Annotated in this window: 48 protein-coding genes (2 of these 48 cut by a window edge); 24 read left to right on the forward strand and 24 right to left on the reverse strand. The window is 34.2% G+C overall.

Annotation, left to right across the window (positions count from 1 at the left end; all coding sequences use genetic code 11):
- From aguB to QL232_RS13760, 4 genes are all read right to left on the reverse strand, one after another.
- Nucleotides 1-807, reverse strand: partial view of an N-carbamoylputrescine amidase gene (aguB, locus tag QL232_RS13745; RefSeq protein WP_168881668.1) — the 5' portion only. It extends 99 nt beyond the left edge of the window; only the first 807 of its 906 coding nucleotides appear in the window; it begins with the start codon at nt 805-807; its stop codon lies beyond the left edge, outside the window.
- A 358-nt stretch (nt 808-1,165) separates the two neighbouring features.
- Entirely contained in the window at nt 1,166-1,411 is a 246-nt protein-coding gene (locus QL232_RS13750) for a hypothetical protein (protein WP_281614531.1), read from the reverse strand.
- 230 nt (nt 1,412-1,641) lie between these two features.
- Nucleotides 1,642-2,088, reverse strand: coding sequence for a GNAT family N-acetyltransferase (locus QL232_RS13755; protein ID WP_281614532.1), 447 nt, complete (start codon nt 2,086-2,088; stop codon nt 1,642-1,644).
- Between the two features lie 95 nt (nt 2,089-2,183).
- Nucleotides 2,184-2,492, reverse strand: a complete 309-nt coding sequence (locus tag QL232_RS13760) for a rhodanese-like domain-containing protein (protein WP_281614533.1) — start codon at nt 2,490-2,492, stop codon at nt 2,184-2,186.
- Nucleotides 2,493-2,578: 86 nt separating this feature from the next.
- Between QL232_RS13760 and QL232_RS13765 the strand changes: the two genes are divergently transcribed.
- Together QL232_RS13765 and QL232_RS13770 are read left to right on the forward strand one after the other, a co-directional pair.
- Nucleotides 2,579-3,004 carry an OsmC family protein gene (locus tag QL232_RS13765; protein ID WP_168881665.1) on the forward strand — a complete coding sequence of 142 codons (426 nt, stop codon included), beginning with the start codon at nt 2,579-2,581 and terminating at the stop codon, nt 3,002-3,004.
- A gap of 58 nt (nt 3,005-3,062) precedes the next feature.
- A complete protein-coding gene (locus tag QL232_RS13770; protein WP_281614534.1) occupies nt 3,063-4,238 on the forward strand; it encodes an aminotransferase class I/II-fold pyridoxal phosphate-dependent enzyme in 1,176 nt (391 codons plus the stop codon).
- Between the two features lie 70 nt (nt 4,239-4,308).
- Here QL232_RS13770 and QL232_RS13775 read toward each other — a convergent pair whose 3' ends face one another.
- Nucleotides 4,309-7,386 carry a GAF domain-containing protein gene (locus QL232_RS13775; RefSeq protein ID WP_281614535.1) on the reverse strand — a complete coding sequence of 1,026 codons (3,078 nt, stop codon included), beginning with the start codon at nt 7,384-7,386 and terminating at the stop codon, nt 4,309-4,311.
- A 242-nt stretch (nt 7,387-7,628) separates the two neighbouring features.
- The gene (locus tag QL232_RS13780) at nt 7,629-9,842 is read right to left on the reverse strand and encodes a RelA/SpoT family protein (RefSeq protein ID WP_168881662.1); all 2,214 of its coding nucleotides are present in this window, start codon (nt 9,840-9,842) and stop codon (nt 7,629-7,631) included.
- Nucleotides 9,843-10,283: 441 nt separating this feature from the next.
- Between QL232_RS13780 and tig the strand changes: the two genes are divergently transcribed.
- Nucleotides 10,284-11,618 (forward strand): trigger factor, encoded by a 1,335-nt coding sequence (gene tig / locus QL232_RS13785; protein ID WP_168881661.1) that lies wholly within the window; start codon nt 10,284-10,286, stop codon nt 11,616-11,618.
- A gap of 152 nt (nt 11,619-11,770) precedes the next feature.
- Here tig and QL232_RS13790 read toward each other — a convergent pair whose 3' ends face one another.
- Together QL232_RS13790 and QL232_RS13795 are read right to left on the reverse strand one after the other, a co-directional pair.
- Entirely contained in the window at nt 11,771-13,036 is a 1,266-nt protein-coding gene (locus QL232_RS13790) for an MraY family glycosyltransferase (RefSeq protein ID WP_281614536.1), read from the reverse strand.
- On the reverse strand, nt 13,033-14,196 hold the full coding sequence (locus QL232_RS13795; protein ID WP_281614537.1) for a glycosyltransferase: 1,164 nt from the start codon (nt 14,194-14,196) through the stop codon (nt 13,033-13,035). The genes QL232_RS13790 and QL232_RS13795 overlap by 4 nt, the downstream gene beginning before the upstream one ends.
- A gap of 253 nt (nt 14,197-14,449) precedes the next feature.
- On the opposite strand from QL232_RS13795, the gene QL232_RS13800 reads away from it, so the two are divergent.
- The 5 genes from QL232_RS13800 to QL232_RS13820 all read left to right on the forward strand — a co-directional run bounded on the left by QL232_RS13800 (nt 14,450) and on the right by QL232_RS13820 (nt 20,336).
- The gene (locus QL232_RS13800) at nt 14,450-15,223 is read left to right on the forward strand and encodes a hypothetical protein (RefSeq protein ID WP_168881658.1); all 774 of its coding nucleotides are present in this window, start codon (nt 14,450-14,452) and stop codon (nt 15,221-15,223) included.
- Between the two features lie 144 nt (nt 15,224-15,367).
- Entirely contained in the window at nt 15,368-16,966 is a 1,599-nt protein-coding gene (locus QL232_RS13805; protein ID WP_281614538.1) for an FAD-dependent protein, read from the forward strand.
- A gap of 9 nt (nt 16,967-16,975) precedes the next feature.
- A complete protein-coding gene (gene pdxH / locus QL232_RS13810; protein WP_281614539.1) occupies nt 16,976-17,617 on the forward strand; it encodes a pyridoxamine 5'-phosphate oxidase in 642 nt (213 codons plus the stop codon).
- Between the two features lie 298 nt (nt 17,618-17,915).
- Complete coding sequence (locus tag QL232_RS13815) at nt 17,916-19,226, forward strand: ammonium transporter (protein WP_168881655.1); 1,311 nt, start codon at nt 17,916-17,918, stop codon at nt 19,224-19,226.
- Nucleotides 19,227-19,430: 204 nt separating this feature from the next.
- Nucleotides 19,431-20,336, forward strand: a complete 906-nt coding sequence (locus QL232_RS13820) for a phosphatase (RefSeq protein WP_168881654.1) — start codon at nt 19,431-19,433, stop codon at nt 20,334-20,336.
- A gap of 49 nt (nt 20,337-20,385) precedes the next feature.
- Here QL232_RS13820 and QL232_RS13825 read toward each other — a convergent pair whose 3' ends face one another.
- The 5 genes from QL232_RS13825 to QL232_RS13845 all read right to left on the reverse strand — a co-directional run bounded on the left by QL232_RS13825 (nt 20,386) and on the right by QL232_RS13845 (nt 25,474).
- Nucleotides 20,386-21,441, reverse strand: coding sequence for a M23 family metallopeptidase (locus QL232_RS13825; RefSeq protein WP_281614540.1), 1,056 nt, complete (start codon nt 21,439-21,441; stop codon nt 20,386-20,388).
- A 216-nt stretch (nt 21,442-21,657) separates the two neighbouring features.
- The gene (gene trxB, locus QL232_RS13830; RefSeq protein WP_281614541.1) at nt 21,658-22,596 is read right to left on the reverse strand and encodes a thioredoxin-disulfide reductase; all 939 of its coding nucleotides are present in this window, start codon (nt 22,594-22,596) and stop codon (nt 21,658-21,660) included.
- A gap of 29 nt (nt 22,597-22,625) precedes the next feature.
- Complete coding sequence (locus QL232_RS13835) at nt 22,626-24,101, reverse strand: trypsin-like peptidase domain-containing protein (protein WP_281614542.1); 1,476 nt, start codon at nt 24,099-24,101, stop codon at nt 22,626-22,628.
- A gap of 51 nt (nt 24,102-24,152) precedes the next feature.
- A complete protein-coding gene (locus QL232_RS13840) occupies nt 24,153-24,761 on the reverse strand; it encodes a hypothetical protein (RefSeq protein ID WP_281614543.1) in 609 nt (202 codons plus the stop codon).
- Nucleotides 24,761-25,474, reverse strand: a complete 714-nt coding sequence (locus tag QL232_RS13845) for a pyridoxine 5'-phosphate synthase (protein WP_168881649.1) — start codon at nt 25,472-25,474, stop codon at nt 24,761-24,763. The genes QL232_RS13840 and QL232_RS13845 overlap by 1 nt, the downstream gene beginning before the upstream one ends.
- Before the next feature lie 316 nt (nt 25,475-25,790).
- On the opposite strand from QL232_RS13845, the gene QL232_RS13850 reads away from it, so the two are divergent.
- The 4 genes from QL232_RS13850 to QL232_RS13865 all read left to right on the forward strand — a co-directional run bounded on the left by QL232_RS13850 (nt 25,791) and on the right by QL232_RS13865 (nt 29,161).
- The gene (locus QL232_RS13850; RefSeq protein ID WP_168881648.1) at nt 25,791-26,240 is read left to right on the forward strand and encodes a GatB/YqeY domain-containing protein; all 450 of its coding nucleotides are present in this window, start codon (nt 25,791-25,793) and stop codon (nt 26,238-26,240) included.
- 25 nt (nt 26,241-26,265) lie between these two features.
- Nucleotides 26,266-26,826 carry a CvpA family protein gene (locus QL232_RS13855; RefSeq protein WP_168881647.1) on the forward strand — a complete coding sequence of 187 codons (561 nt, stop codon included), beginning with the start codon at nt 26,266-26,268 and terminating at the stop codon, nt 26,824-26,826.
- Between the two features lie 71 nt (nt 26,827-26,897).
- Nucleotides 26,898-27,464, forward strand: coding sequence for an aminodeoxychorismate/anthranilate synthase component II (locus tag QL232_RS13860; RefSeq protein ID WP_168881646.1), 567 nt, complete (start codon nt 26,898-26,900; stop codon nt 27,462-27,464).
- A 224-nt stretch (nt 27,465-27,688) separates the two neighbouring features.
- Nucleotides 27,689-29,161 (forward strand): hypothetical protein, encoded by a 1,473-nt coding sequence (locus QL232_RS13865; protein WP_168881645.1) that lies wholly within the window; start codon nt 27,689-27,691, stop codon nt 29,159-29,161.
- An 80-nt stretch (nt 29,162-29,241) separates the two neighbouring features.
- Here the strand turns inward: QL232_RS13865 and QL232_RS13870 are convergent, their stop codons facing one another.
- The 3 genes from QL232_RS13870 to prfB all read right to left on the reverse strand — a co-directional run bounded on the left by QL232_RS13870 (nt 29,242) and on the right by prfB (nt 32,649).
- Nucleotides 29,242-29,652, reverse strand: coding sequence for a response regulator (locus QL232_RS13870; RefSeq protein ID WP_168881644.1), 411 nt, complete (start codon nt 29,650-29,652; stop codon nt 29,242-29,244).
- 262 nt (nt 29,653-29,914) lie between these two features.
- Nucleotides 29,915-31,465 (reverse strand): aldehyde dehydrogenase family protein, encoded by a 1,551-nt coding sequence (locus tag QL232_RS13875; protein WP_281614544.1) that lies wholly within the window; start codon nt 31,463-31,465, stop codon nt 29,915-29,917.
- Between the two features lie 110 nt (nt 31,466-31,575).
- Nucleotides 31,576-32,649: a peptide chain release factor 2 gene (gene prfB, locus QL232_RS13880; RefSeq protein ID WP_168881642.1), complete on the reverse strand. Its 1,074-nt coding sequence runs from the start codon at nt 32,647-32,649 to the stop codon at nt 31,576-31,578.
- 214 nt (nt 32,650-32,863) lie between these two features.
- Between prfB and QL232_RS13885 the strand changes: the two genes are divergently transcribed.
- The 4 genes from QL232_RS13885 (at nt 32,864) to QL232_RS13900 (ending at nt 37,347) form a co-directional block, all read left to right on the forward strand.
- Nucleotides 32,864-33,772, forward strand: a complete 909-nt coding sequence (locus tag QL232_RS13885; RefSeq protein ID WP_281614545.1) for a hypothetical protein — start codon at nt 32,864-32,866, stop codon at nt 33,770-33,772.
- Nucleotides 33,773-33,925: 153 nt separating this feature from the next.
- Nucleotides 33,926-35,278 carry a peptidylprolyl isomerase gene (locus QL232_RS13890; RefSeq protein WP_168881640.1) on the forward strand — a complete coding sequence of 451 codons (1,353 nt, stop codon included), beginning with the start codon at nt 33,926-33,928 and terminating at the stop codon, nt 35,276-35,278.
- 192 nt (nt 35,279-35,470) lie between these two features.
- Nucleotides 35,471-36,451: an AAA family ATPase gene (locus tag QL232_RS13895; protein ID WP_235958271.1), complete on the forward strand. Its 981-nt coding sequence runs from the start codon at nt 35,471-35,473 to the stop codon at nt 36,449-36,451.
- A gap of 107 nt (nt 36,452-36,558) precedes the next feature.
- The gene (locus QL232_RS13900) at nt 36,559-37,347 is read left to right on the forward strand and encodes an SUMF1/EgtB/PvdO family nonheme iron enzyme (protein ID WP_281614546.1); all 789 of its coding nucleotides are present in this window, start codon (nt 36,559-36,561) and stop codon (nt 37,345-37,347) included.
- Here QL232_RS13900 and QL232_RS13905 read toward each other — a convergent pair.
- On the reverse strand, nt 37,318-37,725 hold the full coding sequence (locus QL232_RS13905) for a hypothetical protein (protein ID WP_281614547.1): 408 nt from the start codon (nt 37,723-37,725) through the stop codon (nt 37,318-37,320). The two genes, QL232_RS13900 and QL232_RS13905, sit on opposite strands and share 30 nt — an antisense overlap.
- A 111-nt stretch (nt 37,726-37,836) precedes the next feature.
- Between QL232_RS13905 and QL232_RS13910 the strand changes: the two genes are divergently transcribed.
- The 6 genes from QL232_RS13910 (at nt 37,837) to QL232_RS13935 (ending at nt 44,483) form a co-directional block, all read left to right on the forward strand.
- Nucleotides 37,837-39,348 carry a sodium-dependent transporter gene (locus tag QL232_RS13910; RefSeq protein WP_281614548.1) on the forward strand — a complete coding sequence of 504 codons (1,512 nt, stop codon included), beginning with the start codon at nt 37,837-37,839 and terminating at the stop codon, nt 39,346-39,348.
- Between the two features lie 42 nt (nt 39,349-39,390).
- On the forward strand, nt 39,391-40,197 hold the full coding sequence (gene ispE, locus QL232_RS13915) for a 4-(cytidine 5'-diphospho)-2-C-methyl-D-erythritol kinase (protein ID WP_281614549.1): 807 nt from the start codon (nt 39,391-39,393) through the stop codon (nt 40,195-40,197).
- Between the two features lie 358 nt (nt 40,198-40,555).
- Entirely contained in the window at nt 40,556-41,230 is a 675-nt protein-coding gene (locus QL232_RS13920; protein WP_168881636.1) for a succinate dehydrogenase cytochrome b subunit, read from the forward strand.
- 58 nt (nt 41,231-41,288) lie between these two features.
- On the forward strand, nt 41,289-43,217 hold the full coding sequence (locus tag QL232_RS13925) for a fumarate reductase/succinate dehydrogenase flavoprotein subunit (protein ID WP_281614550.1): 1,929 nt from the start codon (nt 41,289-41,291) through the stop codon (nt 43,215-43,217).
- A 110-nt stretch (nt 43,218-43,327) separates the two neighbouring features.
- The gene (locus QL232_RS13930; RefSeq protein WP_281614731.1) at nt 43,328-44,092 is read left to right on the forward strand and encodes a succinate dehydrogenase/fumarate reductase iron-sulfur subunit; all 765 of its coding nucleotides are present in this window, start codon (nt 43,328-43,330) and stop codon (nt 44,090-44,092) included.
- Between the two features lie 163 nt (nt 44,093-44,255).
- Complete coding sequence (locus QL232_RS13935; RefSeq protein ID WP_168881633.1) at nt 44,256-44,483, forward strand: NINE protein; 228 nt, start codon at nt 44,256-44,258, stop codon at nt 44,481-44,483.
- Nucleotides 44,484-44,538: 55 nt separating this feature from the next.
- On the opposite strand, the gene QL232_RS13940 is transcribed toward QL232_RS13935, so the two are convergent.
- From QL232_RS13940 to QL232_RS13955, 4 genes are all read right to left on the reverse strand, one after another.
- The gene (locus tag QL232_RS13940) at nt 44,539-45,339 is read right to left on the reverse strand and encodes an aldo/keto reductase (protein ID WP_281614551.1); all 801 of its coding nucleotides are present in this window, start codon (nt 45,337-45,339) and stop codon (nt 44,539-44,541) included.
- Between the two features lie 14 nt (nt 45,340-45,353).
- On the reverse strand, nt 45,354-46,592 hold the full coding sequence (locus tag QL232_RS13945) for an AGE family epimerase/isomerase (protein WP_281614552.1): 1,239 nt from the start codon (nt 46,590-46,592) through the stop codon (nt 45,354-45,356).
- 92 nt (nt 46,593-46,684) lie between these two features.
- A complete protein-coding gene (locus QL232_RS13950) occupies nt 46,685-49,240 on the reverse strand; it encodes a glycoside hydrolase family 2 protein (RefSeq protein WP_281614553.1) in 2,556 nt (851 codons plus the stop codon).
- A 359-nt stretch (nt 49,241-49,599) separates the two neighbouring features.
- On the reverse strand, nt 49,600-52,008 hold the full coding sequence (locus QL232_RS13955) for a TonB-dependent receptor (RefSeq protein ID WP_281614554.1): 2,409 nt from the start codon (nt 52,006-52,008) through the stop codon (nt 49,600-49,602).
- 175 nt (nt 52,009-52,183) lie between these two features.
- Here QL232_RS13955 and QL232_RS13960 point away from each other — a divergent pair, with 175 nt between their 5' ends.
- Nucleotides 52,184-53,404, forward strand: coding sequence for an ectonucleotide pyrophosphatase/phosphodiesterase (locus QL232_RS13960; protein ID WP_281614555.1), 1,221 nt, complete (start codon nt 52,184-52,186; stop codon nt 53,402-53,404).
- A 58-nt stretch (nt 53,405-53,462) separates the two neighbouring features.
- Here the strand turns inward: QL232_RS13960 and QL232_RS13965 are convergent, their stop codons facing one another.
- On the reverse strand, nt 53,463-54,410 hold the full coding sequence (locus tag QL232_RS13965; protein WP_281614556.1) for a helix-turn-helix transcriptional regulator: 948 nt from the start codon (nt 54,408-54,410) through the stop codon (nt 53,463-53,465).
- Nucleotides 54,411-54,579: 169 nt separating this feature from the next.
- Nucleotides 54,580-55,200, reverse strand: a complete 621-nt coding sequence (locus tag QL232_RS13970) for a hypothetical protein (RefSeq protein WP_281614557.1) — start codon at nt 55,198-55,200, stop codon at nt 54,580-54,582.
- A 237-nt stretch (nt 55,201-55,437) separates the two neighbouring features.
- On the opposite strand from QL232_RS13970, the gene asnS reads away from it, so the two are divergent.
- Nucleotides 55,438-56,868: an asparagine--tRNA ligase gene (asnS, locus tag QL232_RS13975; RefSeq protein WP_281614558.1), complete on the forward strand. Its 1,431-nt coding sequence runs from the start codon at nt 55,438-55,440 to the stop codon at nt 56,866-56,868.
- Nucleotides 56,869-56,925: 57 nt separating this feature from the next.
- On the opposite strand, the gene QL232_RS13980 is transcribed toward asnS, so the two are convergent.
- Nucleotides 56,926-57,671: the 3' portion of a redoxin domain-containing protein gene (locus QL232_RS13980; RefSeq protein WP_281614559.1), read on the reverse strand. It continues 469 nt past the right edge of the window; 746 of the gene's 1,215 nt are visible here — the last part of the coding sequence; the start codon falls outside the window, past its right edge — the gene reads right to left on this strand; it ends in the stop codon at nt 56,926-56,928.

Below are 57,671 nucleotides of genomic sequence, written 5' to 3' on the forward strand. Positions count from 1 at the left end.
GATATCGTCTAAGTCGAAAGTATGTACTAATACTGCTTCTTCATCTTGTCCAGCTTCTTCTACTTTTTGTCCATGCTCATTTGCAATGAAAGAAGAACCATAAAATGTGATCCCGACTTCTTTAGCATCTTTATCAAAAACGTCTGTAGTAGTTTCTCTACCAAAACGGTTGGCAGCAACTACTGGAGTTACATTAGCAGCAGCATGACCACATTGTGTTGCTTGCCAGTGATCTTTTGAGATAAGGTTTGGATCTTGAGGTTCTGAACCAATCGCAGTCGGGAAGAATAAAACTTCAGCACCCATCAAAGCCATTGAACGAGCTGTTTCAGGGAACCATTGATCCCAACAGATACCTACACCGATTTTCGCATAACGAGTATCCCAAACTTTAAATCCAGTGTCGCCAGGGTTAAAGAAGAATTTTTCAAAATAACCTGGGCTATCAGGAATGTGTGTTTTTCTGTAAACACCTAAAATTGAACCGTCTGCATCGATAATAGCTATTGAATTATATCTTGCATGGTTTTCTCTTTCATAAAATGAAATAGGTAAAACTACTTCTAATTCTTTTGCGATTTTTTGAAAGTGTTTTACTGCAGCATTTTCTTCAACAGGTTTTGCTAACTCAAAGTGTTTCTCATCTGGTTGTAAACAGAAATAAGGAGTTTCAAATAATTCTGATAATAAGATAATTTGAGCACCTTTTGATGCTGCTTCACGAACTAATTTTTCTGCTTTTCTAAGGTTATCTTCTTTGTCCCAAGTAAAACTTGTTTGTGTTGCAGATACTGTAACTTTTTTCATTGTTTTGATGATTTTGTGTAATAAAATTAAGATGATTCACACTCTAAGTAATGATATGTTTCACACCTGATTCGATTTAATTTAACGATGTTGATTACTGGTATTTCTATAAAAAAGCTATTACTTCTTTACATAAAATATTCAATTGTCAATTTGTTAAATTTGTACTCCGATTGAGTACATGACAAAAGTAGAGCATGAAAAAAGGAATGGTTGGTAAAAAACAGGAGGGAATTGGTAAATTATTGTTTTTCAGTAGATATCGTAGATTTTTATGTTTGTGTAGATGATTACAGTAAAAATCATTGGGTAAAAAAAAGAGTACATTATTCTGTTAAAATAAAGTACTCTGAAATTACTAATCTTTTAAGTTTAGGATTTCATCATCAATAATATTGATCCTTTTATGCATATAATACAAACCAATAGGTATCACTAAGAGAATAAGATATTCGAATAGAAATGTACCTTTTGTAATACATACAACTAACCAAGAAAAGAATAGAAAAATGAACGAACCACTCATTAAATAGTAAAGTTGGATCATGTATTTCTTTTTCTTTTGTAAGTGGTCAATAATAGGGGTGTTAGTAGTGTTGTTCATAAAAAATATAACGGACAGTATGAATTGTTATAGTGGTTGCTACAATATACTTAAAATTAACTTTTGTTAAAAATTGTTAGTGGGATTTATTGATGAAAATTGAATTATCGATAACATAACAAAGCAAACGATAGAAGAGGTGTTTGTCCTATACTATCAATAAAGAAGTATATACACAAAAAAAGGAACTATTTGATGTAAATAGTTCCCACTCCAAGAAATAATATTGATTAAATGGTTTGTACCATTAAAACATGTGGAATTCCATCTTCCATAAATTCATCTCCTTCTATATTAAAACCTTCTTCTTCATAAAATTTAGTTACATATGTTTGTGCATGTAAATAAACTTTTGAACCTTCTTCGGCAATATCTTCAATTTCAGATAATGAGGCTTGAATTAATGCATTACCAATTCCTTGGCCTCTAAATTCTTTTAATACGGCAAAACGACCCATTTTATAGCCTTCCTCTGTTTTAAAAAATCTACACACACCAGCAGGTCTGCCATTATCTAAAACAATTAAATGATAGGCTTTTACCTCGATATCATCGAACTCTAATGAAATATCAATTTGTTGTTCATCAACAAAAACAGTTTTTCTTATTTGCATAACTGCAGGCCAGAACTCTGATTCTGTTCCTTGGAAAATGACTACTGATAATGAATCTGACATATGGATTGATTTTGGTAAATGTCAACAATAAAAAAACCGACCTAATTCAATTAAGCCGGTGCAAATATCGTAAAAAAGTGATGATTTTTTATGATCTAGTCATCTAAACCAAAAGCGTCGATATACGCTAAAATACCACCCTCAAGATTTTCTAGGTTTGTATAGCCTTTCATACCTTCTAAAGCAGCAATAGCGTTGGCAGAACGCTTGCCACTACGACAGTGAATAATTACTCTTTTATCCTTGCTGATTTGATCTGCTTCATCGATAACAGTTGCTAAAGGAATAAGTAATCCACCAAGGTTTGCTTCGTCGTACTCATAGTCTTCACGTACGTCGATTAGTTGGAAGTCTGCGCCTGATTCTTGTAATTCTCTCAGTTCTTCTACAGTAATACTTTTCATAGTACTCTAATTTAGTTTCATTTTCGTAATTTTATCAAACCTTTTATAATTGAACAAATTTAGGCGAATAAAAAACATACAAACTTATGAAAATTGAATTACAAAGAGTGAATGAAGGTGTGCGTTTCGAAGCAACTTCTGAAGAAGGGAATACATTACATATTGATGCAGGTAAAGGAAAAATGGATGGTATGGGTGAAGGTTCTGCTTTTTCTCCAATGCAATTAGTTTTAACTGGAGTAGCAGGATGTGCAGTTTTCGACCTTATTCATATCTTAAAAAAGCAACGTCAGGAAATTAAAGATGTGAAAATTTCTATTGATGGCGATCGTAAAGATGCTGTTCCTGCTCCTTTCGAAAAAGTACATGTTCATTTCAAGTTATTTGGTAATGTAGATGAAGCAAAAGCAAAGAGAGCAGTTGGTTTAGCAGTAGAAAAGTATTGTTCTGTTGCAGAAATGGTAAAATCTACAGCAACTATTACTCACTCTTTTGAGGTGATAGCAGAATAGTTTATTTTGCGATCTAAACTTTACTGACAAATTTTACAATCAAAAAGATTTTCTCATCATGAGCCAAGAAGAAAAGAACTTTGAGACCATTGCTGTGAGACAACAAACACAGCGTTCTCACAATAGAGAGCACTCAGTGCCGATTTATGCTACATCAAGTTTTACTTTTGAGGATGCTGATCATGCAAATGCATTGTTTTCTGATGAAGTAGAAGGTAATATCTATTCTCGTTACTCTAACCCGAATAACGATGAATTTATTGATAAACTGGTTTCTTTAGAAGGTGCTGAAGCTGGTATTGCTACCTCTTCGGGTATGGCTGCCATGTTTTTAAGTATTGCTTCTTTTGTAAGTCAAGGTGATCATATCGTTGCTTCAAGATCTTTATTCGGCTCAACTCACCAAATTTTAACGCAGTTATTACCAAAGTGGGGAGTATCTCATACATATGTTGATATTCATGATTTAGAAGGTTTTGATAAGGCAGTTCAACCGAACACTAAAATGATCTTTATCGAAACACCATCTAACCCTGCATTGGATATCATTGATATTGAGGCTTTAGCAAAAATTGCTAATAAACATGGTGTTTTACTGAATGTAGATAACTGCTTTGCAACACCTTACTTACAGAATCCAATTAAATTAGGTGCTCATATTGTTACTCACTCAGCAACAAAATTTATTGATGGACAGGGTAGAGTATTAGCTGGAGCAATCTTAGGACAGAAGGAAACGCTCGAAAAGGTGAAATTTATGTCTCGTCATACTGGACCGGCATTATCTCCTTTCCATGGTTGGATTCTTTCTAAGTCTTTAGAAACGTTATCTGTTCGTATGGACAGACATTGTGAAAGTGCTCATACCGTAGCAAAAGCTTTAGAAGAGGTGGAAGAAGTAGAATTGGTGAAATATCCATTTTTACCTTCACATCCGCATTATGAGCTGGCAAAAAAGCAGATGCGTTTAGGTGGTGCTTTAGTATCTTTTGAAATTAAAGGAGGAGTGGAAGCAGGTAAGAAATTCTGGAATAGCTTAAAAATGATTTCTAAATCTTCTAATTTAGGAGATACAAGAACGATTGCTACGCATCCAGCATCAACAACCCACTCAAAATTATCAGAAGAGGAAAGGTTAGCAGTGGGAATTACTCCAGGATTAATCAGAATCTCTGTAGGATTAGAACATGTAGATGATATAATTGCTGATATCAAACAAGCTTTGAAAGCATAATCATCTTATAATATAAAAGGGGCAATACTTATATCATTAAGTATTGCCCCTTATTTTTATATCTAATTTCTTAGCTCAATGTTGGATTAAAACCTAGTACTAAAACATCATCAGTTTGAACCAACTCATGTTCCATCCAGTCGTTAAAGGCACGACGAATAGCTGTTCTTTGCTTAGATTTTTCTTCTTTATGATTACTGAATAATAATTTTAAGAAGTTCTCCTTACCAAATTCTACTTTCTCTTCACCACCCACTTGTTTTTGGTAACCATCTGTGAATAGGTAATAAGTAGCATCTTCAGTTAAGTCGAATGTATGTTTCTTATATTCAATCTCATTGAATTTTTCTTCATTATATTCACCACCAATGCAAATAGGCATACCTTTGATAAGGAAGAATTTACCATCCTTAATTTTAGCCATTGAGGTGTTAGCACCAGCAAACTCTAAAGTTTTCTTGCTCTTATCCATTACTACAAGAGAAACATCTAAAGCATCAGTGTTTTCAGAGTGGTTTTGGTTCAAGTGTGATACAATACGCTCGTTCATCGCTTTAAGAATCTCACCAGGACAAACAACGCCTTGGATCTCTACGATTTCTCTAAATAACGATGTACCAATGATACTCATCATGGCTCCTGGTACTCCATTACTATTACAGTCAACAGTTGCAATATATACTCTTGAGTCATGCTCAAAGAACCAGAAGAAATCACCAGATACAATATCTTTTGGTTTATGGAAAATAAACGAATCCGGTAATAACTGACGTATTAATGTACGGTTAGGAAGAATTGAACTTTGAATCTGCTTCGCATAACGGATAGATTCGGTTACTTTTTGTGAAGTAACTTGTAATTCTTCTTTTTGACGTTCGATTTTCTCATACGTTCCTGCTTTATCAATGGCAATTGCTGAGATAATGGCAATGTTTCGAAGTAAATCTACATGAAGTTCTGTATATGCATTCTTTTTGAAACTTTGTAAACTAATTACACCAATCAATTTATCCTCGGCTCTCATAGGAATATAGATAATTGATTGAGGCATTTCACCTACAGTAGGTACTTCATCTTGAGAATCTAAATATTGATAGATTTCTTTAGTGATATCATTGATAACAATCTCTTCATTTCTTTTCAGACAGATAGAAGATAAACGAGTGTCATCAGACATAGAGTGAATAAAATCAGGTAACTCTTTACCTTTTTCCATTGCACCTCTAAATTCAATTTGCTGTTTTCTGTGATTGTATATACCTAAACCGAAAGCATCGCCACCAATCAGTGTCTGAACATTTTCATATACTGTTTTGATAATACTTTCTGTACTTAAACTTGATGAAAGTGAAAGACCAATTTCTGATAATAACTGTACGTTTTTATAAGATTGCTCAATTTGGTCTCTATTGGCTTCGACCTCTTGCTTTTGCTTTTGTAGCTCAGCAGTACGGTCAGCTACAATTTCCTCTAATCCTTCATAAGTCAGGGCGTTATCCAAGGCAATACCAATATATATGGCAATGTTTCTCATTAAGTTTAACGCTCTTTCATCAAATGAATTTGATTGGTAGTTCTGGATTGTAATAAACCCTAAAGTACCCTCCTTACCAATTAGAGGAATATAAATTAATGATTGTGGTAGTTTAGAGGAATCCTGAGTAGGTAGCTCTGTATCTGGTACATGTTGATTATACTCAGAAATAAAGTCATTGATGATAATTTCTTTCAATGTTTTAAAACAAATCACTGAAAGCTTATTATTATCAGTCAAACGAATGGTTTTAGGAGGTAATTTTTCTCCATTTTCAATATTCGTTGAGATATCAAGAACTCCTCTTGCTTTATTGTAGATACCCATTGAGAATAATGGAGCATCAATCATTGAATTTAAACTTTCGTATGCAGTATCTGCAATTCTTTCAATGGAAAGGTTGGAAGTAATGTCCTGACCAATCTCACCAAGGTTTTTTAGTGTAGTATACGCTTGAGTTAATTCTTCCTCTTGCTCTTGACTACGAATATTTTGATTTTGCTTTTCCTTATTCAGGTTTAGGTTATCAATGGCAATTCCGATATACGAACTAATACCTTCGATAAGTAAACGATCCTGTTTAGAATAAGCATTTAACTTTTCAGTTTGTACTGTAAATACACCTACAGGTTTACCTTTATACTGAATTGTTGCATAAATGATAGAGTTTACTTTCTTACCTACACGTTTTGGAGCGTTTAGGTTATAATCTGGAATGATAGAAAGGATCTCATTATCAAAATCGTTGATATGGATTGTTTTATTCCCTTTCAAACAAATTGTAGCCAAACGGTTTTCTTCGTCCAATTTGCAATAGTTGAAAGGAAGACGTTCACCATCCTCATAGGTACCAGGAAACTCTAAACGGTGACGTTCATTGTTTACAAGTCCGATATCTAGAGTTTGAGCATCTAAAACTGTGTTTATCTTTTCAAATACAGTTTCAGTCATATTCTCAACACTATCGGTAGATGCGATAATCTGACCGATTTCATGTATTGTTTTTAATGCGAAACTGTCTAGTTTTTGTACTTCTTGTAGTTCAGAAGTACTTGGTGTTGTAGGAGTTTCTTCAACAGTGGTAGCTTCTGCACCTTTAAAACTTTCAATTGCTACAGCATTTTGTAATAAGATAGCAATTTGAGGAGCCAAGACCTGTAAAAACTTAATTTGTTCAGATGGCGTATTGATGTTCTGATATTGTTCAATCATCAAAAAGCCAATAAGAGTATCATCATTCCATAATGGAATAAAGTTAAGGAAAGAGACATTATTCTCTTTGATATACCTTTCAGCTTTTACTTTATCGTTTACCTTGTTAATATCAACGACAATAACATTCTTAGGAGATTTAATCTGATGCAATACACTTAATGGTAAATCATGGTCCATTGCATAATCATTTCCTTCTTGGAATATTGTGTCACCACTATTTCTCTTCTGAGATGCTTTCAATATAAAGTTATCCCCAGACTTAATAATAATCGAGGTTCTTTCGGCAACTGTTTTCGAATTGACAGTATCTAAGATTTTGCGGCAAAGGCTTTTGATCGTTAAAGCTCTCGAAAGATCTTGGTATATCGATAAAGCTTGGTCTAGGTATCCTGTTTTCATGATGTATATGAAAAAATATAGAAAGCCAAAAAAGGTTGCTATAAAAATGTAGTTATTACAGTATCTGAGCATCGCTCAGATGATAATTAGTTTAAATCACTGATTATCGGTTCTATAACGAGCAATTTAACAATAATATTGCTTAAGTGCTAGAATTTGCTCGATTAGTACACTTTGTTTTAGGCAAAAAAAAAGCCACAATGCTTATTTTGCATTGTGGCGTAAGGTTTTTAAGAAAAAAATCAGGAATCTTTTCTCGTGATTCTTATAATTCCTTCAATTTCACTGATTTCGTTAATTACCTTTTCGAACTCATTAAGGTTTTTAACAGAAATCTCAATATTACCTTTAAAAATTCCATCTTGAGTATCTATAGATATCGAACGTATGTTTACTTTCATACGACTTGTGATAATTCTCGTAACGTCATTGACTAAGCCAATTCTGTCTGTACCTTCGATAGCAATTTTTGAAATAAAAGAAGATTCTTTCTCTGAAGCCCACCTAGCTTTGATGATTCTATAACCATAATTGGCCATCATAGCGATAGAGTTAGGACAGTTTGTTCTGTGGATTTTGATACCATTATTAATAGTAATAAAACCAAAGATATCATCCCCTTGAATTGGATTACAACAGTTAGCAATAGAGTAGTGGACATTTTCCATATCCTCACCAATGACTAATTCATCGTCATCTTCTCTAATCGTTTTAATCTTCTTCTTGAACTCTTTAGCAGAGTCAGGAACCATCTTTTTCTTCTTAACATTGTTAGTTTGATCAAGGTGATCTTTGAACTTCTTAATTTCCTTGTGTTCAATGATGCCTTCACCAACCTGATAATACAAATCAGTTTCACTGTTAAGACTGAAAAAGTCTCTTAATTGCTGAGCTACCTTATCATCATACTTAATTTTAAGGTGCTTGAATTTTCTATCAATGATTTCTCTACCAATAAGCGCCACACGTTTGTGGTCTTCTTTTAGGTGAGATTTTATTTTTGCTCTAGCTCTAGAAGTTCTTACAATTTTTAACCAACCCTCGTTAGCTTTAGGCTGATTGGCAGTCAAAATTTCTATTTGGTCACCGTTTTCTAACTGATAACTTAATGGTACTAGCTTACCATTAATCTTGGCACCAAGACATTTTGCTCCTACCTCAGTATGAATATCAAAAGCAAAATCAAGAACTGTAGAACCTTGAGGAAATACCTTTAAATCACCATTTGGTGTAAATACAAAGACTTCTTTATTAAATAAACTAGTTCTAAAATCATCAAGGAACTCTACGGCATTTACTTTGTCATTCTCCATAAGAGAACGAACTTCATTTAGCCACTGCTCAATACCCTTTTCTGAATCAGCTTCTCCTTGTTCTTTATATTTCCAGTGGGCAGCGTAACCTTTTTCGGCAATTTCGTCCATTCTTTTTGAACGAATTTGTACTTCTACCCAGTGACCATTATGTCCCATTACAGTAGTATGCAATGATTCATAGCCATTGGATTTCGGTACACTAATCCAGTCTCTTAATCTACTAACGTTTGGTGTATAGTAGTCGGTGACAATAGAATAGATATGCCAACAAGTTGATTTTTCCACTTGTCTAGGAGCATCGAAAATAATTCTTACGGCAAATAAGTCAAATACCTCTTCAAAGGGTACTTGTTGCTTTTTCATCTTATTTGCAATAGAAGTAATCGATTTAGTTCTTGATTTAATCGTGTATTTATACCCCTGCTTATCCATAGTTTCGATAAGTGGAGTCTTAAATTCATTCGTAAAGTGTTCGCGAGCTTCTTCAGATGCTTTTAACTTTCTTGAGATCTCATCATATAAATTTCTATCTGAATATTTTAGACATAAATCTTCTAATTCAGATTTAATATTATAAAGACCAAGACGGTGTGCTAAGGGAGCATAAATGTATTCAGTTTCTGCTTTTACCTTAAGTTGTTTGTCTTTTGGCATCGAGATCAACGTACGCATATTGTGTAGTCGATCTGAGATTTTAATAAGAACAACTCTAACGTCTTCAGAAATTGTCAATAACATTTTTCTGAAGTTCTCAGCTTGTAGTGAACCGCCTTTTTGTGCGGCTCCAGATATTTTAGTTAAACCATTGACAATAAGGGCTACCTTTTCGCCAAAATGTTCCTCAATATCTTCTAACGTATAGTCTGTGTCTTCTACTACGTCATGTAATAAAGCTGAAATAATTGAAGTGGTACCTAAGCCGATTTCTTCTGCGGCAATTGTGGCTACAGCCACGGGATGATATATGAAAGGCTCACCAGATTTTCTTCTCATGTCTTTATGAGCATCAGAAGCAAAAAGGAAGGCCTTTTTGATTTGTTTTATATCGTCTGGATCATTTAAAAAAGGTCGGGCTTTACGGAGTAAGTTACCGTACATTTTTAAAAGCTCCATCCTCTCTTTTTCTAAGTCGATCTTCATCTCCAAATGTTCAAACAAATTATTGTTACCATACAAATAGTCTAAGAACTATAAAAATAGGTAAAAAAGTATAGTGATCATAAAGAAAGCAAAGATAAGATTTAAAAAAAGATGTAACAGTTGTTTACATTTTTTTGGGTGAACATCAATGATTTTCAAAACGAGTTGATTACCTTTGCATCGCTTTAAATTAAAATACCTAATTTAGGTGTTTTGTTTATGGTTGAATTAGTTATTGATGGATGTGTAAATCACTTGAAATTCAAATGGTTAAATCATTGATCGAATAGCTTTTTAAGTAGAAGGGTTGTAGAGGTACTCCAACTTAGTTTTGGTAGATATTTACTTCTCTTTTGATAATAATATTGAAATAGGTGATCAATTTGACCCTTATTTCGGTAAAATAATTAAGAGTTTTGTCACACCAAAAATAATAAAACTTTGGAATTCAAATTAGATAAACAAGAGAACTCATACGGTTTGCTTACAGTAAATGTTGCTGAAGCTGATTTTATGCCTGAGTATAAGAGCAAATTAAAGCAGTACGCTAAAGGTGCTAATATGAAAGGTTTCCGTAAGGGTAAGGTGCCAATGTCAATGGTAGAAAAAATGTACGGTAAGCAAGTGAAAATGGATACTTTCAACGAAGCTGTTGGAAAAGCTGTGGACACTTACTTAAAGGATAACAATGTTAAGCCATTGTTCCAACCAATGTACAAAGGTGATTTCATCACTCCAGAACAATTAGGTGCTGAGCAAACTGTAGAATTTGAATTATTACTTCCTGAGTTTGATTTAAACTTAGAAGGGATCAATGCAGATACTTTTAACTTAACTGTTACTGATGCTGATGTTGAAAGTACAATCACTAAGTTAAAAGAAGCTTACCCTACAAAGAAAGATGCTGAAGAAGCTGCAAAAGACGATTTAGTTACTGCAACTTTCAAAGCTGTAGAAGGAGAGTACTCTAAAGAAGGTGCAGCTTTCGAATTAGACGATAAATTAGCTGAAGGTATCGCTGCTCAATTCGAAGGTAAAAAAGTAGGAGATGTAGTTACTTTAGACATCACTTCAATGTATGAGGATGACAACCGTTTAGGTCTTATCTTAGGTACTGAAGATAAAGAGTCTTTCGTAGGTCAATTCTCTATCGAAATCACAAAAATTACTCGTAACCACGAGCCAGAATTAGATGTTGACTTCTTTAACATGGTAATCGGTCCTGATAAAGCTTCTAACGAAGAAGAATTCAGAGCTGAGTTAAAGAAAACAATTGCTGAAGTAAACCAACAAGCAATTGATAACTTAACAAACGAAAACGTTCGTAACGCAATCGTTGAAGCAACTACTATTGCTTTACCTGCTGAGTTATTAAAGAAAGTTTACAAGCAAAACAACCCTAAGGCAACTGAGGAAGAAATCGACGAAAACTTAGCTAAATTCGAAGAAGCAGTAAAATGGAGAGCAATCTCTGATAAAGTTGCTGAAGCTTCAGAAGTAAAAGTTGAGAAAGAAGATGTTGAAGCAGCTGCTTTAGTTCAAATCAAAGCTCAATTCGGTAACTTCATGGGTGATGAGGACGAGCGTATGGGTGAGTTCGTACAAAACTACTTATCAGCTGAAAACGGTAAGTACTTCGAGCAAACTTATGAGCAAGTTTACAACGAGAAAATCTTCGCTGCAGCAAAAGAAAAAGTAGCTCTTACTTCTGAGGAAGTGGATCTTGCTAAATTCGAAGAATTCTTAACAGCAAAAAATGAGCAAGCTGCGAAGTAATTCAAAGTTTGTCCTATAAAATATAAAAGCCTTGTATCTTTCGAGACACAAGGCTTTTTTGTATTTAATAATTCTCTATTAAGAGAAAAACCCATCAGTAAGTTGTTGAAACATTACTGATGGGTTTAAATTTTATTTTTCAATAAGTGGTATTATTGAACCTTATTGTATTTCTTAGAAACATTAGGAGTGATATTCGTAATGTTCGTAATATCTTCTATTTCTTGTCCTGCAATAACTTCTTCTTTTTCTTCACTGGGCATGTACTCCTTGTCATGTAATTTTGTGAGTATAAAACCTAAAATGATGAAAGTAAATAGGATGATTGAGACTGCTGTTGCTGCATAACCTAAGTCTAGTGTATTGATGTAGTACGTAATGAAAGAAGTGATAATACTTAATCCATACAACATCATTACTGCATATTTAGGAGAAAATCCATATTTCACTAGCAGGTGAGAAGAATGATCTTTTCCTCCAACATAAATAGGTCTTCCTGATCTGATTCTATTAATTGTAACAAATGTCACATCAAAAATCGGATATGCCAATAATAAAATTGGTGTAATGATTGAAATATCAATAGAAGTAGTCTCCCAAGAAAGCATTACTCCAAGCATTGATAAAATATAGCCTAAGAACATACTGCCAGAGTCTCCCATGAAAATCTTTGCATTAGGGAAGTTGTTAGGTAAAAAACCAAACAGTACAGCTGCTAATGCAAGGCTTAGTAATGCAGTGTCGTGATTGTTGAATAACACGATAGAAAACAGACCGAAGGCAAGTGCTGTAAATGCAGCAATACCTGGCGATAGGCCGTTCATGTTATCGATCAAGTTCAGTGCGTTAATTACCCCAATGATCCAGAAAAATGTAAAAACTTCACTAATTACAGGAGGTAAGAAATTGGCAGTGCCAACAATTAAAATAGCTATTGCTCCTGCTGTAATTTGGAAAAACAATTTCACTTTTGGTTCCATTGCTTTTGATTTGTCATCAAATGTTCCTGTGAAGAAAACAATCATCGCACCTGTAAAGAGCCATGCTATTTTCTGATCGAAAACATTTTCTCCATAAAGGAAAAATAATGTGGCTACTCCTGCAATAATTGTAGTTACGCAAGAGATATAAGCTCTAACTCTTCTATTATTAAATAGTTGATAAATAGAGATTATAGTGCCTAATAATGTTATAACAGACCATGCTATTGGTAGTAGTTGTAATAAAGTTGCCACAACGATAAACGATACTACGATAGCAATTCCACCCATTAAAGCTGTTGTTTTCGTATGAAAACGATCCGCTCTAGGTTTGTCTACTATTTGGTACTTAATTGCTTGCTTAATCAAAATTCTAGTGACAATAAATGATATAATGGCACCAAAAGTTAGGCTGAGCAATAATATTGACTGATTCATGTTAATTCTTTGTAAGTCATCTTTAGATCGCTGACTAGACGATCATAGTTATATTTACGATAAGTAGATTCTTTGTGTTCTCTGATAAACAGGTTTTTATCATCTTCATAGCTTAATATTCTAACAGCGGCATCTTTCATTGTCTCGTCCTCATTGGGACCAACTAAGTAGCGTTTACCAAAAGAAGAAAACAAATCTGGAACTCCACCAACAGCGGTTGAAACCACACATGTGCCAGATGTCATAGCTTCAATAATTGATACTGGTGAGCCCTCGTTGTTAGAAGTAAGCAAAACTAAATCCAAACTGGCATAAATGCTAGGTAAATCCTTTAAAAATCCGGTAAATGTAATCTTATGATCGATATTTTCTTGTTTTGCATAGCTTTCAAGCATGTCACGATCTTCACCATCACCAATCATGAAAAAATGGACATCATCTTTTTCATTACTGATTAGTTTGGCAACTCTAATAAACATTTTTAGATTTTTAATCTGTGTAAACCTTGCAACGATCCCTACAAGTTTGGAGGTTTTTGGAATGTTATATTCATCATGTAGAAAGTTATTATTAGTGTTAGTGTAAAACCTTTTGAGGTCTAACCCCAAAGGTACCATTTTGTGTTGAGCTTTTTTTCCAATGCCCAGGTTAAGTATTTCTTCTTGTTGTTTTTCAGTAATTGTAATAATAGTATCTGTGTACTTTGCTAAAAATTTTTCTATACCTAAAAACAACTTTGTTTTCATTGGCGAAAAATATCCATGAAAGACATGGCCATGAAAAGTGTGTACAGACTTAACCTTATTTTTTGAAAAAAAGTTCGCGACTATCGCTGCGGCTCTTCCAATAAAGCCCGCTTTTGCGGTATGTGTGTGAATAATATCAGGTTGATATTCTCTTATTATTGAGAATAAGTCAAATAAGGATTTTAAATCATCTTTAAGAGAAAGTTCTCTTTGAAGGTGATTTAAGTAGTGGACCTCTAAGTTTCTTTCTTTAGCTAAATAAGACATGTCGCCTTCATTACTAGGTACATGCCCTGCAACTAATTTAGTGTCGTAGTGATCATCATTCATTTGATCGGTTAATAATACAGTATGTATTGCCGGTCCTCCGACATTTAACCTTGCAATCACTCTAAGAATTTTAGTTTTTTTCATTTAGGAATGATAAATGACGTCAATAAAAAAAGTATCCTTTGGTTTAATTAGGATTAATGGTACAAAAATCAATCGCCCGGTTGTTTGTTTTGTTTCAAATGCAAATGTATGTAAAAGTATTGTAAAATGGATGTATTAATAGTTAGTATTTCATTATAAATTACGAATTGAATCATCTATTTTTGATACTATTGTAAAAGCATTTACATTTGTCGTAACATTTAATAAGCGAAATTTGAACTGATTAATATTTATGAAATCGAAAATCAATAATACATTAAAGTTATTTTTAGTTCTAGCAGCAACTTCATTTACTTTTTCTTCATGTGGTGTACAAGAAGAAAATGATCAATTAAAAGCTGCAAATGCAAAGCTGCAAGAAGATTTGGCTAGAGCTGAGGCCGCTGCGGAAACATTAGACGAAGTAGGTGCTTTGATTGATTCAATCGATGTTTCTAGAAACCTTTTATATATCGATATGGAGAAAGGTATTTCTGGAAAAACATATGAAGAGAAAATTAGAGCTATTGATGCATACATGAAAGAGTCTGAGCAACGCATGGAACAAATGGAAGCAAGCTTAGCAAAATCAAATGCAAAAAATAGTGCTTATGCAAATACAATCAGAAAACTGAGACAACAACTTGATCAAAAGACACAAGAAATTGCAGATCTAAAAGAGAGAGTTGAGAAATTACAGTCAGAAAATAAAGCATTGATCAAGACAGTTGATTTACAAGCAAAAGAACTGTCAGATCAAGAAGTTGAAATTCAAAAAAATAACGAAGAGATTGCTCTTCAGAAAAATAGAATTCAAGAGTTAATGGTTCAAGCGAAAAAGACGGAGGCAGATGCATATTATGCTCAAGCTGAAGCTCTTGAAGAAGCTGCAAATAGAACAAAATTAGCTCCAAAGAAAAAGAAAGCGACTTATGCTGAAGCTTTAGAACTTTATAAGAAATCTTTTGAAGCTGGTAGAAAAGATGCTTATGAAAAAGTACAAGAGTTATCTGAAAAAGTAAACTAATAGTACTTTGTTAATTTAATAAGGGAGCAGGCTAATGATATGGCCTGCTTTTTTTGTTAATGATCTTTTGTGTGCTACTTCCTAACTTCTTATTGTATAATTTTGTAGCATTCAGTTTGTTGAAGAATAAATATCATCCATTTAATGAAAAAAGTTTCACAATACGTTGTTCCTCCACATGTAGCTTTCGATGAGGATAACTTTAAATCATATGTAATTAAAAAGGAAAAGGTTGACAGAGAAGCCAACGCTACTGTACGTATGACGAGAAGGTCTGTGGATGCTCGTAAGAAAAAAGTGAAAGTAAATGTTGAAGCTGAAATCTTTGTTGATGAGTCTCCTACATTAAATATCTCTTATAAAAAAGATTACCCAAACGTTAGTGATGCTAAAAGGGTGGTCATTGTTGGAGCCGGTCCTGCAGGCTTATTTGCAGCATTAAGGTTTTTAGAATTAGGTATTAAGCCTATCATTATTGAAAGAGGTAATGATGTTCAAAAGAGACGAAGAGATCTGGCGAATATCAATAAAAAGAATATTGTCAACGAAGATTCAAACTACTGTTTTGGAGAAGGTGGAGCAGGTACCTATTCGGATGGTAAGTTGTATACAAGATCAAAAAAGAGGGGAGACTTTAGGAGAATCTGTGAAATTTTCGTTGCTCACTCAGCAAGTGAAGAAATTTTAATAGATGCTCATCCACATATTGGAACAAATAAATTGCCTAAGGTGATTGCTGAAATGCGACAGAGTATTTTAGATGCTGGAGGTGAAGTACATTTTGAAACTCGAGTTGAAGACTTTATTATTTCTGGAAATGAAATAAAAGGAGTTGTAACCCAACAAGGTGATAAAATTGAAGGAGAAGCAGTTCTTTTAGCAACAGGACATTCGGCAAGAGATATTTTTAGACTTCTTCAGAAAAAAGAAGTAGAAATAGAGAGAAAACCTTTTGCTTTAGGTGTTAGAATTGAACACCCTCAAGGTTTAATAGATAAAATTCAATACCATTTAGATGATAGAGACCGTGGAGAATACCTGCCAGCAGCAGCTTATTCTTTAGTGTCTCAAGTTGGATACAAAGGTCAAAAGAAAGGTGTATTCTCTTTTTGTATGTGCCCAGGTGGATTTATCGTTCCTTCCGCTACTGCACCAGGAGAAGTGGTAGTAAATGGGATGTCGCCTTCGAGAAGAGATTCTCAGTTCTCTAATTCAGGTATTGTAGTCAGTGTCGATGATGATGAATTCGGTCCTTATATTAAGAAGTATGGAGAACTTGCAGCTATGGAATTTCAAGCGGAAGTTGAAAGAAAAGCTTGTGAAGTAGCAGGGGGTACTCAAGTTGCTCCAGCACAAAGATTAGGTGATTTTATAAATGGTAAAGTTTCTAACGATTTAAACGAAACATCTTACCAGCCTGGTTTGTTATCAGTAGACATGAGGGAAGTTTTACCTCAGGCGATTGCTCACCGTTTAAAATTTGGCTTTAAAGATTTTGGTAAAAAAATGAGAGGTTACCTGACTAATGAAGCACAAATTGTAGGAGTAGAAAGTAGAACATCATCTCCTGTTCGAATTCCAAGGGAAAAAGAAACTTGTGAACATACTCAGATAAAAAGGTTGTTTCCTTGTGGAGAAGGTGCAGGTTATGCAGGAGGTATAGCATCTGCGGCAATGGATGGGGAGTTGTGTGCTAATCGTATTGCAACATTATATTGTGGCGTAAAAGAGACAAGCAAATAATAGTATATCATGAAGTCAAAAATTGCAGACATACGTTTAGATTATTCAAAGAAAGATCTAAATGAATCTGATGTTTTGGATGATCCAATTAAACAATTTGAAATTTGGTTAGAAGAAGCAATTAGTGCTGAAGTGCATGAGCCAACAGCAATGAATGTAGCTTCTGTGTCAAAGGAAGGAAGTATTTCATCTAGAACAGTATTATTAAAAGGTGTTGAAGACAAAGCTTTCGTTTTTTATACTAATTATAATAGTAGGAAAGGGAAGTCTTTGCAAGAAACAAAAAAAGCAGCGTTGAACTTTTTCTGGCCTGAATTAGAAAGACAGGTTTGTGTTGAAGGAACAGTAGAAAAAGTATCTCCTGAAATGTCTGATAAATATTTTGCTTCTAGACCATATAAAAGCAAAGTAGGAGCGTGGGCGTCAGAGCAAAGTAGCCAAATAGATTCAAAAAATGTTATTGTAGCAAGATTTGCTAAATATGCTGCAAAATTTATTACAAATGTCCCAAGGCCCGAACATTGGGGGGGCTTTGCAATAAAACCAACACGTATAGAATTTTGGCAAGGCAGACCTTCAAGATTACATGATCGAATCCAATATCAGTTAAACGAACAAGGTGAATGGTTGAAATCTAGACTTGCACCTTAAAAAGTAGCTGGTTTTGACAGGAGAAATTAAAAAAAAGACTCTATTCTTGCGGAATAGGGTCTTTTTTTATTATCAAGTTGTGTTTTTGACTTTAATTTTATCTAAAAAATATTATTTCCTGCAATTTGCTTAAAAAAACACCCTGATAAGTATTTTTTTTAATGTTTTTACGGTTGTTTAGATTAATTTCAATCCGTTGTTATTTTTTTATTTGTTGTAAAATTTGGAGTTTTAATTGTCATTCTATTAAATTTGTGACAATAAATTATAAATTTACTCACACTCACCTATTTAAATTATGATTTCGTTAAAAAACTTTGACGCTAAAAAATTAGCGTTGTTAGTGGCTATTTTGGCTATGCCTACACTTGGCTTTTCACAGGATGGTACTATCAATTCTGGTGATACAGCTTGGATGTTGGTTGCTACAGCTCTCGTAATGTTGATGACGCCAGCTGGTCTTACACTTTTTTATGGTGGATTAGCACAACGTAAGACTGTATTGAATACCATTGGTATGAGTTATACAGCATTTTGTACAGGTACATTAGTTTGGGTCATCATCGGTTATAGTCTTGCATTTGGAAAAGGTAATGCATATATCGGAGACTTTACATCATTCTTATTAGCAGATGTGAAGATTACAGATGTTGAAGGCTCAATTCCTAGAATCTTATTTATTATGTTCCAAGGTACTTTTGCTGCCATTGCAGTAGCATTAGTAAGTGGTTCAATCATTGAAAGAGTTAAATATTCTACTTGGATTATCTTTTCGGTACTTTGGGTAGCTTTAGTATATTCTCCAATTGCCCACTGGGTATGGGGAGGTGGATTTTTAAGTACTGATGGCGAGTTAGATTTCGCAGGTGGTACTGTAATTCACATTAATGCAGGTATTTCAGGTCTAGTTTTAGCCTTAATGCTTGGAAATCGTTTATCACATGGTGGTGAACAATCAAATAAGCCATCATCAATTAAATTGATGGTATTAGGTTCTGCACTTTTATGGTTCGGATGGTTTGGTTTTAATGGTGGATCACAACTAGCTGCAGATTTTATTGCTGCAAATGCTATGATGGTAACTAACGTTGCAGCTGCCGCAGGTGGTATTGGATGGTTATTATTAGAGTGGTTTACAGAAGAGAAAAAGCCAACGTTATTAGGGTCAGCATCTGGTGTGATTTCAGGTCTAGTAGGTATTACTCCTGCTTCTGGTTATGTAGATGTATCAGGTGCATTAGCTATTGGTTTAATTTCAGGTGCAGTTGGTTTCTACGGTGTAGTGAAATTGAAAGAGAAATTAGGATACGACGATACTTTAGATGTATTTGGTATCCACGGTTTAGTAGGTATCGTTGGTGCTATTCTAACAGGTGTTTTTGCTAACCCTGATGTAAATGGAGCAGCAGGTGCTTTATATGGTAACCCAGGTCAAGTATTAGTACAGTTAAAAGCTGTAGTGGTAACTATTGTTTATTCTGGTGCGGCATCATTTGTAATTTTCAAATTGTCTGCATTACTTACTCAAGGTGGTCGTGTTACTACTGAGGTAGAAGAAGAAGGTATTGATGAGGCTTACCATGGTGAGAAATCATTCGAATCTATGTAATATCAGATTCTGAGTAATCTTTATTTATAAATAAGAAAGAGGTATCCGAAACGATACCTCTTTTTTTGTATTCTTATGTTAAACCTCACCTCAAGAATATATTTTTTGGAGATGGTGTGAATTTTGCAACCGGTTTAAACGACTAATACTAATAAGTCGAACAGGTAATACTAATAACATTTCTTACAACTAGATTTTTTTATTTTGAGATTAGCATCAATTGACATCGGCTCGAATGCCATTCGTTTTCAAGTTGTAACAACACATGAAGGTAAAACTGGCGGAACAGTTTTTAAAAAAATTGACTATATGAGGTTTCCATTGCGTTTAGGAACAGATGTTTTTAATGCTGGAAAAATCTTACGACCAACAGAAGAGAAATTTGTTAAACTCATGAGAGTATTCGCAACATTACTCGATCTTTATGAAGTCAATGATTATATCGCATGTGCTACTTCTGCAATGAGAGAAGCAAGTAATGGAAAGGAAATAGTAGAAAGAGTATACTATAAAGATGGTTTGCGTGTAGACATCATAGATGGCTCTATAGAGGCTCAAATGATCTCACTTGCATTAGGGAAATATATCCCAATGGGAAATGTAATTCATATTGATGTAGGTGGAGGTAGTACTGAACTGAATCTATATAGACATAAAACTAAGGTAGCATCTAGATCATTTAAGATGGGTAGTGTACGTAAATTGAACAAAGAAGAGCGTACAAACATGTTTGATATTATTCGCCATTGGTACGAGCAGTCGTCTGCGCCTTATTTTAACAGAGAGGAAGAAGTTATAGCCATTGGAACTGGAGGAAATATTAATAAGCTTTTTAATCTTTCGAAGCAAAAGAAGAGTGAAGATAAGATTACCTATCTATCCGAACTTAGGAAAATTAGAGCTTGGTTGGAAGAGTTTACTTTTGAAGAAAGAGTGAAGAAACTGAGACTCAATGAAGATAGGGCAGATGTTATTATCCCTGCGGCAAGAATTTATACAAATGTAATGGATATTGCTGGAGCCGAGAAGATCATTGTTCCTGGAGTTGGGTTAAAGGATGGTGTTTTACATTATCTAATGAAGGAAAGAGGTTATAAGCCTAATCAATAATAAATAAAAAAGCCATCGTAGATAAATACGATGGCTTTTTTATTGAGTCTTATCTTACCCTTAAGGTTCGACCAACTCGTAATGTTGTTCTCTTCGACATGCCGTTAAGTCTGCATATTTTAGAAATACTAGTACCATATTTTCTGCTGATTTTCCATAACGAATCTCCGGGTCTTATACGGTGATAAACACTCTTCTTCGATTCAATTAATAACTCATAGTTTTTCGCTGTGAGGTCAAAATCTGCAGGAATATCTATTTCTTGGTTTGCAAAGTCAACCATATCAGATGGGTTAAATCCATAACCTTGATATCTGATTTCAAAATGTAGGTGTGGTCCGGTACTTCTACCAGTATTGCCGCCGAGTCCAATTACTTCACCAGCTTTAACCTCCTGACCTGCTTTTACTATATATCTACTCATATGGCCGTAAAGAGTTTCAAGACCATTTTTATGTCTTACCATTACGTAATAACCATAACCTCTTCTATTGTATTTGGCAATTCTTACGACACCATCAAACATCGATCGGATAGAATCACCGATAGCAACTTTAACATCGACACCGTGGTGAAACCTCCACCTTCTAAAACCATACTTAGAAGTAACTCTTTGTGGTTGATCTAGTGGGTATGCCCATTGTGTATTTGATGCTGTAGAATCATATAAATGAAGCTTTACACTATCTGATAATACTTTAGATGAGATATTGTAAGGATTTACATTCCAGTTGTCCCAACTTTTATAATAGTCGAAGCCATTTAAATAGACAGCATCAACAAATTTTCCAGGTTGAATCTCTACTAAACTTTGGCATTGCTCAGTAGAATTCAGATTAATTCTTTGGTAGGGTGTTGGTAAGTTTTCAATTGCCTTATCTGTAGCACACGCAATTTCACCATTTGAAAGTAGGAAAGTGGAGATAGCTTCTTCAGTCTCTTCATTTAATGAAGTTATGGCAACATTTTCTTGTTTTTTTTCTTTGCCTTTAAACAGCTTTTTGAAAAAGCCTTGTCCATTAGCACTGCTTGAAAGTAAACATAGTGAAAAAAATGTGATAGCTATCGAAGTCTTTTGTTTTGATAATTTAAAGTTTAAAAACATGGTAACTTTACATCGTTAAGCAAACCAGATCAATCCTGTTTGCTTATAAATTTAATATTGATCTTACAACAATACTAAAGAAACACTTAAAAGACAATTCATTAACTTAAGTATTCTTCGAGATTAACGTATTTTTTTACTTCCCCGATAAATACAAAAAAGCGTTACCATATTTTTTATGATAACGCTTTCGTTTTATTCTATGATAATTCAGAATTAGTCTTCTAACTCTGTTAAGTATCTTTCTGCTTCTAATGCCGCCATACAGCCTGTACCCGCAGCAGTTACTGCTTGTCTGTAGACAGTGTCTTGAACATCACCCGCAGCAAAAACACCTTTAATATTTGTTTTTGTGCTATCAGGTTTAGTAACAAGATACCCAGCATCGTCCATGTCTAACTGACCCTTGAAGATATCAGTATTAGGTTTGTGACCGATAGCAACGAAGAAACCTGTAACATCGATTACACTTTCTTCATTGGTTTTGTTGTTGATTACTTCTACACCTTCAACAGCATCACCACCAAGAACTTCTAAAGTTTCAGAGTTCCAGTGAATTTCGATGTTCTCTTTCTTGATTACACGGTCTTGCATGATTTTAGACGCTCTCATCTCATCACGACGAACAATCATGTGAACCTTTGAACAAAGGTTAGATAAATAGTGAGCTTCTTCACAAGCAGAATCACCTGCACCAACAACAGCAACTTCTTGGCCTCTGTAGAAGAAACCGTCACAAACTGCACAAGCAGAAACACCTGCACCATTTAAACGAGTTTCAGATTCTAATCCTAACCATTTTGCTGAAGCACCTGTTGAAATAATAATAGTATCAGCTGTAATTTCTGTTTCTTCATCCACTACTGCTGTATGAGGGCCATTATCACTTAATTGAACAGAAGTAACTAAACCCGTACGGATATCAGTACCAAAGCGAGTAGCTTGTTCCTGCATCTCCATCATCATTTGCGGGCCCATAATTCCTTTAGGGTAACCTGGGAAGTTTTCAACGTCATTTGTAATTGTCAACTGACCACCCGGTTGAGGACCTTGATATAATACTGGAGCTAGGTTCGCTCTTGAAGCATAAATTGCTGCTGTGTAACCTGCAGGACCTGACCCGATAATAAGGGTTTTTACGTGTTCCTTAGACATAATATGTTTTTGTTTATTAAATGCTAAATCTAAAAATAATAACTATAGTACCTGTGAGATAAATCTTTTTTGACAATTTCAAGAATTACTCTTCCTCTAATTTTTGAAAGAATTTTACTGAAATCTTTCGGGTCTTCAAGTGGATACCTGTTAATTGAAACGAGGATCATTCCTTTCTTTAAACCCATCTCTTTGATTAGCCCATTGTCAGATACTTCTTCTATTTTGATACCTGTAGAAAGCCCAAGCTTGGATTGCTCCAATTTGGAAAGCGCCGTAAATTTAGCACCAATTTCTTTGGCATCGTAGATATTTTTCTCTGAAATATTAGTTGTTCCGTCAATATTCGTTAAAACAACTGATTTTTCTATTTCTTTATTCTCTCTGATGATTGATAAAGTTATCTTATCTCCTGGTACGTAATAACTTAATTGTTCATCATAAGCAGCTTCAGAATCAATTTTGAAATTATCGATAGATGTAATAACATCACCGACTTTAAGATTGTTTTTCTCAGCTGCACCTCCTTCAATTTTTGTGATTACAACACCTTGTATATCCGTTAATTGAAGTTTTTCTGCTATATCTTCATCGACTTCTTTGATACTAGCCCCAAGAAATGCTTTCTGAACTTCTCCATATTTCTTTAGATCATTCACAACCTTGGCAACAATATCTGAAGGGACAGCGAAGCCATAACCTGCGTAACTTCCAGTTTTTGATAAAATAGCAGTATTAATACCTACTAAATCACCATGCATGTTTACCAAAGCACCACCACTATTACCAGGGTTAATTGCTGCATCTGTCTGTATAAAAGACTCGATAGGAAATACATCATTCATAATACCTATCTTTCTACCTTTTGCACTTACAATACCAGCAGTAACAGTACTCGTTAGATTAAATGGGTTTCCTACTGCTAATACCCAATCACCAACTCTAACCGCTTTAGAGGAAGCGATCTGTATGGCAGGAAGGTTGTCCTTTTCAATCTTTAATAGAGCGATATCTGTTGATGGATCAATACCAATTAACTTTGCCTGATAAGATCTTTTATCATAGATCACTTCAATTTTATTCGCTCCTTTAACCACATGGTTGTTTGTGACGATATATCCATCATTGGTGAAAATAACCCCAGAACCTGATCCAACCGCAACATCTGATTGACCTTGTGATGGTGTGTTGAAAAATAATTCCATCCATGTTCTTCTATTACTATACCTGCCTTTTACATAAGTGATAATATAGACTACAGACTTTGTACTTGCAGAGGCAGCCTCGGCAAATGATGGTAAGGATGATATGTCGTTAGTAATAGTTTTCTTATAAGAAGATGTTTCTTCTGATGATCGTATTATAGGTGTATCTTCAGTAATAACATTGGATGCAAAACTGAAATCTTCTTGAGGTGTCGGCTGGTAGATATATTGTGTGTACAAAAATGCTCCAGCCAGACCACTCAATACGCTAATTAAAGTAGTAAGAAGTGTTCGTTTCATTTTCTGTTATTTTTTATGACTACAATATCAAGAAAAGTGCCTTTGCCGATATTATGACAGATTGACATAAGATTGCCAAAATACCTTGATGTTTTGTTGTAACAACTTCTGTAAAAGTTGCTGATTATTGCACTCAACTTGTATTTCTACAAGGTCTGATATTTCTCTTTGAACCATTTCTAAGTGATGTAAATTTTGCTCTGATATGAGTATTGAATCTACACCTGCATGGTTAACTACTTGAATAATTTTTTGTATTTCGTCTTGATTGATTTCTGTTTTAGGTAATCGAAGTGTAATCAGAGTTTCTTTTTCATGTGCTGTTTGCGTCAATTGTAAAAACTCTATTTTACACCAAGTTGAGTTTGTTCTTAATGCACTAAGATTAATAGTTACAGACACTTCTTCTACACCGAGTTTTAATAACTCTTTTAGAGCAAACAACTTAATCTGTGTGAGGTCATTACCAGAGGCTTCTCCAATACTACTAATAACGGTAATATCTTTTTCCTTAAGATCCCGAATTACTTTCTTTGCCCAATAGTTAGGTACATGCACCCCTTTGAGAGGATACTGTAAACATAAGTCGATAACTTTGTTTACAGTATCCTCAGATTGATAAGGATTATCCAAGTCACATATGATGTGCTTATACTCCATTATTTCAATTGCTTTAAATACAATTGGATAGTGTTCTCTAATCCATAATATAAAGCATCACAAACAAGAGCATGACCAATTGATACTTCATCTAAACCTTCAATATTTTGATGGAAGTATTGTAAGTTATCTAAATCAAGGTCATGACCAGCATTTAAGCCAAGACCTAGTTCAACTGCTTTTTTTGCAGCACTGATATATGGAGCTATTGCTTCCTCTTTGTTTTTATGAAAGTTAGCAGCATAAGGTTCAGTGTAGAGTTCTACTCTGTCTGCTCCGCAAGCTGCTGCACCCGCAACCATTTCTGGATCTGGATCAACGAAAATAGAAACTCGAATACCTTTAGCTTTTAACTCGCTTGTAACTTTCGTCAAGAATTCTTTATTCTTGATAGTATCCCATCCGGCGTTGGAAGTAATAGCATCATCAGCATCAGGAACAAGCGTTGCCTGTTCTGGTACAACATCTAAAACTAGTTCCATAAACCTTGGTTCAGGATTACCTTCTATATTATATTCTGTTGTAACAACAGGTTTCAAATCATATGTATCCTGACGAGTGATATGTCTTTCATCAGGTCTAGGGTGGATTGTGATCCCTTGAGCACCAAAACGCTCAGCATCTTTAGCCACTTTTACTAAGTTTGGATTATCACCACCTCTTGCATTTCTGATAGTGGCAATCTTATTTACATTTACACTTAATCGTGTCATTGATTTGTTCTTTTTTTGGTTTGAGTTTACAAAAATGGAGAGAATCCTCAACACTTTCATAACAAAAATCAAATATCTTAAATCTTTATAGGACAAAATTATTTTTCTCAGTCTAGAAAATAGTCGTCCATAATTCCCGAAAGTTTATCATTTTATATTGGTTACTGTTTGGAGGTAACTCTAATTCAATGGGTTTTCATAGGATTTAATAATGATTTATGTATCTTGATAGTAATAGAGCAATAAGTTGTTATTTTTGTGTAGAGATTAGTTTTTGATAGTCCATCGAGACTTAATTATATTAAATCAACAGAAAATGACTTTAAAAGAGAAGATTCAAGACGCCATGAAGGTTGCGATGAAAGCAAAAGACAAAGCAACTTTAGGTACTCTAAAACAACTTAAAGCAAAAATTCAGTTAGCAGAAACTGCTGATGGCAAAAACGGTGTTTTAACATCAGAAGATGAGTTGAAACTTCTAATGAAAGAAGCAAAACAAAGAAGAGAATCTGCTGAAACTTATAAGTCTTCTGGTCGTGAGGATTTAGCGGAAACTGAATTAGTAGAATTAGCAGTAATTGAATCTTACCTTCCAAAGCAGATGTCTGAAGAAGAAGTGGAAGCTGCTGTAAAAGAATTAATTACTCAAGTTGGAGCAGAATCTCCAAAAGATATGGGTAAAGTAATGGGTGCTGCGGGCAAGAAATTTGCAGGTGTAGCAGATATGAAAGTAGTGTCAGCAAAAGTAAAAGCGGCATTATCTTAATTTGTCAAACAGATAATAATTCAAAGTGGAACAAGATTTAGGATTTTTTACATCATACATACGAGTTACAGATATTTTCCTTGCGGGGATGATTGTATATGGTGCCTATAAGGGTTTCAGAAGAGGTTTTTTATTAGAGATTATCTCTACTGTAGTTTTTGTAGTTGGAGCTGCCTTAATATTTTTTGGTGTTGCAGGAGCTTTTTCTTCGTCAAAAACATATTTTGAAACACCTAAATCTACTGTCTTCTTTGCCTATGTAGTTCTTTTCTTTGGAGGAACTATGGGGTTGAATTTATTGGGCAAATGGCTTCAAGATAAAATTGATTATTCAGTATTAGATGATTTGGATAATGTAGCCGCCCTTTTATTAGGAGGCTTTAAATATGCTTTGTCATTGTCAGTGATTCTAGGTTTATTTAATTCTGCTGGATTAGGTTTGCCGAAAGAAGTTACAGAAGACTCTGTTGTTTATCCCAAATTATTAGAATTAAATGATTGGGTATTAGATGCAGGAGGTACCATAATGCCTAGTATGAAAAGGTACAGTAAAGAGATACACGAATTATTTGAAGAAAATTTATAAAGAAAAGGGAAGTTAAATGCTTCCCTTTTTTATTTTTGCAATCGAATTATAAAATTTCAATTAAAGACATAATGATTTTACTTCTAGACAACTTTGATTCCTTCACATATAATCTTGTAGATTACTTTACTCAACTAGGGCAAAAAGTTGAAGTTGTCCGTAATGATGCTCCTTTGGAGGAAATTACACCTTACAAGTATGAGGCAGTTGTTTTATCTCCTGGTCCAGAAACCCCCAATAAGGCAGGTAATATGATGGAAGTGATTGATCATTATCACAAAACACATCCAATTTTAGGTATCTGTTTGGGACATCAAGCAATTGGTGAATACTTTGGAGGGAAAGTGCATAAGGCAATAAAACCGATGCATGGAAAAATGTCTGAAATTGAATGTGATATCAATTCTACTCTATTCAATAAAATCCCCAAAGACCTGACGGTGGTTAGGTATCACTCGCTTATTTTAGATGAATTATCTGACGATATACTTATTACTGCAAAGTCAAAAGAGAATGAGGTAATGGCTATTCAGCATAAAACTTTACCTATTGATGGTGTGCAATTCCATCCTGAGGCAATTCTAACAGAATATGGATTGGATATTTTAAAGAATTGGATATCATCTTGGAAGGAATAACGCTGGAAATCAGTGTTTTTCCGAAAATGTACAAAAAAGACCCAAAATAGTACATACTAACTTACAAAATCAATGCTTATATTTATATGAAGATCATACGACATGATTTCGTTATGTTTATTTGTTGCTTTTACTGTTTCTAATTATTTCTTACCCCGCTAAGAAAATACTTTGTATAAAAGCATTTCTGAAAAAGATACCCGGTTGGACTCAAAACATATTATATGGCGAGGCTAAAACACATCATTAAACAATTATCTGAGAAAGATTACGAGGCAATTAAGAATAACTTAATTGAGAGTAATGCTGAAAAATCGGCTTACTTATTAACCTCGATGAGGGAGAAGAAAACTTCTGACCAGTCAATTATGTCAGAGTTGGATGTGAATACCAATGCATATTACACGCTTCGTTCCCGCTTAAACCAAAAAATAGAAGATTACCTACTTCAGCAAATGGAAAGCCCTAGAGCAGATTTGTTGAAAAAAGTAGCGAATATTCATGAAATGGTTTTTACTAAAAAGAGAGCTATTTCTATTGTAACACTAAAAAAATTAGAGAAGGAATTATTGGATTACGATTTATCCAATGAGTTAACGGTAGTATATAAAGCCTTAAAACTTTTACACATTAATTCACCAGATTACTTTACTTATTCACAGCTTTATAATAAACATGTAGCGTATATGTTGGCTGTTGATAAAATTGAGGATATTCTGGCCGATTACTTCAAAAAATTTGGTGTGTATGCCTTCACTGGTGATGAAACGGACAAATTAGGTTTAGAATTATTGAACAAAGAGATGAACAATACCTGTAAGCTGTATGAATCGCACAGGCCTTTTGTTTATCAGAGTTGTATGAATATTTTCCATCGTTTATTTGTAGAAGATGAAAACCAAGCAGCGTTTAATTCTTCAGGAAATGATGATGATGAACCAATAGAAGATATTTTCCATAAGATTGATCAGATTTTTGATCAATACCATATGGATTCGATCTATTACCACCTTCATAATGTATTTGAGTTCTTAAAATTAGAATATTATACACACTATGGAGTGTTTCGTAAGGCGAGTAAGTATTTTGATACGGTCAACGAAGATGTTGTTCCACTTTTGATGCATAGTAATCAATATACTTTCCCCTCACAATTCCTTCAGACAAAGTTGCAAAGAGCTTTACAAACAGATACTCATGTTGAGTTATTTGAATCTAATAAGTCAGTCTTTGAGGACTTTGAACCTGATACAGATGATATTCCAAACTATGTGTCTTATGTAGTTTATCGAGCAATTTCAGCTTATTATTCTACTGAGTTTGATGAAGCAGCAAGGTTTTTAAATAACTTATTGAATGAAATAAGTTTAAAGAAATTCCCTCATGCCTTTTTGGAAGTGAAATGTTTATTGGCCTTACAATATGTATGTATGAGAGATTACGAACTCTTTAATCAGTTAGCCAATAGCATACAAAGACAAATAAGATTAATGGGTAAGGAAACTTGTCCTTCGATTACTTTGTTCTTAAAGATGTTGAAGACAGGGATGTCAGAAGCAAAAAGAGACAAAATGTCTAAAGTATCGAATATTATAACAAGATATACTCAGATAAAATCTCCATATATATTCGCTCCAACCAGATCTATCCGAATGGATGATAAGTTTATCCGTTATGTGAGTGGAGAATTAGATTAAAAGAGACTATAATGTGCGCCCCAACAATAAAAGGCTATTTCTGTTAAGAAATAGCCTTTCGCTTTTTATAATAAGTAGAATTAAACCTCTAATGCAGTTAAATTTTTCTGAGTTAGCGGCTTATTAACGTATTTTTTCACGTAGCTATAGTTTTGAGATCTACTAATATCCTGTGGATTAATAGAAGAAGTCAACATAATGATTTTACATTTTTCTTTGGTCTTTTCATTTAACTGATCAAAGAGGTCTAGAAACTGAAAACCGTCCATTAAAGGCATGTCAATATCTAAGAAAATTAACTCAGGCAATACTTGATCAGCAATGTCTCCAAGCTTTTCGATATTTCGGAGGAATTCAATGGCACTCTTTGCTCCAGAATGAATAAAAATGTTATCACTGATTTTTGAGGCCTCAATCATTTTTTGATTGATGAGATTGTCAATCTCATTGTCATCAATCAGCATAACGGAATAGTATTTTTTTTGAGCCATTTGGTAAAAGTAAAGCTATATGGAATTCTTGTTAATGAAACATAGGTAATCCTTTACTAGGATAATATCTAGTTGCTTTTAAGCATCTATAATTTCTTAATCAATATAATTAAATGAAAGTGAACAACAAAGAATTCTACTCTAATTTAATAGGTATAGCACACTAAATGATGTAATATTTATGGAAGTATGTCATGAAATTGAAAGCGTATCTCTAAAAATCATAAAAATATAATCTTTAGAAATACGCTTAATTATTAGATTAAATGTCGAATTTAATCCCTTGAGCTAGAGGTAATACTCTACCGTAGTTAATTGTATTCGTTTGACGTCTCATGTAAGCTTTCCATGAATCAGAACCGGATTCTCTTCCTCCTCCAGTTTCTTTTTCACCGCCAAATGCACCGCCAATTTCAGCACCAGATGTACCAATATTGATATTAGCAATACCACAATCAGAACCTGCTGCTGATAGGAACGCTTCAGATTCTAATAAATGATTTGTAAATACAGCAGATGATAATCCTTGTTTTACATCATTTTGGATAGCAATGGCATTTTCAACTTCTCCAGAATACTTGATTAAGTAGAGGATTGGAGCAAATGTTTCTTCTTGAACGATTTCAAAATGATTTTGTGCTTCCACAATTGCAGGAGTAACATAGTTGTTGGATAAACCTTCATCAGTAAACGATTCTCCACCAATTAAAACATTACCACCTTCTGATTTAGCCTTCTCTAGAGCTGCTTTGAAAGCTGTAACAGCATCTTCATCAATCAGTGGCCCAACAAGCTTAGACTCGTCTAATGGATTGCCAATTGATAAAGAAGGATATATTTTTAATAAACGACCTTTTACTTGATCGTATACTTTATCATGTACAATAAGTCTACGGGTAGATGTACATCTTTGCCCACAAGTACCTACAGCTCCGAATACTGTAGCTCTTACTGCCATTTCTAAATCTGCATTTTCAGTAATGATGAGCGCATTGTTACCTCCAAGTTCTAACAGAGATTTTCCAAGTCTTGCACCAACAGCAGCACCAACTTTCTTACCCATTCTTGTAGAACCTGTTGCAGAGATAAGTGGGAAGCGAGAGTCGTGTGACATGCTAGCACCAATTTCTGCATCACCAATAATATAACTGAAGATACCTTCTGGGAGATCGTTAGCTTCTAATACTTCCTGAAGAATATGTTGACAAGCAATTGCAGTTAGAGGTGTTTTTTCTGAAGGTTTCCAAACACAAACATTACCACCAATTGCTGCAATCATAGAGTTCCATGACCATACCGCTACAGGGAAGTTAAATGCTGAGATAATTCCCACTAAACCTAGTGGATGCCATTGTTCAAACATTCTATGATCTTGACGCTCTGATTTCATCTCTAAACCATATAATTGTCTAGATTGTCCCACAGCAAAATCACAGATGTCAATCATCTCTTGTACTTCACCTAATCCTTCTTGGTAGATTTTCCCCATTTCATAGGTTACTAATTTTCCTAGAGGATCTTTATATTTTCTTAAAGCCTCTCCAATTTGTCTTACAATTTCACCTCTTTTTGGAGCAGGAAGTACTTTCCACGATTCAAAAGCTTCTTGAGAAACTTTGATGATGTGTTCTAAGTCTTCTTGAGTTGACATTTCCACTTCGGCAATTAATTGCCCATCAGTAGGAGAAAAGATCTTTCTTGTCTCTCTTGAATTGTCAAGTGTAGCAAATGTTCTTCCTGTAGAAAAAGCAGGGTTTCTTTCTTGAATACCTAGCTCTTTTAGGAAGTCCAAGTTAATTGAAGTCGCGTTCATGTGAATAAAATATGTGTTTATATGCGGTGTAAATTTGTATAAAAAAAGTGAGACTTATCAAATAAATCTCACTGAAAATTGAAAAAGTGTTATTTTTACAACAAAAAAGATTAATTCATCATTAAATATGCTTTGATAAAGTCATCTAAATCGCCGTCTAAAACTTTCTGAACATCAGTTTTTTCCACTGCTGTTCTAATATCTTTTACTAATTTATAAGGGTGCATGGTATAGTTTCTGATCTGTGATCCGAAGTCAACACGCTTTTTACTACTTTCTACTTTTGCTCTTTCTGCATTACGCTTTTCTACTTCAACTTGGTAAAGCTTAGACTTTAACATCTTAATTGCTTTTTCCTTATTTTGAAGTTGAGAACGCTCTTGCTGACATTCTATTATAATTCCTGAAGTATGTCTTAATCTAACTGCAGTTTCTACTTTGTTTACATTTTGACCACCGGCACCACCTGAACGGAAAGTTTCCCATGTGATGTCAGAGGGATTAACCTCAATACTGATTGAGTCGTCTACCACTGGGTAAACAAAGACAGAACCGAATGTAGTATGACGCTTTCCACTAGAATCAAATGGACTAAGACGAACCATTCTGTGAACACCAATCTCAGATTTTAGATAACCGTAAGCAAAGTCCCCATCAAATTCTAAAGTAGCTTGTTTCATGCCAACAACTTCTCCTTCATGGATGTTGACAGTACGTACTTTAAAGCCATTAGATTCTCCCCACATTTTATACATTCTGAATAGCATTTCTACCCAGTCGTTGGATTCTGTACCACCTGCTCCGGCATTAATTTCCATCATTGCAGAAAGTCCATCTTCCTCCGCGTCAAGCATTTTCTTTACTTCTAATGCTTCAATAGCATCTTCAGTTTTCTTGCCTTCTGCGTCTAGTTCTTCTTCATCAACATCTCCTGCTTCAAAGAATTCAAATAAAGTTTCGAGGTCTTCTACCATAGAAAGTACTTCTTCGAATTTTTCAACCCAAGACTTTAACCCTTTGATCTCTTTTAGTAATACCTCTGCTGCTTTTGGATCATCCCAAAAACCGGCAGCTGCAGTGAGTTCTTCCTTTTCAGCAATCGTTTCTTTTTTAACATTGATATCCAAGTACCTTTCTAAATCAGATACTCTTCCTTTCAATTCTTTTAACTGGGATGCGTTCATAAATATATTTTAGAAGCTGTTAAGCTATTATTTACTAATAAAATTCGAATGTCAAATATATAAGTTTTTTTTGAGCTGTGGATAATCCTTCTAGAACCTCTATTCTTGTTTTACCATCAACTTTAAAGAAATTTAAGATATTTTTTTATCCAAAATGCAAGTATTGTGTGTCGGGTATAATGTATGGCAATTCTAAATAATTAAATTTGCCGTTATGATTAGGAGAAATTTCTATAAACTCAGTTTTTTGTTCATTAGCTTAAGTGTCTTCTCTTGTGATAAAATAAAGGGAGTATTAGACAAAGCAGTGGAAGAGGAGAATATCAAGAGCTCTAGGGTTGCATTGGCAAAAGTAAACGATAAAGTACTTTATGATACTGAATTGAAAAGCTTGTACAATGAACGTATGTCTCTAAAGGATTCTCTGAATATTCAAGAAAGATACGTGAATGCTTGGGTAAGAAAAACGATTACACTTGAGAAGGCACAATCACAAGTGGATGTTGAGAAGTTAGATATTCAAAGACGTTTGGATGAATACAAGTATCAGCTAATTATGCATGAATATGTAAGAGAATACATTTCATCAAATTTGGATACTGTTATTACTGATGAACAAATTAAGGCACATTATCAGAAGAATTCTGATGATTTTATCCTTAAGACAAACATTGTTCGTGGTAACTTTTTACGTTATCCTAACAATGCTCCTGATTTGAAGAAAGTGAGAAAGTTGATGCAAAGTACTAAACCGGAAGATCAAGAAAAGCTTAGATCGTCTGCTTATGCTTATGCTGACTTTGTTCATTTAGAAGATTCAGTTTGGTTAGATTTGGATGAGTTACTTTTTGGAACTCCATTTATGAAATCTCAATCTGAAGTAACGAAATTATTGAAAAGAGATAAATTCTGGGAAGTAAGTGATGAATCGAATACTTACCTCTACAGAATTGATGATTATAAAATTGTTGACCAAGTTCCTCCATTGCAATTTGTTCAGAAACAAGTGAGAAACGTAATTCTAGGACGACGTAAATTAGAATTAAGAACTCAATTGGAAGATGAACTTTACAATGAGGCTACTAGGAATAATAATTATGAGATTTATATCTCTGAAGAATAACTACTTGTCAATTATTATGATTGATCAAAATAACTACTTGAAGATTATTTCATAAGTTTATAGATCAATCAAATAGATAATAGGTTTACTTATTGTCGGCAGGATTATTCTTTAGACGCTAAACTATTAAAATAGTAAGTTTTAAATAAAAATATGAAGTTTAACTTTTTAGGCATACTGGGAATCATTTGTGTTCTTTTTTCTTCATCTGTTTTTGCACAAGATGATGCAGTGCCCGTTGATAAAATTATTGCCAAAGTTGATAATAACATCATTCTGCTTTCTGATGTAGAGGCAGGGTATCAACAAATGCTTTCAAATGGTCAATATCCAAAAGACAAGAAAAAGGCAAAATGTGATATCCTAAAAGGATTGGTTGTCAATAAAATTATGTATGCAAAGGCACAAATTGACTCTATCGAAGTTGATGATGCAAGAGTTGCCGACGAATTAGAGCGTCGTATGCAGTATTTTATCTTACAAGCCGGTTCTCAGGAAAAGTTAGAAAAGACATTAGGTGCATCTGTCAATGATTTACGTGACGATCTTCGCGATCAAGTAAAAGAGCAGATGACAGTTCAGACAATGCAACAACAGATTATTGCTGGGGTAACCATTACTCCAAAGCAAGTGAAGAAATATTATGAGTCTATTCCTAAAGACAGTATTCCTTTCTTGGCTGCAGAAGTGAAAGTTGGGCAGATTGTTAGAGAGCCTAAAGTTTCTGAATCAGAAAAAGAAAAAGCGAGACAACAATTAGTAGACATCAAAAAGAGAATCGAAGCTGGTGAAGACTTTGGTGTTCTTGCGAAACAATATTCTCAAGATTACGGTTCAGCTAGAAAAGGTGGTGACTTAGGATGGCATGGTAGAGGAGAACTTGTACCAGAATTCGAAGAGATTGCTTTAACAATTGATCCAAATGAAATCGCTGATCCAGTTGAGTCTGACTTTGGTTTCCACTTAATCCAATTATTAGAAAGAAGAGGTGGTCGTTTTAGAGCGAGACACATTCTAATCCGTCCTAAATCAAATTATCAAGATATTCAGGATGCGGTTACATTCTTGGACAGTATTAGAACATTAATTGCAGAATCGGATACATTAGGTTTCGAAAAGGCAGTGAACTTATACTCAGATGACCAACCCACAAGAGCCAATGCAGGTTATTTCAAAAACCAAGTAACAGGTTCTTCATATATGGCCACTGATGAATTGGATCCAGTAGTATTCTTTGCTATTGATACAATGAAAATTGGTAATACCTCAAAGCCATTAAAGTATCGTACAGAAGATGGTCAACAAGCGGTAAGGATTATTTATTATTCAAATTATAAGCCTCCGCATTATGCCAATTTAAAAGATGATTATCAAAAGCTACAACAAGCTACATTGAACTCTCAGAAAAATGAGATTTTAGAAAAATGGATCAAACAAGCTAAAAATGATGTATTCATTGAGATTGATCCAGAATATGATGATTGTAATTTATTGGATAGTATCTAAATGAAATCACATAGTTTGTATGTGAATTGAAATAAATCTTAAAAGGGCAGCGAATTAGAATCGTTTGCCCTTTTTTTATTTCAAAAAATACTTTAATTTCAATAAACATAGACGTAGCCTAATAAACTTTCTAATACATTCTACCCTTATATTATTAGTAATTAGGCCTGAACTGGAATAACAATTTAGCACATGAACATGACATCAAACGTTAGTTTTGCTTCTGATAAGGAAGCAGCAGATGCATTACATCAAAAATATAAGCAATTAAAAGACGAGATTGGAAAAGTAGTCATCGGTCAAGAAGATACTGTTCATTTTGTTCTAAGTGCAATATTTAGCCAAGGCCATGCTTTATTACAAGGTGTACCTGGGTTAGCAAAGACTTTACTTATTAATACTGTGGCTCAAGCATTGGATCTAGATTTTAGTAGAATACAATTTACTCCAGATTTAATGCCCTCTGATATCCTTGGTGCAGAAACAATGGACCAGGATAGAAAATTTAAATTCGTAAAAGGACCAATATTCTCTAATATTATTCTTGCGGATGAGATTAACCGTACTCCTCCAAAGACTCAATCAGCTTTATTGGAAGCAATGCAAGAATATAAAGTGACAATTGCCAATCAAGAATTTCAATTAGAGAAACCATTCTTTGTATTGGCAACACAAAACCCGATTGAACAAGAAGGTACCTACCCGTTACCTGAAGCACAATTGGACCGTTTTATGTTCAATATCATTTTGGATTATCCTTCTTATATGGATGAAGTTTCAGTAGTGAAATCAACAACCAATGATGAGAAGAAAACAGTAGAAAGAGTGATGGGTGCTGATGAGATTTTATATTTCCAGCATTTAATTCGAAGAGTACCAATTGCTGACAATGTAATTGAGTATGCTGTGAAATTAGTTCATAAAACTCGTCCAAATACTGAGCATGCAGACGAAGTAACGAATAAGTATGTAGATTGGGGAGCAGGACCAAGAGCCTCTCAATACTTAGTGATTGCAGCAAAATGTCATGCTATACTATCTGGTAAATATACTCCGGATATTGAAGATATACAGGCAGTTGCTGTTTCAGTATTGCGTCATAGAGTTGTAAGAAACTTTAAAGCAGAAGCTGAAGGAATTACAATAGTAGACATCATAAATAAGTTATTATAATTTAAAAAGGGCTAGTAGATATTAAATTTATTAGCCCTTTTTTATGTCATCATGCCAATGATTCATTACTTTTAGAAGTATTTTAGATGAACATTTACTTCACAATAATGATATTAAACACATCCAAACTGCTCATTATAGCTTTATTATGCTTTTCCGCTTTTTCTACTAACGCACAAAAGAAGAAGAAAAACTATACTGAAACGATTGATCATGTATCTTTTGATATGATCTTTGTTAAAGGAGGTACTTTTGAAATGGGAGATAGAAAAGGGGACCTTCAGTTAGATACGGGAGAAAATCCTTCTTTACCAATTCATGATGTGACAATCAGTGATTTCTTTGTGGGTAAATTCGAAGTAACACAACAATTGTGGGAAACAGTAATGGGATCTAACCCTAGTGAACATGTGAAGGGAGGGAGACCTGTTGAAAATGTTTCTTGGAATGATTGCCAAGAGTTCATCAAAAAGCTAAACACATTAACAGGCAATGACTACCGACTACTAACAGAATCTGAATGGGAATATGTGGTACGTGGTGGAAAAAAATATAATAAAACGAATTTAGGAAGAGAAAATATTCCAGAAAGAGCATGGATCTTATCTAATTCAGATAATACTTCACACACTTCTGGAACAAGGTTTCCTAATGAGTTAGGAATCTACGACCTACAAGGAAATGTATGGGAGTGGGTCAACGATTATTATGCTGTTGACTCTTACAAACAAGCAGAGCAAACGAACCCACAAGGTGTTCAAAATGGAAAAGAAAGAGTGTACAGAGGTGGCTCATTTCTTAGCGATGAGAACTTTTGTCGTCCAGCTTACAGAAATTACGATATGCCAGATATCAAGCAAGGTTTCTTAGGCTTGAGGGTTGCTAGATCGCTTTAATTCTCTTTTTTTATTGTAAGCAATAAATAGAAAACCTAAAGGAGCAAATATGATGGTAGGTATTGTTGAAAGTTCAGGGTTTGGAGTTCCTTTCAGTGAATGAACTGTATAGGTAGCAATAATTGCAATACTTGAAGGTAATAGAATACCTATCAAAAATTTTCCTTTTGAAGTATAATTTTCACAGAGTGCCGATACATATCCACCAAAGATAAATGTATAGGCACTTTGTTTTAATGCGGCAGTCGTTGATGCGGTAACATCACCTGAGTCATAGTAATTGATACCAAATACCATGATGCCTAAAAATAGTGCTCCAGCAAGACCGTAACGTATGCTAATGTATGTTTTTATATAGTGCTTTATTTGTGAGAGCATAAATAAAATCTGTAAAATGCAGGTGGAAAAAAGATAATTACTGACAAAACAATAACTATACTTTCATGAAATCTAATAGATGACCGTCGAAATCAATTCGCTAGTCGATCTATGAAATTACTTAAATTTATGACAAATCAAGAAAACAACCAGCAATTTAGTAGTAGGTGGGGAGTAATTTTAGCTTCGTTAGGAATGGCCATTGGTGCAGGAAACTTATGGCGTTTTCCTCGATTAGCAGGACAGTATGGGGGAACATTTATCATTCTTTGGTTTATGTTTTTATTTATATGGTCCATTCCAATTTTACTTTCTGAGTTTTCAATCGGTAAAAAATTTAAGAGAGGAGTAATTTCTTCATTTGCCCAAGCTGCAGGAAAAAAGTATACCTGGATGGGTTTCTTTATCACTATATGTACTTTAGGAATCACATTTTATTATTCTGTTGTAACCGCTTGGGGTTTAAGCTATGTAGGTTTATCTACAAACTTAGTGTTAGATAATTCCCTATTAGAACAATTAAATCAACCTTTTTTAGAGAATTATTGGAACAATATATCTACCGGAAATCTAAGGACAGTTAGTTTACATATTTTCTGTGTCTTATTTGCTGTTTTCATGTTGTACAAAGGAGTACAACAAGGATTAGAAAAAGTAAATAAGATTTTAATCCCGTCGTTGTTGTTTCTGATTCTTTTGGTTTCTGCTGTTGCGTTATCAACTGAAAATGGTCCGAAGGGGTTAGTTTATATGTTTAGTATAGATGTAGACTTGTTTTTAAACTCTAAAGTGTGGATTGAAGCGGTAACACAGTCGGCATGGAGTACTGGAGCGGGTTGGGGCTTAATGTTGACAATTGCTTCGTATTCTAGAGAGAAAGAAGATGTTACCTTTAATATATTAATAAGTGGTATTGGAAATAACCTCGCGTCAATTATTGCAGGTGTCGCGATACTGCCCTCCGTTTTTGCTATTGCTTCATCAGATGCACAAGCGATTGAGTTTCTAAAGTCAGGAAATACAGCGTTAACGTTTACCATAATTCCATTGTTATTTGCAAAAATTCCGAATGGAGAATTATTAGGTGTAGTTTTTTTTGTTGCCTTTGCCATGGCAGCATTCAGTTCTTTAATCAGTATGATAGAACTTTGTATTCGAACATTTACGGATTTAAAATTCAATAGAAATAAAGCAAGTTTAATTACCGCTATTCTGTGTATAGCAATGGGTTTTCCATCGGCATATAGTCTCGATTTCTTTTCAAATCAGGATTGGGTTTGGGGATTAGGACTTCTTATTTCGGGTTTATTTATTGTGTTTGCAGTACATCGAAACGGTATCCAACAGTTTAAGGACGATTTTATTGATAAAGACTCATCAATTAAAGTACCAACGGTATTCTATAAATTTACCATGTTTATCAATATCCCTATAGGATTGTTTTTAATTTGGTGGTGGATGTCACAAGGCTATTCTGCATATCCATGGTTTGATGAGAATGGAAACTGGAATGTAATGGATGTATATTCTAATGCAACTATAGTCACACAGTGGACTGTGGTAATACTATTTGGTATTATATTCAACAAATGGCTTTATCATAAGTTTGTTGATCATGAATAAAGAAACTATTATTGCGACAAAATAACCAAGTAACAAACTATAATGATTTCATATCCTAACGCTAAGATTAATATAGGATTAGCAATTACTTCCAAAAGACAAGATGGTTTTCATGATATCGCTTCATGTTTCTACCCAGTAGGCTGGAGTGATATACTTGAGATAATACCATCTGAAGAATTATCCTTTCAAAGTACTGGGATAGATATTCCAGGTAATGCTGATCATAACTTATGTCTACAGGCTTACCATTTATTGAATAAAGACTTTAATATTCCGCCGGTACAAATGCATCTCCATAAGATTATACCTATTGGAGCTGGTTTAGGAGGAGGTTCAGCTGATGGTGCTTTTGCATTGGTAATGTTGAATGAGATGAATAATCTTGGTTTATCCGATGAGCAATTAGAAGAATATGCAGCTCAAATGGGGAGTGATTGTCCCTTTTTTATAAAAAATAAACCTGTTTATGTAACAGGTCGAGGTGAAGTTTTCAATGAATTGGATTTAACTTTAAAAGGAAAGAAAATCGTTTTAGTTAATCCAAATATTCATATCTCTACAAAAGAAGCTTATAGTGGAGTATCTCCTAAAGCACTAGACTTTGAATTGAAAGCAACTTTAGAAGGAAATATTGAAGATTGGAAAGACCATGTGAAAAATGATTTTGAAGATAGCCTTTTAAAGAAATATATAGTGATTGATAAGATCAAATCAGACTTATACAAGCAAGGTGCAGAGTATGCAAGTATGACAGGATCGGGATCTACAGTTTTTGGTATATTTTCTACTGAAATAGATCTAAGTAATTATACTGAGTATTCAGTTTGGTCAGGTGATTTAGATTAATTACACGCAACCGATAGATGAACGCCTACAAAAAATGAAAATTTTGTAGGCGTTTTTTTGTTTTTAGCGTTTTCAAAAAGATGACTTTTGTTATGTTCTTTTGGAAACATTTTTCTTGAACAACCTATTGATAAGGCGATAAGTGTAAATTTTTAACTATTTAAATCTCTGTAAATCAATGAATAAGTATGTAAATGATAGTTAACCGCCTAAGCGAATTTTCGCTTGTTTAGATTAATTCAAAATAAGCTTCTCATGATCATGATTATTGTATCTCGTTTAGTTGAGATATAATTTTGTCATGAAATAAATCAGAGAACTATCTCAAACAAATATTTTATCTAAACGTTAATTTTTTATGAGTTGGCAAAAGTCATTGAGTAGTACAATCGGGAGAAAATTTATGATGTCTCTCTCAGGTATCTTGCTCATCTTATTCTTAGCTGGACACGTGTCTGGTAACATGACATTATTAATGGGAAATAAAGAGGCGTTTAATGCGTATGCACATTTCATGTCTTCTAATCCGGCGGTACAATTATTAGCGAATGTATTTAAGCTATTCTTTGTAGGTCACATCTTCTATGCTGTTGTTCTTACGATTCAGAACAAAAAAGCGAGAGGATCTCAATCTTATGAAGTAACTAACAAGGACGGTTCTTCAGTATCTAAGTACATGGGTGTATTAGGTTCTGTAATTGCTGTATTCTTAGTAGTTCACTTAAGCCAATATTGGGCAGTAATGCATGGTTATTTAGGAGAAGGTCTTACTCCAGATAAAGATGGCGTTAAAGATTTATATTCTGTAGTTTCTACATCATACCAAAACCCAATGATTGTAGGTGCTTATGTTATTGCAATGATTGTACTAGCATATCACTTATGGCATGGCTTTGCCAGTGCATTCCAAACACTAGGTATCAATAACAAGAGATACACGCCAATCATTTCTTTCTTAGGAAAAGCGTACTCTATTATTGTTCCATTATTATTTGGAGCTATTCCAGTTGTGATGTTAATCAGAGGTTACTAATCTCTACAACCATAACATTACAAGGTTAATTTATTTAACATTAAACGAAAGAATAGAAATGTCATTAGATTCAAAAATCCCTGCAGGCCCATTGGCTGAAAAGTGGGAAAAACATAAATTCAACGTAAAGCTTGTTAACCCAGCTAACAAAAGAAAATTCAACATTATTGTTGTGGGTACAGGTTTAGCTGGTGCTTCTGCAGCAGCAACTTTAGCAGAGTTAGGATACAATGTAGACGCATTCTGTTTCCAAGATTCTCCACGTCGTGCACACTCTATTGCTGCACAAGGTGGAATCAACGCTGCTAAAAACTATCAAAATGACGGTGACTCAGTTTTCCGTTTATTCTATGATACTATTAAAGGCGGTGACTATAGATCTCGTGAAGCAAACGTACACCGTTTAGCTGAAGTATCTAGAGAAATCATTGACCAATGTGTAGCTCAAGGTGTTCCATTCGCTCGTGATTACGGTGGGTTATTGGATAACCGTTCGTTTGGTGGTGCTCAAGTATCCCGTACATTCTACGCTCGTGGTCAAACAGGACAACAATTACTTTTAGGTGCTTACTCTGCTTTATCTAAGATGGTAAACACTGGTAAAGTGAAATTACATACTCGTAAAGAGATGTTAGATGTTGTTACTATTGATGGAGCTGCTAAAGGTATCGTAACTCGTGATTTAGTAACAGGTAAAATCGATTCTCATGCAGGTCATGCTGTATTGCTTTGTACTGGTGGATACGGTAACGTATTCTTCTTATCTACAAACGCAATGGCATCGAATGGTTCTGCAGCTTGGAGAGCATACAAGAAAGGAGCTAAGTTTGCTAACCCTTGTTTCACGCAAATTCACCCAACTTGTATTCCTGTACATGGTGACTACCAATCGAAGTTAACGTTGATGTCAGAGTCATTACGTAACGATGGTCGTGTTTGGGTGCCAAAAGACAAGAAACATGCAAAAATCACTGCTGCAGATGCGGTAAAACTTCCTGAAGAGGAAAGAGATTACTACTTAGAGAGAAGATATCCATCATTTGGTAACTTAGTACCTCGTGACGTAGCTTCTCGTAACGCTAAGATGGTATGTGATGAAGGTAGAGGTGTAGGTGTTACTGGTTTAGCAGTATTCCTTGACTTTGCTGATGCGATTAAGCGTGATGGTAAGAAAACAATCGAAGCTAAGTATGGTAACTTATTCGATATGTACCAACAAATCACAGATGACAATCCATACGAAGTACCAATGATGATTTATCCAGCGGTACACTATACTATGGGTGGTCTTTGGGTTGATTACAACTTATCGACAAACGTTCCTGGTTTATATGCTTTAGGTGAGGCTAACTTCTCAGACCATGGTGCAAACCGTTTAGGTGCATCTGCTCTAATGCAAGGTCTTGCTGATGGTTACTTCGTAATCCCTTACACAATTGGTGATTACATCGCAACTTTACCATTAGGTGTAGCGGTAGATAAGTCTAATCCAGCGTTTGCTGAAGCTGAAAAAGCTGCTCAAGCTCGTGTTGATAAATTATTAAGCATCAAGGGTAACCAAACTCCTGATGATCTTCATAAAAAATTAGGTCATATTATGTGGGAATACTGTGGTATGTCACGTAATAAAGAGGGCTTAGAAAAAGCTCGTGGCTTAATTCAAGAATTACGTAAGGAATTCCAAAAAGACCTGAAATTAATCGGTGTAAATGAGGAATTGAACATGACATTAGAAAAAGCACTACGTTTAGAGGATTTCTTAGAACTTGGTGAATTAATGATCATTGATGCTCATAACCGTTCAGAATCTTGTGGAGGTCACTTCCGTGAGGAATCTCAAACTGAAGAAGGTGAAGCACTTCGTAAAGACGAAGAATTCTCATATGTAGCAGCTTGGGGTTATGCAGGTGAAGGAAACGATCCTGAGTTAACGAAAGAGGACTTAGTGTTCGAAAACGTGAAATTAACTCAACGTTCTTACAAGTAATTTAATCATCGGGTAAGTGGTGGTATCACCTCTTACCTGTCTGAAACAATTCAACGAACAAGTTGTTGAAAAAACAACTACTTAATTTGAAGATCATGGCAGGAAAAACAATTAATATCAAACTTAAAATTTGGCGTCAGGCTGGTCAAGACAAGCCGGGCAAATTTGAGTCATATGAAGTTAACGACGTATCAGTTGATATGTCATTTTTAGAAATGTTAGACGTTCTTAATGAGAACGAATTAAACAAAGGAAACGACCCAGTTCACTTTGATCACGATTGTCGTGAAGGTATCTGTGGTATGTGTTCTTTATATATCAATGGTAAACCTCACGGTCCTAAGCACGGTATTACAACTTGTCAGTTGCACATGCGTACTTTTAAGGATGGCGAAACTATCGTTGTTGAACCATGGAGAGCATCTGCATTCCCTGTATTAAAAGATTTGATCGTAGATCGTACTTCTTTTGATAGAATTCAACAAGCAGGTGGTTACGTTACAGTTTCTACTGGTGGTGTACCTGACGCTAACGAGATTGCAATTCCTAAAACTGTAGCTGATGAAGCTATGGATGCAGCTCAGTGTATTGGTTGTGGTGCTTGTGTTGCAGCATGTAAAAATGCTTCAGCAATGTTGTTTACAGCAGCGAAAGTATCTCAATTAGCAGTATTACCTCAAGGTAATGCAGAACGTAAGCGTCGTGCTTTAGCAATGTTAGAGCAACATGATGCTGAAGGTTTTGGTGCTTGTACAAACACTGGAGCTTGTGAGGCGGTATGTCCTAAGGAGATTTCTATCACTCACATTGCAAGATTGAACAGAGAGTATTCTAGAGCAGTATTCTCAGGTTCTGAAACAGACTACACGAACTAATTTAACGTTTAGTTATATTTGAAGGGTTAAGCACTTAGGTGTTTAGCCCTTTTTTTGTTATTTGATTTAGAGAGTTATAAGTAGAAACATTACTTTTCTTGCAACCAAGATCGGTAAAACACGTTATTATTATTAAGTGTCAAAAATTAAATAACATTAGAAAATGAAATCTTCAATAGTAGCCTATTTATTATGGTTCTTCTTTGGTTTACTTGGAATTCACCGTTTTTATCTTGGTAAAACTACTTCTGGTATTGTTTACTTATTAACAGGAGGAGTTTTTGGTATCGGTTGGATAATTGACCTCTTTCTTGTAGGAGGAATGGTAGATGAAGCCAATTACAAAGCAGGAAACATAGCTGCAATGGAGGAAAGGATGTATAATCGTTAAAATCCAATATAGATAAAAGCCTTACTAAATATATTTAGTAAGGCTTTGTTATTTTTTAGAAATCAAAAGTTTCGGGATCAGGACCCACTCTTTTGTGTTCGTTCATTTCGGCAATTTTTAACACGTCATCTTCTGATAATTCGAAATCGAAGATATCAAAATTGGCTTCAATCCTAGATGGTGTTACAGATTTAGGAAGAGCATTTACTCCTCTTTGCAAATGCCATCTTAGCATAACTTGAGCTGATGACTTACCATATTTTTCACCAATCTGATTTAGCGTTTCATCTTTGAATAAACCTGCTTGCATTAAAGGCCCCCAAGCTTGTACTAATATATTTCTTACTTCACAATATGTTTTTAAATCATTTTGTTGAAGTTTAGGGTGACATTCAATCTGATTAACGACAGGCACTACTCCCGAAGCTTCAAGGTCTTGTAAATGGTGTGGGTTGAAGTTAGATACACCAATGGATTTTATTAATCCAGACTTTTGAAGTTTTATCATTTCATCCCAAGCCTTAGCATATCCTTTTGCTGGCCAATGGATCAGATATAAATCTATATAATCTAACTGTAGTCTTTTTAAACTTGCTTTTAATGCTTCTTCGATATTACCATTTCTAATATCCTCATTCCATAATTTAGTAGTAATGAAAAGGTCATCTCTAGAGATGCCTGACGCTTTAATAGCTTCACCTACGCCTTCTTCATTCTCGTAGATCATAGCTGTATCAATATGTCTGTAGCCAACCTTTAAAGCCGCTAATACAGCCTCTTTTACTTCTTCATTTTTAGATAGGAAAGTGCCAAAACCAAGACTAGGGATTTGATTCCCATCATTTAATTGCATCATTTTCATGTTTGTCTTTATTTATTTTCATTTAATATTCTAATCAATTCTATAGTATGATAGGTAGATTTACCAATACTTCCTTTAAGTTCTGATGTAATAGGTTGATCCTCTTTTGTTACATAGAAATATTCACCACCATATTTTTTATCTGTAAAGGTATTGAAAAAGTACTCTTCAAGAAGTTGTTGTTCTTTCTCATATTTTCCTTCATAAAGTGATAAGGCAATAATTGCTTCAGCATGTTGCCACCAAGTTTTTCTATCGTCCAAAATTAATGAAGTATTCGGATTCACCTCAGAATAAAATCCATATTGAATATTATTATGATGAAAGATGTCTTTTTGTAATGTGATATCAATAATCTTCTTACCCAATTTTTGGTATTTTTCCTTGGTTGTGTCGGGGAGGAAAGTAAAATCTTTACTTCTTAATAGAAGTGCTGCCAACTGGAAATTATGCCCAGGTGTGACTGTGAAATTTAAGAAACCATCATTTTTTCTTTTGATAGACCAATCATCATTAAATTGTACATTCACCCAATTGGTACTATCGTTCCATCCAATTTGATATAAAAGGGCTAAGTTTTCAGAAATTTGGTTTTCGTAGAGCTCTTTATTTTCTTGATCAGCCATCCATAAGTTGATCATATATGCAGTAAGTGGATACATTAAAGATTGCAAGGATTTACTTCCGCTTACACTATTAGTATCAAAAGAATATTCACCCCAAAGACCACCTGCTTTTTGATCATGGAACCTAGTGATAAACCCTTGATGTAATTTATGTAACGTATGTAATAAATGAGGATCTTTAGTTTGTCGGTAAAGTTCTGAAAGGCCACATAATCCATAGGCCTGTTGCCATACATCTAATTTGCTTTGTGATTCAATAGAATCGTTTGTGATATAGGAATGAGAATAATACTCATTCTCTTTTTGTATAAGTTTTTCTATTTGGAAATCGGCAACACTTTTTGCTCTATCGAGGTGTTCAGGAGAAAATTGTGATGCATAAGATAACCCATAAATTAAACGACTGCTTGCTACAGTGAAGATTTTATCAGATACTAACTTTCCCTGATTGTCCAGCTCTGAGAAGTAAGTTGATAATTGCTGATCCCAAGCATTACGGTCAAAGAAATTGACCAAGGTTTCCATCTTTTCTTGATGTATTATCTGTCTAGTTTCTTTTTTGTTGGTGCATTGAAATAGAAGAGAGGTAGTTATCAGTATAGCTAAAAGTTTAATTTTCATATTTAACGATAAGAATGTTCTTTAATTTATTCGTTCAAAGGTATAAAAAAGAGTACCTAATTAAAGGTACTCTTTGTCATCAAAATTATATTTTAAAGTGATTTCTTTTTCATTGTTTCTTGAAGGTGTTTAAACTTGATTTTTGTTCGATCAATCTTTTCCCCTTTTCTAGAGGTAATAGTGATTTGTTTTTGTTCACCTTTAAGTAAATCAAAATAATTATCGGATGACTTGATTTGCTCTTGGTCTACTTCGATAAATAAATTTTTCACTAAAGCATTTGTTGAAATACTGATATATAGGTCATTATCATCTTCAGTATAATTTATATCAAGTTCTGGTTTTGGGAGTTGTAACTCTTTTTGATTCACAAAGTAATGTAAATCTCTGTCTATAATTTCAGTCTTCTTTGAAGAAAGTGAAGAAATAAAGACCAGTTTATGAGAGTCATTCTGTGAGATGATTTCTGATAGGTTACTCTCAAACACCTTTAATGTTTTATTTGCTGTTATATCTTTTAGAGGTATCGATTGATTCCATAAAGAATTTCCATTAAAATCTTGTAGTTCCATTTGAAGTAAAACAGGTTCTTGTAGATTGATGTCCGATGCAACTTTTACTTCCAATTGATGATCATCTGAATTGACAATCAAAGACGTATTTTTGTTCGCTTCTCTGGCGAAATATTGTAATGCTTTCCATTCTCCATAATAATCTATCGAAGACCATGAAGCGACAGGCCAGCAATCATTCAGTTGCCAATACAATGAACCCATGCAGTAGGGCATTGTCTCTCGGTGTGCTTGAATTGCTGAATATATACTTTCGGCTTGAAGTAATTGACCTACATATAGAAAATCTTCAAAGTTTGTAGGGACTTGATAATGATCTTCCATGTATTTTTTTATTCTTAGGTTTCCAATACCACTTCTTTGATGTGAAGCCATTACCTCAGATTCTATATCATAATCCTGAGGCTTTGTATATTTCTTTACTGATTTAAATTCAGGGAACGATTGAAAGCCATATTCACTCATAAAACGGCCAATATACTTTCTGAAATCTGAAAATGGATGTTCACCATGCCATACTCCCCAATAATGCATGTCTCCAGACTTATGTTCGTAATGAGCAACTATATCATCACCTCCAGTTGGAGAAGAACGCCAGTAGAATTGATTGTCTGTATATTCCTCTACTACTTCTGGAAGAAGCTGATGAAATACTTTTTCATAATCATCCCAAATTTCTTTTTGTTGAGTTTTACTATACTGTTGTTTCCAACCCCATCCCATGTCATCTCTGCCGGGAGCCCAAGCCATTTCCATTTCATTATTACCACACCATAATGCAATAGATGCATGGTTTCTAAGTCTTTTGATATTATCAACAGCCTCTTGGCGAACGTTATTAATAAATTGCTCATCTCCGGGGTACATAGAGCAAGCAAACATAAAGTCTTGCCATACTAAGATTCCTTTTTCATCACATAGATCATAGAATAAATCATTCTCATAGATACCTCCACCCCAAACACGTAGCATATTCATATTGGCATCAAGGGTAGATTGGATCATATGTTCGTAAGTCGCTTTTGAAACTCTAGGAAGGAATATGTCATTAGGAATATAATTCGCTCCTTTAGCAAAAATAGGCTGCCCGTTAACTTCAAAATAGAAGCTTTTCCCTTCCCCATTGTCATCTTCTTTTTGAACAATTTTAATTGTTCTTAGACCAATCCGTTCTGTATGGACATCTATTAGCTGCTTACCATCGTAAAGCTCAATTGATAATTCATATAGGTGTGGTGTTCCAATGTTTGCAGGCCACCATAATTTAGGATTTTCGATATCAAAGGAAATAGTCTTACTTAATGAATTGGATGCAATTGTACTTTCTTTGATAACTTCTCCATCTAATTTAGCAAGGATTGTGAGTTTATTCTCGCTTTGATTGGAGAATTGAGTGGAGACTTTTAATGTCGATTTATCTGAGTTCGTTTTTTGCTGAACAAAGATGTTATCGATTTTAGTATTGTTCCAGAATTCTATATTTACATCTCTCCAAATTCCTGATGTCACCAATCGAGGTCCCCAGTCCCAACCGTAATGATACCCTGCTTTTCTAGTAAAGATTGATACTTGTTGATTACCTACTTCACCAATTACAGATTGGTCATTAATAGCTGGAAGCCCATACCCATGTTTTTTTAAGGCGTTAATACCATTTTCAATTGGAGATAATAAAACTACTTTTAGAGTGTTTTCGCCTTTGTGTATATGAGGTTTAATATCAAAATCCCATTCTCTAAACATATTATCTGTAGAACCAATCAATATATTATTGATATAGATCTTCCCATAAGTATCTACGCCATCAAAATGAAGTTGAATTTTTTGATGTTCAAGTATTTTTTGGTCTATGGTGAATTTGGTTTTATACTCCCAATCTACTTTATCAACCCACTGAACGTCTCTTTCATTTAGTCGGTAATAAGGATCAAGAATGATATTATTGCTTATTAAATCGGTGTGTACCGTACCAGGAACTTCAGCTGGAAGCCATTCCTTTTTGTCTGTTTGTTTAAATTCCCAATGATTGTTTAATGAAATCTTTTTTAGGTCCATATCATTTTCTGTATTTATCATTTGACATGATGTTAATAAGAATACTCCAATCAAGATAGATAGCCAATGGAGTATCTGTTTTTTGAAAAATAAAGAAGTAAATCCCTTCATACTAAATTGAGTTTTATTGTGGTTATGATAGGATGTAAAGTTATTTTTTCAAGAAAATTCAAGTATGGAATATTTAAATTCTGATGCGTATTATTTGTCTAGTGAGAAAATGTAGGGGAACATTTTTTAGGTAAGAATATTACAATGCTGATGAAAATGTACCTGAAGAATTTTAGATGAATACCGATAAAAGAAAAAAGGTGTAAGTAAAGAGAAAGCTTACGCTAACACTCTACCTACACCTTGATAGTAGAAATGAGAAATACGGTTTAGTTTAATAGATTGCCAATTTTTATTTCAATGAAATACATTCTTGGTGTAATTGGACCATAAACGAAAGCAGCATCTTTATCAGCACCACTTACGAATTGATCTTGCATTTGGTTGAAAATATTTTTCACCCCAGCACCAAATTGAATGTTTGCATTCTTTGATAACCTCGTTAAATAAGACACCTTTATACCCATATCGAAAAATGATTGTGTTTCGATTAAACTTTCATTCTCAACAGGTTGACCATTGATAAAACCACCAGGTAATAATGGTACATGCATGCTGCCTGTGTAGACCCCTGTTAAGGATGTAGTCCATTTTTGAGCAGGTTTATAGTTCAATGTTAATGAACCATACTGATTCGGTGTTCTTAAAATATATTTTGATGTAGATGTTTCTTCATCACCCCATCCATTTTCTTCTTCATATTCTGCTGTTTGAATAGTGTAGGCACCTTGGAAATTTAACTTTTCCGAAGGGGCTACTTTTAATTCAGCGTTAATACCTTGTACAATTGCATCAGAAGTGGAGTTTCTTTTGTAATTGATTAAAGTACCATCATCTAAGTATTGGTATTGGTTGTCAAATCTATCTTTGATTCTAGTATGAAAACCTTCTAATAAGAAATATGTCTGAACTGAACCAATTTGAGTTTCGTAATCCCAAGCTAAATTATATGATAATGAAGTTTCTGGTTTTAAATCTGGATCTAGTACTGTTCTAACAGCCTGTCCACCAGCAACCTCAATATGTAAATCTTCTGAGAACATTTGTGGTGCTCTAAAGCCTGTTGCAAATCCACCTCTTAATTGCATATCTGGAGTGATGTTGTATTTTAAATTCACTCTTGGGTTAAATGAAGGGACTTCTTTATTGTTGTCAGTATTTTCATTGTCTCGAATCATTACATAATCCATTCTTGCTCCAATTAAAACGGAAAGCTTTTTTCCTTTCCATTCATTTTGAGCAAATACAGCTACCGTTTGAGATTCTTGGTTTGAGACCGGAGCATCTGGAACATATTGTCCATCGTTTCTGTCGTTATAGCCTAACTTTTTATCAAAGATATTGTCATAAATGTATTCAGTACCTGCTACAAAGTAAGAGTCAGCGTTGAACATTTTTCCAAAGTTTTGGTTGATCTGAGCACCTCCTACATAAGTGGTTCCTGTCGTTAAACCGTATCCATCTTGTGCTTGGTTAGCACCATAGTAACTATCTCTATGTACATATTGCAAGCTAGAATATGCATTGATGTGAGTCTTTTTATCTTTGCTGAACCAATCATAGTTAACACTACCACTAGCAATACCCATATCGATCCATTCAGTAATATCTGTCTTTTCTGGAGCTTCATTAAGTTTATTACCACCTCTACGATCTTCATGAATATAACGTAAGTCAGCAATTAATTTATTCTGGTCGTTAAAACTATGGTAGATTTTAGTACCAATAGAAGCCGTTTTAAGTCTAGGTAGTTCTGAAAAATCATCTTTTAAAGGATCGCCATAAGCGTTGCCATCATCATCTACTTTGTACCAAATGTCGTTAGGGTTAGCATTCCAAGCATCTCTGTGTCTGTATGAACCATAGATATATGCTCCCGTTTTATCATTTTTTGAAATAACTGATGTGTTGAAGTAGGCATTGTAGTCATTTGACTTTCCATCAATTGTACCCATGTTAGTGCCGACTTCATAAGAGTTAAATTGAGGGGCTTTAGTAATGATATTTACTGTACCACCAATGGCATTAGCTCCGAATAATACTGATCCACCACCTCTTACAACTTCGATTTGGTCTACCATAGATACTGGAATCTGCTCTAATCCGTAAACACTCACTAAACCACTAAACATTGGTCTACTGTCCATAAGAATTTGTGTATACGGCCCTTCTAATCCATTTAGTCTTAATGATGCCGCACCACAGTTACCACAAGTATTTTCAACTCGGGCTCCAGAAACGAAGTTTAATCCATCAGCAACAACTTTAGAGCTGGATGCAACGAAAATTTCTTGACTCACAACATTAACAACTGCTGCGGTTTCTTTTCTACTTTGTTCTCTTCTGTTAGAAGAAACGACAACCTCATTAAGTTGAAGTAAGTCTTTCGTTAAGTTAAAGTGGATTTCTTGCTGGTTGTTTTTTGCTGTAAAGTTTAATTCCTGTGGTTGGTAACCTACTGCAGAAACTAAGATCTGATAAGATTTCCCTTTCTCTAAAGACAGAAGGAAATGTCCGTGATCATCAGCGGATGTTCCAAATGCCCCATCATTTACAGAAATAGTAGCAAAAGGAATATGTTCTTTACCAGAAGTGATATGTCCTTTGATATTGATTTTATCTCCTGCTATTAACAATGATGTATAGAAAAGTAAAATGATAGTAATGTATGCCTTCATGGCTTGTAGTTATATTTTTATATTGTACTAATTAATATTTAACACAAAGCTAAAGAAAAAATTTAGACAAGCCTAAAAATAATTTATTATTAATAATTACATAATGAAATTGAATACTAATTCGTATCTTATATTGATCTATTAGATTTGTGCCCGAATATTATTACACTACCGAATGAAAAAACTATTATACTTATTAGTCTTAATACCAATTCAATTTCTTTCTAGTTGTCAAGATCAATCACATCAGAATCAAAAAAAGAATACCGTTATTATGGTGTCTATTGATGGGTTTAGATTTGACTACGCAGATAAATACAATACTCCGAATCTAGATAGAATAGCCAAAGAGGGGGTAAAAGCGAAATCGATGATACCATCCTATCCGAGTAAAACTTTTCCAAATCATTATGCTATTGCAACAGGTATGTACCCACAAAACAATGGTTTAGTGCATAATAACTTCTTTGACCCTGAGCGTAACCAGCATTATAGCATTGGTGTTGGGAAAAAAGATGGTTCGTGGTTTAAAGGAACACCAATTTGGAACTTAGCGGAACAACAAGGACAAAAAGCAGCATCATTTTACTGGCCAGTTTCAGATGCTAGAGTAGAAGGAATGCGACCTACTTATTATTATAAATACAATAAGCCCACACCTTATTTAGAAAGGGTAGAGCAGATTAAAAAGTGGTTGGATATGGATCAATCTATTCGCCCAACATTAATTACAACTTACTTTTCATTGGTGGATACTCAAGGTCATGTTTTTGGGCCTGATGCAAACGAAACAAAAGAAGCAGTAGAGTATATAGACACTGTTATTGGTCAATTATATGATATTGTTAAGTCGTATAAAGAACCTATAGACTTAATTATTGTATCAGATCATGGAATGGAACAAGTCGCTGTAGATGATGCTATCATTTTAGAAAGCCTTGGTCGTTTCAAAGATTTTGAATGTGTAAATGGAGGAGGGGTTCAATACCTGTTATATGCAAAAGAGGGAGCTGATATTGAGAAAACGTATCAGGAGCTAAAAAAACAAGAGGACAAAGGGTTTGTTGTTTATAAAAAAGATTCCGCTCCAAATCAGTTGCATTATTCTAAAGGTGTACGAATACCCGCAATTTTTTGTGAAGCAGTTCCACCTAAAACTTTTAAAAATTTAAGAGGTGGAGTGAGTAATGGTATGCATGGTTTCAATCCTTATAAAGTAAAGAATATGCATGCAATATTTTATGCGGCAGGGGATCACTTTAAAGAAAATGTATCCATCGCACCATTTGAAAATGTGAATGTGTATCCAACCATAGCAAAGATATTATCACTAAAAGTACCTGATAATATTGATGGAGATGAAAAGGTATTATTACCTGTGATGAAAAATTTATAAGATTTATTGCGGGATTCTATACATCGTTAGTAATACTAAGTATTGCTAACGATTTTTTTTAGCCCTCACTTTTATATTGACTTGGTGTAATACCGAATGTTTTCTTAAAGTTTTTAGACATATGGTTTACATCCGTATATCCATAATCATAGGCAATTTCGGTAAATGCTTTATTGGTTGATTTTATTTCATCTTGAACTTTATAAATACGTGCTTTTTTATAGAATTGGTATACAGTTTCCTTGAATAGATGTTTAAATACTTTTTCAAGCTTATTTAAGTTAATGCCGTATTCTTGTGCTAATTCAGAAACAACAGGTTTACTTTTTATATCTGTAGTGATAATATCTTTTATTTTAAATACACAGTCTAATTCATAATCGGTATATATTTTCTTTTCTTCCTTTGCATTGATTCTCCTGATAAGATTCTGAAATAAGAGATTCAATTCCATCATTTTTAATACATACCACTCCTCCTTAAGGTCCTGGTCTATCACAACGGTATCATAAATAGATTTCTTCCACATTAGTAGATTACTATCTCCTTCATGAAATATAAAATTATCTAATTGGTTGAGGTACTCAATCGTTTCAGTTCTTAAAATATCTTTTGAAAAGTATATAGTAGCCTGCTGTACAATATCTCCTTTTTTGAAATTCATATCAATAGATTGAGTGTCTTTAAATATGAATAGGCCATTGGGAATAGAGATTTTAATAGACTCTGTTTCAGAAATTTGATATTGAAGATTGTTTCCAAAGAATTGAGCGGTGAAATCCTTGTCATTTCGGTGAAAGAACTCAATGGAAATGTCCTGGTTTACTTTTAAATCATTTATGACGAAATCCATATAGCCATTGGTGTGGTAATAAAAGTTGCCAGTAACGTTGTCATTATCAACGGCCAAGTGATTTTCATTTAATAGGGTGCCACCGATAGTATCTTGGATTCTTTTCAGTTGATTATCAAAATGCTGATGATTTAATTTTAGGTTATTGCTCATGTTTCCTGGTTCTATTTTTATATAAAATAGCAGGAAAATCATCAGTATCTATTGTTGTCTGTTGATAAGTTTTGGATTGAAGTATATTCTATAAAAAATTTCAAAATACGTCATGAAATAATTGTATAAAAATAAACCTACTCATTGAAATAAGTAGGTTGGCAATATATTAAATAGGTTCCTCTCCATAGAAATAGCTGATTTCAATAATTTCTATGTTTGGGTTTTCTTTTTTTACCTTATCGTTATACTCGACAATCATGCGGTTCCACTTTTGGACTGCTCCATTATAATAACCTCTTGTGAAAATGTCTCGTGATGTCGCATCATTAATACTACCCATGAGCATTGCAGGGCGGGGGTATTGTTCAAAACCATTTACTGAGGCTTCTAATTCTTTCAAAGCAAAAATTAGATCATTAATGCTATGGTCATATGCTAACATTTTATCATTATCTCCCAAAGACGCATCATTGTAAAGCTTTTCATTCGCTTGTGTAATTGCATCTTCCACTGCTTTTCTTTTTGATGCATCCAGATCAACGCCTGATAAAATTAAATCTTCAATAATCTGTTTGGAGAAGTTTAATTTCATTTTTTCAGATGCAAAAGCGGCATTCTTTAATGAATCTATTTCAAGAAGTAATTTTTTTGAATCAACAGTACTAAGGTCTTCTTCAACCAAATCAATTTCTTCAAAATCTTCAGTTTCTGAAGAAGCTTTTTTCTCATTGGAACACGAGGCAAAACTTAGAAGTAGGGAAAGGAAAAGAAGGTTTCTTAATGTCATGATATTTCAGTGTTAGAATGAATTTTAAATGAAAAGTATCAATTTATAGACCAAAATGTAGACAATGTATCATCATTTAAATTTAAATAACTTTATAAAGATTAAATATTAACCACAGATCTGGATTAAATCACTTGAAATCATCTTAAACTTGAGTAATCTTTATATATTTGTGGTCATTTTTATTGGCAAAGATTTTTGCCATTTTTATTGTTGAAAATTTAAACTACCACGCAAGTGAAAAGAATTAAAATTAAAGACTTGCTGGCATCCGGAGAAGTAGGTGCCAAAATTAATGTAAAAGGATGGGTAAGAACATTTAGAAGCAATCGTTTTATTGCATTGAATGATGGTTCTACTATCAATAACTTGCAAGCGGTGGTAGATTTTGAAAATACAGACGAAGATCTACTAAAACGTTTAACTACAAGTGCTGCAATTTCAGTTGTTGGTACTGTTGTAGAATCACAGGGTAAAGGTCAAAGAATCGAAATTCATGTAGATGAATTAGAAATTTTAGGTGATGCTGATCCTGATGAATATCCATTACAACCTAAAAAACACTCTTTAGAATTCTTGCGCGAAAAGGCTCACTTACGTCCAAGAACTCAAACAATGAGTGCTGTTTATAGAGTGCGTAATGCTTTAGCATATGGTATCCATAAATTCTTTAACGAAAAAGGATTTATCTATATGCATACACCAATCATCACAGGTTCTGATGCAGAGGGTGCTGGCGAAATGTTTACTGTAACAAACTTCGATCTTAAGAATCCTCCAAAAACAGAGGAAGGCGAAATCGATTACAAAGAAGATTTCTTCGGTAAGGCCGTAAACTTATCAGTATCTGGTCAGTTAGAAGCAGAAGTTGGAGCAATGTCTATGGGTGAGGTTTATACATTTGGACCAACATTCAGAGCAGAGAACTCAAACACTTCTCGCCACTTAGCTGAATTCTGGATGATTGAGCCGGAGATGGCATTCTACGATCTAGATGACAACATGGACTTAGCAGAAGAAATGATCAAATACTTGATCAACTTCGCTATGGAGCAATGTCCTGACGATATTAAGTTCTTAGATCAGCGTTATGCTCAAGATCAAAAAACTAAACCTCAGAATGAGCGTTCAGAGCTTGGTCTATTAGAAAGATTAAACTTTGTTGCTGCCAACGAATTTGAGCGTTTAACTTATACTGAAGCAATTGAAGTATTAAAGCGTTCTAAACCATTCAAGAAAGGTAAATTCAAATATCCTGTAGATTGGGGTATCGATTTACAATCTGAACATGAGCGTTACTTAGTTGAGAAGGAATTCAAAAAGCCAGTGATCTTAACTGATTACCCTAAAGACATTAAGTCATTCTATATGAAGCAAAATGATGATGGGAAAACAGTAAGAGCAATGGACGTATTGTTCCCAGGTATCGGTGAAATCATTGGTGGTTCTCAAAGAGAGGAAGACTATGATAAGTTACTGACAAGAATGAACGAAATGGGAGTACCTCAAGAAGAACTTTGGTGGTACTTAGAACTTCGTAAATTCGGTACTGCACCTCACTCAGGCTTTGGTCTTGGTTTCGAGCGTATCGTATTGTTTGTAACAGGTATGGGTAACATCAGAGACGTAATTCCATTCCCTAGAGCTCCAAAAAGTGCTGAGTTCTAGAAACTGGTAATCATAAAAAAAGCCGTTAAGTATTTATCTTAACGGCTTTTTTTATATCTATTTTAAAAGTTGATTTTCCTTTGGTTTTACTTTATGATTGGTAATATCATTATTAACGCTCTCAGGATGTAGTGCCAACTCAATACTGGATGATAATCGATCTACTATATCTTTTTTATAGCCCACTGTATAATTAATATAATTTCCATTTTTATCAACTACCACATTTGTTGGATATAACGATACCTTAAACTTATTGATATACTCACCAGCATTATCCACGATCTGATACTTGAAGTTATACAAGTTATTAAACTCTTGTAATGCTACTTCTTTATCTAATGCTAAACTAAGGAAGACTACATTGGGGTTGTTCTTATATTTCTCATATAGTTCATTTAGCTTCATCACTTCTTGTACGCTACCCTTGTTTTTAAGTGACCAGAAGTTGTAAACAACTACTTTACCATTATAGCTTTTACTGTTAACAGTGTTATGGTCGATTGTTGTACTTTTAAATGTTGGTGCTTTAGATCCAATAAGCTTTTCGTTGGCGTGGTTTTGAACGATGAGACTCTTGTTTTTAATACTTTTCCTTTCGATCATGTATTCCTCTTTTGGTAGGATATCGTAGAAATCTAGATCGTATACTGTTTTTGATAAAGTTGTAAATGTTACTTCGTCTGCAACCAGCCTGTAGTGGCCATATTTTTTACTATAGCGAGGGAGTTCCATACAAAACTCAATACCCTCTGTAATATAATTTTGAGTGTATTTTAAGCCAAAAGCTTCAGTAGTATACA

The sequence above is a fragment of the Flammeovirga sp. SubArs3 genome (assembly GCF_947387565.1).
Classification (GTDB): Bacteria; Bacteroidota; Bacteroidia; order Cytophagales; family Flammeovirgaceae; genus Flammeovirga; species Flammeovirga agarivorans.

Bases quoted from the DNA above. Each gene is read 5' to 3' on its own strand.
- QL232_RS13935 (WP_168881633.1), top strand. From the start codon at position 44,256: ATGAAATCTTCAATAGTAGCCTATTTATTATGGTTCTTCTTTGGTTTA.
- QL232_RS13800 (WP_168881658.1), top strand. From the start codon at position 14,450: ATGAAATCGAAAATCAATAATACATTAAAGTTATTTTTAGTTCTAGCA.
- QL232_RS13850 (WP_168881648.1), top strand. From the start codon at position 25,791: ATGACTTTAAAAGAGAAGATTCAAGACGCCATGAAGGTTGCGATGAAA.
- QL232_RS13925 (WP_281614550.1), top strand. From the start codon at position 41,289: ATGTCATTAGATTCAAAAATCCCTGCAGGCCCATTGGCTGAAAAGTGG.
- QL232_RS13910 (WP_281614548.1), top strand. From the start codon at position 37,837: ATGAAATTACTTAAATTTATGACAAATCAAGAAAACAACCAGCAATTT.
- prfB (WP_168881642.1), bottom strand. From the start codon at position 32,649: ATGAACGCATCCCAGTTAAAAGAATTGAAAGGAAGAGTATCTGATTTA.
- QL232_RS13940 (WP_281614551.1), bottom strand. From the start codon at position 45,339: ATGATGCAATTAAATGATGGGAATCAAATCCCTAGTCTTGGTTTTGGC.
- QL232_RS13780 (WP_168881662.1), bottom strand. From the start codon at position 9,842: ATGAAGATCGACTTAGAAAAAGAGAGGATGGAGCTTTTAAAAATGTAC.
- QL232_RS13795 (WP_281614537.1), bottom strand. From the start codon at position 14,196: ATGAAAAAAACTAAAATTCTTAGAGTGATTGCAAGGTTAAATGTCGGA.
- QL232_RS13815 (WP_168881655.1), top strand. From the start codon at position 17,916: ATGATTTCGTTAAAAAACTTTGACGCTAAAAAATTAGCGTTGTTAGTG.
- QL232_RS13860 (WP_168881646.1), top strand. From the start codon at position 26,898: ATGATTTTACTTCTAGACAACTTTGATTCCTTCACATATAATCTTGTA.
- QL232_RS13920 (WP_168881636.1), top strand. From the start codon at position 40,556: ATGAGTTGGCAAAAGTCATTGAGTAGTACAATCGGGAGAAAATTTATG.
- QL232_RS13790 (WP_281614536.1), bottom strand. From the start codon at position 13,036: ATGAATCAGTCAATATTATTGCTCAGCCTAACTTTTGGTGCCATTATA.
- QL232_RS13825 (WP_281614540.1), bottom strand. From the start codon at position 21,441: ATGTTTTTAAACTTTAAATTATCAAAACAAAAGACTTCGATAGCTATC.
- QL232_RS13760 (WP_281614533.1), bottom strand. From the start codon at position 2,492: ATGAAAAGTATTACTGTAGAAGAACTGAGAGAATTACAAGAATCAGGC.
- QL232_RS13755 (WP_281614532.1), bottom strand. From the start codon at position 2,088: ATGTCAGATTCATTATCAGTAGTCATTTTCCAAGGAACAGAATCAGAG.
- QL232_RS13865 (WP_168881645.1), top strand. From the start codon at position 27,689: ATGGCGAGGCTAAAACACATCATTAAACAATTATCTGAGAAAGATTAC.
- QL232_RS13840 (WP_281614543.1), bottom strand. From the start codon at position 24,761: ATGGAGTATAAGCACATCATATGTGACTTGGATAATCCTTATCAATCT.
- QL232_RS13950 (WP_281614553.1), bottom strand. From the start codon at position 49,240: ATGATAAATACAGAAAATGATATGGACCTAAAAAAGATTTCATTAAAC.
- ispE (WP_281614549.1), top strand. From the start codon at position 39,391: ATGATTTCATATCCTAACGCTAAGATTAATATAGGATTAGCAATTACT.
- QL232_RS13750 (WP_281614531.1), bottom strand. From the start codon at position 1,411: ATGAACAACACTACTAACACCCCTATTATTGACCACTTACAAAAGAAA.
- QL232_RS13895 (WP_235958271.1), top strand. From the start codon at position 35,471: ATGAACATGACATCAAACGTTAGTTTTGCTTCTGATAAGGAAGCAGCA.
- QL232_RS13775 (WP_281614535.1), bottom strand. From the start codon at position 7,386: ATGAAAACAGGATACCTAGACCAAGCTTTATCGATATACCAAGATCTT.
- QL232_RS13770 (WP_281614534.1), top strand. From the start codon at position 3,063: ATGAGCCAAGAAGAAAAGAACTTTGAGACCATTGCTGTGAGACAACAA.
- QL232_RS13890 (WP_168881640.1), top strand. From the start codon at position 33,926: ATGAAGTTTAACTTTTTAGGCATACTGGGAATCATTTGTGTTCTTTTT.
- QL232_RS13960 (WP_281614555.1), top strand. From the start codon at position 52,184: ATGAAAAAACTATTATACTTATTAGTCTTAATACCAATTCAATTTCTT.
- QL232_RS13965 (WP_281614556.1), bottom strand. From the start codon at position 54,410: ATGAGCAATAACCTAAAATTAAATCATCAGCATTTTGATAATCAACTG.
- QL232_RS13885 (WP_281614545.1), top strand. From the start codon at position 32,864: ATGATTAGGAGAAATTTCTATAAACTCAGTTTTTTGTTCATTAGCTTA.
- pdxH (WP_281614539.1), top strand. From the start codon at position 16,976: ATGAAGTCAAAAATTGCAGACATACGTTTAGATTATTCAAAGAAAGAT.
- QL232_RS13845 (WP_168881649.1), bottom strand. From the start codon at position 25,474: ATGACACGATTAAGTGTAAATGTAAATAAGATTGCCACTATCAGAAAT.
- QL232_RS13945 (WP_281614552.1), bottom strand. From the start codon at position 46,592: ATGAAAATTAAACTTTTAGCTATACTGATAACTACCTCTCTTCTATTT.
- trxB (WP_281614541.1), bottom strand. From the start codon at position 22,596: ATGTCTAAGGAACACGTAAAAACCCTTATTATCGGGTCAGGTCCTGCA.
- QL232_RS13905 (WP_281614547.1), bottom strand. From the start codon at position 37,725: ATGCTCTCACAAATAAAGCACTATATAAAAACATACATTAGCATACGT.
- QL232_RS13875 (WP_281614544.1), bottom strand. From the start codon at position 31,465: ATGAACGCGACTTCAATTAACTTGGACTTCCTAAAAGAGCTAGGTATT.
- QL232_RS13765 (WP_168881665.1), top strand. From the start codon at position 2,579: ATGAAAATTGAATTACAAAGAGTGAATGAAGGTGTGCGTTTCGAAGCA.
- QL232_RS13835 (WP_281614542.1), bottom strand. From the start codon at position 24,101: ATGAAACGAACACTTCTTACTACTTTAATTAGCGTATTGAGTGGTCTG.
- QL232_RS13870 (WP_168881644.1), bottom strand. From the start codon at position 29,652: ATGGCTCAAAAAAAATACTATTCCGTTATGCTGATTGATGACAATGAG.
- QL232_RS13955 (WP_281614554.1), bottom strand. From the start codon at position 52,008: ATGAAGGCATACATTACTATCATTTTACTTTTCTATACATCATTGTTA.
- QL232_RS13900 (WP_281614546.1), top strand. From the start codon at position 36,559: ATGATATTAAACACATCCAAACTGCTCATTATAGCTTTATTATGCTTT.
- QL232_RS13970 (WP_281614557.1), bottom strand. From the start codon at position 55,200: ATGACATTAAGAAACCTTCTTTTCCTTTCCCTACTTCTAAGTTTTGCC.
- QL232_RS13805 (WP_281614538.1), top strand. From the start codon at position 15,368: ATGAAAAAAGTTTCACAATACGTTGTTCCTCCACATGTAGCTTTCGAT.